Origin of the sequence: Microbacterium murale (assembly GCF_030815955.1) — a bacterium.
In the GTDB taxonomy this organism is placed as follows: Bacteria; Actinomycetota; Actinomycetes; order Actinomycetales; family Microbacteriaceae; genus Microbacterium; species Microbacterium murale_A.
Genome location: NZ_JAUSXK010000001.1, coordinates 3,174,724 through 3,228,734, shown reverse-complemented (window position 1 = coordinate 3,228,734; position 54,011 = coordinate 3,174,724). Strand labels below are relative to the sequence as shown.

Below are 54,011 nucleotides of genomic sequence, written 5' to 3'. Positions count from 1 at the left end.
TCCCTGTTCCGGCGAGCAGCTTGATGATCGCCGTCGCGGCCGTCGACTTGCCCGAGCCGGACTCGCCGACGATGGCGACGGTCTCGCCCGCGGCCACATCGAAACTGATCCCGTGCAGCACCTGTCGTGTACCGCGCTGTGTGTCAAACGCGACCGTGAGGTCTCGAACGCTCAGGAGCGGCGCTGCTGTGAGTGACGCACTCATCGGCGTGCCCTCGCTCTCGGATCGAGAGCGTCTCTGATGAGCTCGCCCAGGAGGATGAACGCGAGCACCGATACGGTGAGCGCGATCGACGGATAGATCAAGGCCATCGGAGCGACACGCAGCGATGGCTGCGCCTGACCGATGTCGTTGCCCCAGGACATGACGTCACTGCCGAGCCCGACGCCGAGGAAGCTCAGCGTCGCCTCTGCGACGATACCGCCGGCAAGCGCCAACGTCGCCAGCACGAGCAGCGGAGCGAAGGCGTTCGGGATGACGTGCGAGAGCAAGGTCCCGAAACGCGACTTGCCCAGCGCAGTCGACGCCATCACGAAGTCGGCCTGTTTGACTCTGAGCACTTCCGCTCGGACGACGCGCGCCGTGGCAGCCCAGGCGAACCCGCCGATCGCGAAAGCGAGGGTGAGGACATTGCGGTACTGCGAGAACACCGTCATCACGACGACTGCCGCGAGGATGTAGGGGATCGAGAAGAAGATGTCGCCGATGCGGGAGAGAACCGCATCGACCCATCCGCCGTAATAGCCGGCCAGTGATCCCATGATCAGCCCGAGAGTGGAGCTGATCAGCGTCGCCAGGAGGCCGACGCTGATCGACGTCCGCGATCCCCAGACGATGCGCGACCAGATGTCGCAACCCTGGAATGTGTATCCCAGGGGATGTCCGGCCGCAGGTCCGGCGTTGGAGTTCGCCAGCTCGCATTGGTTGTTCGGCGGCGTCAGCGTGAAGAGCGTCGGCCACACCGCCATGAGCAGGATGATGAAGGCGATCCCGACCGAGATCCAGAACGATGGGCGCTTGCGAAGGTCACTCCACGCGTCGCGCCACAGGCTCGCGGGCTTGCCCTCGACATGGACTGCGTCGGTCGGCGGCTGTTCTTCCGCGACCGGCGCGACGTAGTGGGCGGGAAGGTTATTTGACATAGCGGATCCTCGGATCGAGCAGCCCGTAGAGCAGATCCACGAGCAGATTGACGAGAACGTAGACGATGACGAACACCGTCACGAAGGAGACGATCGTCGGCCCTTCATGCCTCAACGTCGCCTGGAACAGGGTCTGGCCGACACCTGGGATATTGAAGATGTACTCCGTCACGGTCGCACCGACGAGGAGTACACCGAAGTTGGTCGCAGAGTTCGTGATCACAGGGATCAGCGAGTTGCGCAGCACGTGCACGGGGATCACGCGCTCGCGCGGAAGGCCCTTGCCGTAAGCCGTGCGAACCCAGTCCTGGTTGAGGGTGTCGAGAACCGATCCGCGCATGAGTCGCATGCTCGTCGCGTACAGACTCAGACCGAGCACGATGGCCGGAAGCCACAGATCACCCCAGTCGTTCTGACCGCCGATCGTCGGACGAAACCACCCCAGCTTGATCGCGAGGAAGTACTGCGCGAGGAAGGCGACCACGAAGATCGGCATCGAGAGGAAGACGAGCGACACGATCAGCGACGCGTGATCGAAGAACTTCCCCTTGCGGAGAGCGGAGAGCGTCCCGATGATGATCGCGAGCGTGAACTCGATCGCGATCGCCATGATCGCGAGGCGCCCCGTCACCGGGAGGGTCCGGGCGAGAACCGTGCTCACGGACTGGCCGGAGAAGGTCTGGCCCATGTCGCCTCGGAAGACACCGGTGATGTAGTAGAAGTACTGGACGAGGAAAGGCTCGTCCAGGTGATACTGCGCTCGGATGGTCGCGAGCAGCTGCGGGCTCGGCGGCTTGTCGCCGAAGAGCGCCGCGATCGGGTCGCCCGGCATGAGGAAGACGAGCGCGTAGATGAGCAGCGTGGCACCGAAGAAGACCGGGATCAGCTGCAGGAGTCGCCGCAGGGTATAGGCGAGCATCCTTTACTCCTTTCGTGGAGAGGGAATCAGCCGGAGCGCACGACGCGAGGCGGTGACGTCGTCGCCACCGCCTCGCTGTCGATCACTCCCGGAGCCTACTCGGCCTTCGTGATCTCGTAGTACAGCGGAACAGAGTTCCAGCCGACCGTGACGTTGTCCACGTTCTCGCCGAATCCGCCGATGGAGTTCTGGTACCAGAGCGGGATCACCGGAAGGTCCTTGAACAGGATCTCCTGAACCTTCTGGTACGCCGCGTTGGCGTCAGCCGCGTCGGTCGCCGCAGCGCCCTCGGCCAGCAGCGAGTCCACTTCTTCGTTGGAGTAGTCGCCATCGTTCGACGACGCACCGGTTGCGTACAGCGGGTGCAGGAAGTTGTACACCGCCGGGTAGTCGCCCTGCCATCCGGACCGGTTCGCGGTCTGGATGGTTCGCGCGCCTGCGGCATCACGAGCGTTCACCGCAGCGCGGAGCGTCGCGAGATCGACGTACGGGGCACCGGATGCCTCGATACCGAGCGTGTTCTTCAGGGAGTTAGAGACCGCGTCGACCCAGACCTGGTGTCCGCCGTCGGAGTTGTAAGCGATCTGGAAGGTTCCGGACCACGGCGAGATGGCGTCGGCCTCAGCCCACAGTTCCGCTGCCTTGTCGGGGTCGTATGCGAGAACCTCGGCACCCGGAACGCTGTCGCTCCAGCCGTCGATCACCGGAGTCGTGAAGTCGCTGGCGGGAGTGCGCGTGTCGGCGAAGATCGTCTTGGTGATCTCCTCGCGGTTGATCGCCATCGAGATCGCCTGGCGACGGAGCGCGCCTTCTTCACCGGAGAAGTGAGCAAGCTGTCCACCGATCGTGAACGACTGGAAGATCGCGGCGGGCTGGTTCGTCGCACGCTCACCGAGCTCGTCCTCGAACACGGCAAGCGAGCTCTCCGGGATCTGGTCGATGACGTCGATGTTGCCACCGAGCAGGTCGGCGTAAGCACCGTCCGGAGCGGTATAGAACTTCAGCGTGAGGCCACCGTTCTGCGCGACGCGCTCGCCCTTGTAGTCCTCGTTCTTGACCAGGTCGATCTGGACGTCGTGCTGCCAGGCACCCTCGCTGGCGAGCATGTACGGGCCGTTGCCGATCGGGTTCTCGCCGAACGCATCCATGTCCTCGAACGCGACGTCGGGGAGCGGGTAGAACGCCGAATAACCGAGACGGGTGACGAAGTCGGATGCCACGTCACTGCTCAGGTCGATCGTGAATGTGTAGTCGTCGACCTCGGTCAGGCCGGTGAGCTCGGAATCCGCGTCAGGGTTGAAGCCGACGATGTCGCCGAACCAGGACTGGTTGAGCTGCGCGTTCGAGAGCTGCGCACCGTAGTTCCACGCGTCGATGAAGTTGTGGGCGACGACGTCTTCACCATTGGTGAAGGTGTTGCCTTCCTTCAGCTTGACCGTGACCTTGTTCGGCGCGTCGACTGTGATCTCTTCGGCCATGTCGTTGACGAGAGCACCGTCACCGTCGTAGAAGGCGAGGCCCGCGAAGACGGAGTCGAGGATCTTGCCGCCGTTGACCTCGTTCGTGTTGGTCGGGATCAGCGCGTTCTCCGGCTCGCCGCCGTTCGCCGAGATGATGGCCGACGAGGAGCCCGTCGAGCCTTCGTCACCGGTGTCGGTGCTGCCTCCGGCGCAACCGGCCAGCGCCATGGCGCCGATCGCGAGCAATGCGGCTCCCGTGAGGGCAATCCTGTTTCTTTTCACTTTATGTCCTCCTGTGGACAGTACTGAGACTGCGTGCGCATCGTCGAGCATGCAGGGATAGTTGAGCGTAACCCCCGGTTGCGCTCCGCGAAGCTCTCAGCTAACGAACTGTTACTGAGTGGTGACCATACGTAACTTCCGCGAAACACCGCAAATGATGCGACGAAGCCGCGCTCTACCCTCTGGAAGAACGCGGCTCCATGCGGGCGGACGACATCCGCGTCAGGCGAACGCCTCCACCGGCGGGCACGAGCAGACCAGATTGCGATCGCCATAGGCCTGATCGATCCGACGAACAGGCGGCCAGTACTTCCCTGCGACGAGCGCGGGGACGGGATAGGCGGCATCTTCACGCGAGTAGGCGTGGTTCCACTCCCCCGAGATCAGCGAGACGGCGGTGTGCGGCGCGTGCACGAGCGGGTTGTCCTCTGCGCGGCCAACGAGCGGATGCCACGGCATCCGCCTCATGCTTGATCATGATCATTGCTTCGATGAACCGATCGATCTCGCCGAGGTCCTCCGACTCGGTGGGTTCGACCATCAACGTGCCCGGCACGGGGAACGACATGGTCGGCGCGTGGAAGCCGTAGTCGATCAGCCGCTTGGCGACGTCGTCGACGGTGATGCCGGTGGCCTCCTTCAGCGGACGCAGATCCAGGATGCATTCGTGGGCGACCCGGTCGTTCTCCCCCGTGTACAGCACCGGGAAGTGCTCGCCCAGGCGTGCGGCGATGTAGTTCGCCGACAAGACCGCCGCTGCAGTCGCGTCGCGCAGACCGGAAGCTCCCATCATGCGCACATACGACCATGAGATCGGCAGAATTCCAGCCGATCCGTACGGCGCCGCCGAGACGGGCCCACCGGCGAACTCATATCCGCCGGCATGCACCGCGCGCTGCGCGAGCGGGTGAGAGGGCAGATGCGGCGCGAGGTGCGCCTTGGCCGCCACCGGACCGATGCCTGGTCCACCCCCGCCGTGCGGGATCGCGAACGTCTTGTGCAGGTTGAGGTGCGAGACGTCTCCACCGAGATCGCCGAAGCGGGCGTAGCCGAGCAACGCGTTGAGGTTCGCACCGTCGACGTACACCTGACCCCCGGCGTCGTGCACCGCAGCGGTGACCTCCACGACATCCTGTTCGTACACACCGTGCGTGGAGGGGTATGTGATCATGAGCGCGGCGATCTCGTCGGCATGCGCCGTGATCTTCGCTCGCAGGTCGTCTAGATCGACGTTGCCGAGCTCATCACACGCCACGACGACGACCTTCATGCCCGCGAGCACTGCCGATGCTGCGTTCGTGCCGTGCGCGGACGACGGGATCAGGCACACCGTGCGGTGATCGTCGCCGTTCGCGAGGTGGTAGCCGCGGATCGCGAGGAGTCCGGCGAGCTCACCCTGCGATCCGGCGTTCGGCTGCAGCGAGACCGCGTCGTACCCGGTGACCTCTGCGAGCCAGCTCTCGAGCTGGTCGATCATATCGAGATAACCCTCGACGTCGGATGCCGGTGCGAACGGGTGGATTCCGGCGAACTCCGGCCACGTGATCGAGGCCATCTCGGTCGCGGCGTTGAGCTTCATGGTGCACGAGCCCAGCGGGATCATGCCGCGGTCGAGCGCATAGTCGCGGTCGGCGAGGCTCTTCAGGTACCGCATCATCGCCGTCTCGCTGTGGTGCACGTGGAAGACGGGGTGGGTGAGGTAGTCGTCGGTGCGGTGCAGCGCGTTCGGGATGCGGGCACGCGTGCCGTCGCCGCGTGCGTCGAACACCCGTGCGGGAGCGCCGAACAGCGTGCTGACCGCGGAAAGCTCGGCGAAGGTGGTCGTCTCGTCCACCGCGATGCTGAGAAGATCTGGACCGGCGAGGTGCAGAAGGATGCCAAGTTCATCGTGCGCGCGACGGACGATCTCTGCCGCCTCGCCCGGGACTCGAACCTGAAGCGTGTCGAAGTACGTCTCGTGGACGACTTCGACACCGCGTTCGGCCAGCCAGTCACCCAGTACCGCTGCCTTGGATGCGACGTCTCCGGCGATCTGACGCAGGCCGTCCGGACCGTGATAGACCGCGTACATCGCCGCCATGACGGCGAGGAGCACCTGGGCGGTGCAGATGTTGCTCGTCGCCTTCTCCCGGCGGATGTGCTGCTCGCGCGTCTGCAGCGAGAGTCGATAGGCAGGCTTCCCGTCGGCATCCACCGAGACGCCGACCAGGCGGCCGGGAAGCTGGCGTTCCAGTCCCTGCCGCACTGCCATGTACCCGGCGTGCGGACCACCGAAGCCCATCGGGACGCCGAACCGCTGTGTGGTTCCGACCGCGACGTCGGCGCCGAGTGAACCGGGCGACGAGGTCAACGTCAACGCGAGCAGGTCCGCCGCGACGACCGCGAGGCCGCCGGCGACGTGCGCGGCGTCGATCACTGCGCTCGGGTCCCAGACGCGACCTGACGCTCCCGGGTACTGCACGAGCACGCCGAAGAGTTCATCCGGCAGCGCCTCGCCCCCGGCGAGGTCGCGTTCGACCAGTTCGATCCCCAGCGCAGCGGCACGCGTCTCGAGAATCGCCTTGGTCTGCGGGAACGCGTCGGCGTCGACGACGAACACCTCGGACTTCGCCTTCGACGCACGCCTGGCCAGCAGCATCCCCTCGGCGACCGCCGTGGATTCATCGAGCATCGAGGCGTTCGCCGTCGACAATCCGGTGAGGTCGGCGACCATCGTCTGGAAGTTGATCAGAGCCTCGAGGCGGCCCTGCGAGATCTCCGGCTGATACGGCGTGTATGCCGTGTACCAGGACGGGTTCTCCAGCACGTTGCGCTGGATCACGCTGGGTGTGAGCGTGCCGTAGTAGCCGAGCCCTATCATCGAGCGGTTCACCCGGTTGCGGGATGCGAACGCGCGCAACTCGGCGAGCGCCTCGGCCTCAGTGGCGGCCGGCGGGATGGCCGAAGTCGCGGCGGGTTCGGACAGAATCGATGCCGGCACTGCGCCGCGCATCAGCGTCTCGAGTGACATGGACGGATCGGACGTGTCGACGCCGAGGGCTTCCAGCATCACGCGCTGGGTCTCGGCGGTCGTTCCGATATGACGATCGGAGAAGATGGTCACTGCGGAATCAACCCTCCGTCAGTGCGACGTAGGCCGCGCGATCGAGCAGTCCATCGGCCACGCCGTCCGCGACGGACACCTTGATGAGCCAGCCGCCTTCGAACGGCGCGGCGTTCACCAGCGACGGGTCATCGACCGCGGCGTCGTTGATCTCGACCACCGTGCCGGCAACGGGAGCGAAGAGTTCGCCCACCGACTTGGTCGACTCGATCTCGCCGACCACCGATCCGGCCGTGAGCTCTGTCCCCACCGCAGGCAGCTCGACGAAGACGACGTCGCCGAGCTTCTCTGCTGCGAAGTCCGTGATGCCGATGGTGGCGACACCATCGGCGATGGCGAGCCACTCGTGCTCTTCGGTGTAGGTGAGTTCGTTCAGATCGGTCATTTCGTCCTCCGGTAGAAAGGCAGAGCGGTCACGGTCGCGGGGATCTTCGTGCCCCGCACGTCAAGGAATACGGCAGTTCCCACTTCGGCAGAAGCAGGATCGATGTAGGCCATCGCGATCGGGTGGCCGAGTGTGGGGCTGAGCGCGCCACTGGTGATCTCGCCGAGGGCGGAGCCATCCTCGGCGACCACGGCGTAGCCTGCGCGGCCGGCGCGTTTGCCCTCGGCGACGAGGCCGACGAGCACGCGGGCCTCTTCGCTGGGCGAGACAGCGTCCTTGCCGACGAATGCATCCTTATCGGATGCCACGACCCTGCCCAGCCCGGCCTGCACAGGCTTCGTCGTGAGCGAGAGTTCGTGGCCGTACAGCGGCATGCCGGCTTCGAGGCGCAGCGTGTCGCGAGCGGCGAGACCGGCCGGAACGATGCCGTGCGATTCCCCGGCTGCGAGCACCGCGTCCCACAGCGCAGCGGCGTCTTCGCTACGGACGAGCAGTTCGAAGCCGTCCTCCCCGGTGTAGCCGGTGCGCGCGATGAGCAACGGAGCACCGAGGAAGAAGGCATCCGTCCACGCGTAGTACTTCTGATCGCTCCATCCGATGCCGACCTCGGTGATGCCCTCGATCGCGGCGGCGATCGCCTCCGACGAGGGCCCCTGGACCGCAAGAAGGGCGTAAGCGTCCGAGACGTCCTCCACGGCGACGCCGAAGTCTCCGACCCGATCGCTGAGGGCCGCGCTCACAGCATCCCGATTCCCGGCGTTGGAGATGATCAGATAGCGATCCTCGTCAAGCCGGTAGGCGATGACGTCGTCGATGATGCCGCCGTCTTCGGCAAGCAGCAGCGAGTACTTCGCCTTTCCGACCGCCATCGTCGATAGGCGTCCGGCGAGTGCGTAGTCCAGGAACGCCGCGGCGCCCGTGCCCTCGACAGTGAATTCCGCCATGTGGGAGATGTCGAAGAGCCCGGCGGACTGGCGCACGGCGTGATGTTCGGCGAGGTCTGACGTGTAACGCACCGGCATCTGCCAGCCGCCGAAATCGGTGAAGGACGCGCCGAGCGACTCATGTCGTTCACGCAGCGGGGTGAAGCGGGCCTCAGCCATGGAGTTCTCCCGGATGGATCGGAAGGATGCCGTACGGAATGCACGGTATCCGAGAACTCCCCCTCTGTCATGGGCCTGAGAGTTTCACCCCTCGCTGTGTGCGGGAGGTTTTCACCGTCGGCGGATGCGTGAGCATCACTTTTCAGAGTGGCCTGACCTGCGCGGTACGCGGTACCTGAGAGATTGGCGGGGAGGCGTGCTCCTTCGGTGCCCGGCTGCATTCACCGGGGCTCTCCCGCACGGGTCGTGGGGCCTGTCTTCAGTTATGCAGACAGCTTAGCGTGCAGGCTCCGTCCCGATGCGGCGTTTCTGATCGCGTCATATGACGGTGGCCCGATTGATCTTCGGGTCATCATGACACTAAGATCGTTCCAGGGGGTTAAAGTCATGGTGACCAGAACCAGCGATCAAGAGATCCGCGTCGCAGTGTCGACAGTGATCCTGACGCTGCGTCGCGCGCCCGTCGTCGATCAGCCCTCGCTCGCGCTTCCCCTGGTGCTCCGCACACGAGACCCGTATCAGGGCGACTGGGCACTCCCCGGCGGCTGGCTCGAACCGGACGAGAGCCTCGAAGATGCCGCCGCGCGCACCCTGCACGAGACCACCGGCCTCTCCCCCAGCTACCTTGAGCAGCTCTACGCCTTCGGCGCCGTCGACCGCTCTCCGAGTCGCGTCGTCTCGATCGTGTACTGGGCGCTGCTTCGCTCGGACGAGGTCGACGCGCAGAGCGCCGCGCACGTGGCATCCGGTCTTGCCCCGGAGAACGTGCAGTGGTTCGACGCCGCGGGCTTGCCCTCGTTGGCGTTCGATCACACGCAGATCATCGACTACGCCCTGTGGCGGCTGCGCAACAAGGTCGGCTACAGCCGAGTCGCGCATGGCTTCCTGCCACCGACGTTCACGCTCGCGGATCTGCGCGAGGCATATGAGGCGATCCTCGGCAAGCGCCTGGATCCCGCGAATTTCCGCCGCCAGGTGGAGACGTCCGACACCCTGCTGCCGACAGACGAGTTCCGCACCGGCAGCCACAGACCTGCCCGACTGTACCGATACAACGACGCCGTCGAACTGGCCGATCGTGGCCCGCTCGCCGTCGAGGAGAAGAGGACCCGATGACCCTCCTGCCGTTCCCCCAGCTCACCGACCCGTCCGTCGATCACGCCATTCAGGCGATCGTCGTCGGCGCCTCGACAGATGCCACGTGCAGCACTGACCTCGCCGAGGGGCCGTGGACCTTCGACTCCCGTCCCGGGTACGGACCCGGCTCATCCATGGGCGACGTCATCCCGACCGGCGCTCCACGCCAGGGCGAATTGCCCGTCGAGTACCGCGAGGCCGCCGAGGATGAGCTCGACGAGCGCATTCGCGCAGCCAAAGCGACGCTCGGCGAGCACGTCGTCGTGCTCGGACACTTCTATCAGCGTGAAGAGGTCATCCAGCACGCCGATTACGTGGGCGACTCGTTCCAGCTGGCCAACGCCGCCCTCGAGCGCCCGGAGGCCGAAGCGATCGTGTTCTGCGGCGTGCACTTCATGGCTGAGACCGCCGATCTGCTGTCCCGCCCGGAACAGGCGGTGATCCTTCCGAATCTCGCTGCCGGATGCTCCATGGCCGACATGGCCGACATCGACCAGGTCGAGGACTGCTGGGAGCAGCTCGCCGACGTGCTCGGGCCGCTCGACGCCGCCGACGAGACCGGGCGCGTTCCGGTGATCCCGGTGACGTACATGAACTCCTCCGCCGCGATCAAGGGGTTCGTCGGACGCCACGGCGGCATCGTCTGCACGTCGTCGAACGCCGAGACCGTTCTGGAGTGGGCGTTCGAGCGCGGACACCGGGTGCTGTTCTTCCCCGACCAGCACCTCGGACGCAACACCGCCAAGGCGATGGGCGTGCCCCTGGAGCAGATGCCGATGTGGAACCCGCGACGTCCGTTCGGCGGGTCTTCCGCCGAACAGCTCGTCGATTCGCGAGTCATCCTCTGGCACGGCTTCTGCTCTGTGCACCGCCGATTCACGGTCGATCAGATCGAACAGGCGCGCGCAGAGCACCCCGGCGTGCGGGTGATCGTGCACCCCGAGTGCCCGATGGAGGTGGTCGATGCCGCGGATGAGGCCGGCTCCACCGACTACATCCGCCGCGCGATCGACGGCGCCACACAGCCGACCACGTTCGCGATCGGCACCGAGATCAACTTGGTCAGGCGGCTGGCCGCCCAGTACCCGCAGCACGAGATCTTCTGTCTGGATCCCGTCGTCTGCCCGTGCTCGACGATGTACCGCATCCACCCCGGCTACCTCGCCTGGGTGCTCGAGGAACTGGTCGCCGGGCGCACTCCGAACCGTATCCAGGTCGCGAGCGACGTGGCGGCTCCCGCCCGTGTCGCCCTGGAGCGGATGCTGGCAGCGAAGCCCCGCGCATGAACATCGTCGTCGTCGGATCCGGGATCGCCGGTCTCACCGCGGCGCTGCACGCGTCCGAGGCCGGGCACGCGGTGACGCTGGTGACGAAGAGCATGCTCGGTGACGGCTGCACACCGCTCGCGCAGGGCGGCGTCGCAGGTGTGTACGGACCCGGCGATTCTGCGGTTCGGCACGCCGCCGACACTCTCAGCGCAGGCGCCGGACTCTCGGACCCCGAGGCAGTCGACGTGCTGGTTCGGGACGGTGCGGCACGAATCGCCGAGCTGATCGCGCGCGGGGTCGCCTTCGACCGTGCAGCCGACGGCTCGCTCCTCCTCGGCCGCGAGGCGGCGCACAGCCACGCCCGCATCGTGCATGCCGGCGGCGATGCCACCGGCGCCGAGATCTCCCGTGCCCTGGTCGCCGAGGTGCGACGGGCTCCGATCGAGGTCATCGAGAACGCCTTCCTGATCGACCTCGTCGTCGATCGCGGGTCTGTTCGCGGCATCCGGATGCTGCGCGACGACGCGCTCGCCGACCTCGAATCGGATACCGTGATCCTCGCGACCGGGGGCGCGGGGCAGCTCTACACCCACACCACCAACCCGATCGGCGCGACCGGAGACGGCATCGCTGCGGCACTGCGTGCGGGAGCCGCCGTGGCCGACCTGGAGTTCATGCAGTTTCATCCGACGGTCCTCGCCGCGGGACCGGCATTCCTCATCTCCGAGGCGGTGCGTGGTGAAGGCGCGACGCTGCTCGACGACGAGGGGCGACGGTTCGTGTTCGACAGTCATCCGGACGGCGAACTCGCCCCGCGTGATATCGTCTCCCGCGCGATCGCCAAGCAGGCGGCGCACGGCCGGCCAGTCCTGCTGGATGCGACGATGCTCGGCGCCGATCGGCTCGCCGCGCGGTTCCCCACGATCGACCGTGTCACGCGCGAGCGCGGCTTCGACTGGGCGCACGAGCCCATCCCGGTGACACCGGCCGCGCACTACCTGATGGGCGGGATCATCACGGATCTCGACGGACGCACTTCACTGCCCGGGCTCTTCGCCGTCGGCGAGGTCGCGCGCACAGGTGTGCACGGTGCCAACCGCCTGGCATCGAACTCGCTGCTGGAGGGTGCGGTGTTCGGCGCGCGTGCCGCCGCGGCGCTCGGTGCTTCCGGACGCTTCGACAGGCTCGGCGACCTGATCCCCGAGCCCGAGATTTCGCTCCCTGAGCCTGTCGAAGGATGCGAACCGTTCTCCCGCGCCGCCCTTCAGCGACTGATGTGGGATCAGGTCGGGCTGCTGCGCACTGATGACGGACTCGCCGACGCTCTCGTCACGATTCACTCGTGGCGCACCTCGGCAAGTGCCCCGACCACAGGCGCCGAACATGAAGACGCCAACATCATGCTGCTCGCGGAAGCCACGGCATCTGCCGCGCTTGCTCGCACGGCGTCCGTCGGCGCACACCATCTCACCGCATCCCCCGCCCTGATCGGAGCCTGATGCTCACCGCAGCCACCCTCACCCGTATCGTCGGAGCAGCGCTCGAAGAGGATGCACCGTGGGGCGACCTCACCAGCACGACGCTGCTGCCTGCTGACGCCACCGCGACCGCAGATCTCAGCGCGCGCGAGCACGGCGTGTTCAGCGGCGGCGACGTCTTCACCGCGGCCTTCACCCTGACGGATCCGACCCTCATGATCGACATGCACGTCGGTGAGGGCGATGAGTTCGGCCCCGGCGATGTGCTCGCATCCGTGTCCGGCTCCGCCCGCAGCATCCTCACCGCCGAGCGCGTGGCGCTCAACTTCACGCAGCGGATGAGTGGCATCGCGACGCTGACCGCGCAGTACGTCAAGGCGGTCGAGGGCACCGGCGCGCGCATCGCCGACACCCGCAAGACGACGCCTGGGCTGCGTGCATTCGAACGGCACGCGGTCGTGTCCGGCGGCGGCAGCAATCATCGCTATTCGCTGTCGGATGCTGTGATGGCCAAAGACAATCACCTCGCTGTGCTGCAGCGCTCGGGGGCCGATCTCGCGACGGCGCTGCGCGAGGCCCTGTCGCGCCTGCCGCACACCGCGCATGTCGTGGTCGAGGTGGACCGCCTCGACCAGATCGAGGCTGTGCTCGCCGGTGGTGCGCATACCGTGCTGCTCGACAATTTCTCGCTCGAGGACCTGCGCGCCGGCGTCGCTCTGATCGGCGACCGGGCGACGGTCGAAGCATCCGGGGGTGTGAATCTCGACACCGTGCGGGCCATCGCCCAGACCGGCGTCGACGTCATCTCGGTCGGCGCCCTCACCCACTCGGCGCGCGCACTGGATCTCGGACTGGACGTGCGGATCTCCTGATGCAGGACCTCATCTGATGCTCTATCTCGACCACGCCGCCACATCTCCGGTGCGTCCGGAGGTGCTCGAGGCGATGCGCCCCTATCTGACGGGGGTGTTCGGCAACCCGTCCAGCCATCACACCGCGGGCGAGGCCGCGGCGAGCGCACTGGACGATGCCAGATCGCGGGTCGCCCGCGTGCTGGGCATGCGCACGGGTGACGTCATCTTCACCGCCGGAGGTACGGAGGCCAACAATCTCGCGGTCAAGGGCATCGTGCTCGCAGCCCTCGCGCGTGGCCGCCGCCACCTCGTGACGACGCCCATCGAGCACGAGTCGATCCTCGAGTCCGCAGACTTCCTGCGGCGCTTCCACGACGTCGACGTGACATTGGTTCCCGTCACCGGCGAGGGGCTCGTCAGTGCGGATGCCGTGGCCGAAGCACTGCGCGACGACACGGCGCTCGTCTCGCTCGGCCACGCGAACAACGAGATCGGCACGGTGCAGGATGCCGCGGGCATCGCCGCCGTCACCGCAGGCGGCGACGTGCCGCTGCATCTCGACGCCGTGCAGTCCGCCGGATGGCTGACACTCGCCGGGAATGGTGCCGACGCGATCTCCATCGCCGGGCACAAACTCGGCGCGCCGAAGGGCATCGGAGCGCTGGCGGTGCGCGGTCGGGTTCCCCTCGAGCCGCTGCTGCACGGCGGCGGACAGGAGCGCGGTCGTCGCTCGGGAACCGAGAACGTGGCGGGCGCAGTGGGGCTGGCAGTGGCTCTCGAACTGGCCGAGGCTGAGCGCGAATCGGTCGCCGCTCGTGTCGGCGCGCAGACCGCACGGTTCATCGACGGCGTTCTCGCGGCCGTACCGCAGGCGGCGCTCACCGGGGATCAGGCGAACAGGCTCCCGGGCACGGCGAGCTTCACATTCGCCGGGACGAGTGGCGAGGCGGTCCTGCTTGAACTGGAGCGACGCGGTGTGATCTCCTCCAGCGGCTCTGCGTGCGCAGCCGGCAGCGACGAGCCGTCGCATGTGTTGCTCGCCTGCGGCGTCGCTCCCGAGGTTGCTCAGACCTCGGTGCGCTTCACGTTCGGGCGAGATCCCCTGCCGGACGATGCCCCCGAGCATCTCGCCGCGCTCGTCGCCGCGGCGGTGTCGGCCGTTTCCGGTTCATGACTCCTCACGAACGTCGCCGTTGAGCGACCGCCACAGCGGTCGCGCCGTCGCGACGACGAACACGGCGAACATCGTCTGACTGATCGATCCGAAAGGCGACAGTCCGCCGACGGACGCGAAGACGGTCCAGTTGACCGCGATGTCGACGAGGATGATCGCCGCACCGAGCACGACTCCGGTGCGCCTGTGCAACAGCAGGAGAACGACGACGAGAGGGTCGAGGATAGTGAGCGATACCCAGAAGAGACGGACACCGAGCGGAAACTCCCCGTAGACGCCGAGCCCGCCGAGTGCGAGATCGACGATGTGCGACGTCGTGCCGATGAGGTACCCCAGGATCCACACCGCTCTGATCGCCTGCGAGCCCCTGCTTCGACCGGCCATCTCACCCTTCCCCTGCCATCGGAACGCCCACAGTCTACGAGGGCGCCCGCATGGTCTGACGAGCCATAGAATCGTCCTGATGAGCGCTTCCGACCCGATCGTGACATTGATCGTCCCCGGGCGGGATATCGAAGCGTTCGCCCCAGCCGCGATCGCCTCGCTGCTGACGCAGACCGAGTCGCGCTGGCGAGCAATCCTCATCGATGACGGATCGGCGGATGCCACCGGCGATATCTTCGCGGATGCCGCGGCATCCGACCCGCGATTCACATTCCTCCGCCACGAGGCGTCCCGCGGACTCGGCGCCGCGCGGAACATCGGGCTTGGTCTCGTCGACACCGGGTACCTCGGCTTCCTCGACGGCGACGACGAACTCACGCCCACGGCGCTCGCCCGGCTCACCGGAACGCTCGACGAGACCGGCAGCGATTTCGTCGCCGGAGCGTATGTGCGCTCCCGTCTGCAGGGCGTCGCCTACGTGCCGGGCCGCGTGCAGCCGTGGACGGCCGCCGCAACGGATCCCCAGCGCCTGCGCACGACGATCATCGAGCATCCTCTGGCATCGGCGAACATCGTCGCTTGGTCGAAGGTCAGCCGCACGGATTTCTGGACCGGTCTGCACTTCCCCGAGGGCGTCGCCTATGAAGATCAGATCGTCGCCCAGCAGATGTATACGCGCGCGGCCTCCTTCGACGTGATACCCGACGTCACTGTGCATTGGCGCCTGCGCGCTGACGGCACGTCGCTGTCGCAAGGCAAATCGCAGCTGCCCGTGCTGCGGGACTATCTCGCCGCGCTCCGTGGCGGCATCCGCGTGCTCCACGAGGCGGGAGCCGCGGATGCCGTCACAGCCCGACTCAATCTCATCCTCGCCATGGATCTGCCGCCGCTGCACGAGATCGCCAGCAGCCACCCAGACCCCGCGTACGCCGCAGAGGTGACCGCGTTCCTGAACGAACTGCGCGCACTGCCGGAGTTCTCCGGTGCCCACCCCGATCCCCATCTCGCCGACGCCCTCGCATGGTGAACATGCGGCGCGGCCACTCAGAGAGGCTCTGACCCCGTGACCACTTACCTCCAAGAACTGTTCTCCCTCGAAGGCCGCACTGCTGTGGTCACCGGCGGCAGCTCCGGAATCGGCCGAGGCATCGCGACCGCGCTCGCTCGATCCGGAGCATCCGTAGTCATCGTCGCCCGCGGCAGCGAGCGCATCCATGAGACGGTGAGCGAGTTGCAGGACGCCGGATGCCGCGCCGCCGGGGTCGTCGGAGATCTCAGTACGCGCGAGGGCATCCGCGCCGCCGCCGAAGCAGCTGCAGAGCCGTTCGGTGAACCGGACATCCTGGTGAATTCGGCCGGCATCAACATCCGTCCGCCTTTCGCAGAGATCACCGAAGAGGATTGGGATGCCACGATGACCGTGAATGCGCTGGCGCCGTTCCTGCTCGGACAGCGCTACGCGTCAGGGATGGCCTCCCGCGGCTACGGACGTCTGATCCACATCAGCTCGCAGCAGGCGCACCGCGCGTTCGTCGGCAGCGGCATCTACGGAGCTTCCAAGGGTGCCGTGGAATCGCTCATGCGGTCGGAAGCGGAAGCATGGGGTCCGCACGGAGTGACGAGCAACACGCTCGTGCCCGGGTTCGTGCTCACCCCGCTGAATGCCCGCCTGCAGGAGGATCCGAAGCAGATCGCCGCCCTCGCAGGTCGGACGATGATCGGACGCAACGGTCTGCCCGGCGACTTCGCCGGCGCAGCGGTGTTCCTCGCCGGCGCGGGTTCCGCGTACGTGACCGGCCACTCGCTGTTCGTCGACGGGGGCATGGCCGCGCACTGAGCGCGGCCGCACCACTACCCCTCCGCCGGGTACACCCGCTGATCAGTGCCCGCGCCGTCGAGCAGCGGCACGGGCGAGGTGAGCGCTGCGACGGCATCCGCGCCGGCGGAATCGTCGGGTGCCCGATCGGCACGCCGATTCGCGAACGCCGCCGCGACACCGCCGCCGACCACGCTCTCCACCACGGACTCGGTTTCGAGAACACGGGAAGCCGCGACCTGCTGGGCCGCGAGTTCGGCGTACAGCCCGCCCTGAGCGAGCAGTTCACTGTGCGTGCCGGACTCGACGATCTGGCCTGCTTCGAGCACATGGATGACGTCGGCGCCCATGACAGTCGACAACCGGTGCGCGATGGAGATCGTCGTCCTCCCGCGAGCCGCCTCATCGAGCGCCTCCTGCACGACCCGCTCGGACACCGTGTCGAGCGCCGAGGTCGCCTCGTCGAGCAGCAGCACCGCCGGATCCTTCAGCAGCACGCGCGCGATCGCGATGCGCTGCTTCTCACCGCCGGAGAGCCGGTACCCCCGCTCCCCCACGATCGTGTCGTAGCCGTGCTCGAAACTCGCGATGATGTGGTGGATGTTCGCGGCCGTGCAGGCAGCGATGACTTCCTCTTCCGAGGCATCCGGGCGCGCGTACATGAGGTTGTCGCGGATCGTCGCATGGAAGAGATAGGTCTCCTGCGACACGATGCCGACATTGTCGATGATCGACTCCTGCGTCAGCGTGCGCACATCGGCCCCGGCGAACAGCACCGCACCGCCGTGGGCCTCGTACAGTCGTGGAGCCAGATAGAGGATCGTCGTCTTGCCGGCGCCTGACGGCCCGACGAACGCGACATGCTGGCCCGGCTCCGCGACGAACGAGACGCCCTGAAGGGTCGGACGCGCATCGGGCGCGGCATCCGGGTACCGGAAGACGACCTCGTCGAACTCGACCCGTCCCAGAGGGCCCGGCGCGGCGTCGACGGAGATCGCATCCGCAGCATCCTTGATCTCCGGCACCAGATCGAGGTACTCGAAGATACGCGCGAACAGCGCCTGCGACGTCTGCAGATCGAGCGAGACGCGCATGAGTCCCATCAACGGCTGCAACAACCGTGCCTGCACCGTCGTGAACGCCACCACGGTGCCCGCAGTGATCGCGCCCGCGCCACCGGCGATCAGGTAACCCGATACGAGGTAGATGACCGCGGGCACCGACGCCATCAGCACCTGCACCACCGCGAAGAAGCCCTGACCGCTCATCGCCCGTCGCACCTGCAGTTTCACCTGATTGCTGTTCTCCCGCTGGTAGCGCTGAGATTCGGCGCGCTGGCGATTGAACGACTTCGACAGCAGCATGCCCGAGACGCTCAACGTCTCCTGGGTGATCGAGGTGAGCTCGCTCAGCGACTCCTGCGTCTCGCCGGCGATGCGCGCACGCACCTGGCCGACTTTGCGCTGCACGATGATGAGGAACGGCATGAGCACGATCGCGATGAGTGTGAGACGCCAGTCGATCAGGATCATCGCGACGAGTGAGGCGATCACTGTGACGACATTGCCGAGGATGCTGGTCACGGTGTTCGTGAGCACCCCCGAGACTCCGCCGACGTCGTTCTGCAGGCGGGACTGGATGACGCCGGTCTTGGTGCGGGTGAAGAATCCGAGTTCCATGGCCTGCAGATGCTCGAACAGCCGCACGCGCAGATCACCGGTGACGCTGTTGCCCACGGTCGAGGTGAGCCAGGTCTGGCCGACCCCGAGCACGGCGGAGACCAGGAAGAGCCCGACCATGATCAGAACGAGGCGGATGAGCAGGCCGATCTCAGGGCTGCCGCCGTCGACGGGGAAGAGTGCGTCGTCGAAGATGCGCTGCACGATCAGGGGTGGGATGACTGCGATGCCCGCCCCGATGACGACGAGGATGCCGGTGGCGATGATGCGTCCGAGGTACGGGCGGAACAGACCGACCACGCGTTTCCCGAGCCCGGTGATTCGCGGAGCCTCGGCATTCAGGCGTTTCTGCGCTGCCTCATCCACGCCGCGGAAGCCGCCGCCCCCGCCGCCACGTCCGCCACCCATGCTCATGCGGTCAGCCTATCCCCGAGAAAATCCTCCAGACCGGGAATGCCGGAACGCAGGACTGCGTTACCATGATTCGTTGTCCACGAGTGGGTGCCGCATCTTCGGCTCCGTCGTCGGCCTTCCGCCACCCCCATCCACTGAGGAGACGCTTTGGCCACCACATCCACCGGTTCGGTTCCCACCGTGAAGCCCGTAAAGCCGGAACCGTTCATCCCGCGCTCGGACATGCGCGTCATCTGGCTGCTGCTGGTGGCAGCATTCGTCGCGATCTTGAACGAGACCACGATGGGCATCGCGATTCCGCATCTGAATGCCGATCTGGGTATTCCGCCTGAGCTCGGCCAGTGGCTGACGAGCGCGTTCATGCTCACCATGGCGATCGTGATTCCGACCACGGGCTTCCTGCTGCAGCGTTTCACCACGCGTCAGGTCTTCATCGCCGCGATGACCGCGTTCTCCATCGGCACCTTGGTGTGCCTCATCGCGCCCGGATTCCCGGTCCTGCTGGCCGGCCGCGTCATTCAGGCCGGCGGTACCGGCATCATGATGCCGCTGCTCATGACGACGATGATGAACGTGGTCCCACCCCAGTCGCGCGGTCGGATGATGGGCCGCGTCGGCCTCGTCATCTCCCTCGCGCCCGCCATCGGCCCGACCCTCGCCGGTGCGGTGCTCGAGACGCTGAGCTGGCGGTGGCTGTTCGCGATCATCCTGCCGATCGCGCTCGTCGCGCTCGCCATGGGCGCGAAGTGGATGACGAACCTCGGTGAGACGAAGGATGCTCCAGTCGACGTGCTGTCGATCGTGCTCTCCGCCTTCGGCTTCGGCGGCGTCGTGTACGGCCTCAGCCAGTTCGGCGGCGAAGGCGAGTCGAACGGCGCGACGATCGGTGTGATCGCGCTGGTCGTCGGCGGCATCGCGCTCGGCTTGTTCGTCTGGCGTCAGCTCGTGCTGCAGCGCATCGACGACGCCTTGCTCGACCTCCGGGTCTTCCGCTCCGGCAACTACACGATCGCGGTCATCGTCATGGGCATCCTCGCCCTGTCGATGTTCGGCACTCTCACACTGCTGCCGCAGTACCTGCAGAACGTCGCGGGTCTCGATGCGCTGCAGTCCGGCCTGATCCTGCTCCCCGGTTCGATTCTGATGGGTCTGCTCGGACCGATCATGGGTCGCGTCTACGACGCCCGCGGCACCCGCACGCTGCTCATCCCCGGCACCATCATGGTGTCGGCAGCACTGTTCTTCTACTCGACCGTCGGTGAGCACACCCAGTGGTGGATGCTCGTGATCTCGCAGACTGTCATGTCTGTGGGCCTTGCGATGTCGTTCACACCGCTGTTCTCGGCATCGCTCGGATCTCTGCAGCGCCATCTGTACTCGCACGGCTCCGCAGTGCTGAACACGATCCAGCAGGTCGCCGGCGCTGCCGGTGTCGCGGTGCTGACAGTGACCTACTCGTCGATCCTGCATGCTGGCGAGCACGACGGGCTGTCGACGGCGATCGCCGGTGCGCCCGGTGCGCGCATGGCGTTCCTCATCGCAGCGATCATCTCGCTGGCTGCGGTCGCCCTGAGCGCGTTCATCCGTAAGCCTGCGGATGACGTGGGCGGAGAGTTCCACGGCGGTCACTGACCGCCGTGGGGAGGACTAGCCGGGCAGAGAGCAGGATCCGCCGCAGCAGCTGCCGGCGTTGTCATCACCCAGCAGATTCAGCCCTGCAGAGGTGACGGGAATGTCGACCGCAGCGGTCGATTCCGAGGTCTCGCGAGTAGTCATTGCTCCATGCTACGCCTCGCCGAGCACTGAGGCGTCGGCGCTGCGCTGGACAGTTCGTCACTCGTACCCAAAACTCGGAGTATGAACGACTCTCCTGACGCGAGGAACGGTGCCGAGGCCGACGCGAATGCCGACGCGAAGCGTGACGGCCGCGACGAGACACGGGACGAACGCGCGGATCGCAACTGGGACGAGCTCATGCAGGAGTTGCGTGTGATGCAGACGGGCACGCAGGTGCTCTCGGGCTTCCTGCTCGCAGTGGCGTTCCAACCGCGGTTCACCGAGCTCGACGACCTGCAGCGCACGCTCTACGTCGTGCTCGTCGGCCTCGCCGCACTGGCGACGATACTGGCGCTGGCGCCCGTCGGGATGCATCGGTCGCTGTTCGGGAGGCACCGCAAGCCCGAACTCGTCCGGTTCACCTCGCGCATGGTGCAGGCCGATCTTGTCGTCATCGGCCTGCTGAGTGTCGGCGTGACGACGCTCATCGTGGACTTCACGGTGGACCGCACGACGGCTACGGTCGTGCTGATCGCCTCGGCCGTCATCGTCCTGGCGCTGTGGGTGCTCCTGCCGCGTCTGATCCACAGAGGTGAATGACCTACGGTTGTGAGGTGAAGCGATTCCTCGCCCGTCTCTTCTGGGCACTCAGCCGTTGGACGCTCAAGGGCGATGAGGTGCCGACGCGCCCGACCATCCTCGTCGGAGCGCCGCATACCTCCAACTGGGATTTCGTGCTCATGCTCGCGATCGCCTGGCGACTCGGTATCGACGTGCATTGGCTGGGCAAGAAGAGCCTCTTCGCCGGATGGCGCGGTCCGGTCATGCGCAAGATCGGGGGTGTACCGGTCGACCGAGACGACCCGGCCAGGGTCGTCTCGGATGTGATCGCACAGGTGAACTCGGGTGAGGTGTTCGCTCTCGTCGTGACGCCGGACGGCACCCGCGGCGACAACAAGTATTGGAAGTCGGGTTTCTACCGGATCGCTCGGGAGACCGGGATGCCGGTGACCCTGGGCTACGTCGATCGCACGACGATGACGACGGGCCTCGGTCCGACGTTCGCGTTGACCGGCGATGTCGCGGACGACATGGACCGGATCCGCGCGTTCTACGCCGACAAGTCAGGGGTGCGACCGAGCAGACGCACCGAGCCGCGGTTGAGGGAAGAAGGCGGCGCCAAGAGCTAGGCACGATCGCCCAGGGTAGCGGTGCGCTCGGCTGAACATGTGAGGAGCCTCCGAATCGGTGCGCTCAGCTTGAACCCCTCGCTCCCGTGCGGAATCGTGGCCCGGACATGTTCTGACCGGAGCATGTCCGCAACCGGAAGGAGAGCGCTGTGCTCACCCTGACCGAAAATGCAGATGCAGTCGTCACCACGATCGTCGGCCGCGAGGAACCCAGCGCTGACGCGGGGCTTCGTATACAGACCGCGGAGGGACAGGGTCCGAACGGCGAAGCACGTTTCGCCGTTCATGTCGTTCCTTCACCGGAGCCCGCTGACGTCGTGATCGACGGCGTCGGCAGCCGTGTCTTCCTTGAGGAGAATGCCGCTGAGGCGCTCAATGACAAGGTGCTCGATGCCGGGGTCGATGAAGAAGGCGCCGTCAGTTTCACGATTCTGCCGCAACCGGCCTGAGGCGCGCGACGAGAGTTTCAGGGGTGGGATGCTGTCGCATCCCACCCCTTCCGCGTCCTCTGACGTCTTGTCGCCACCTCCCGTGCTGCCGCGGCGATCGACGACGACCGACATCCTCTTCTCTCCTGATCGGTGAGGGAGTAGCGTGCGTGCATCGACCTGCTCGGCCGAGTCCGTTGGAGAGGAACGCATCATGATCGTCACTCCGCCGTCCGCCGAAGAGGTCACTGGGCACGCCGCGGCCATGTACGACAGCGATACGCAGGATGACGGCTTCGTGTTCGCGCATACGCAGGTCATGGCGATCAACCCGGAGGCGCACGAGGCCTTCGAGCGCCTCATCAAGGCCGTCGTTCCATCGATCGGCATCGGTGTCTATGAAGCTGCGACGCTGGGAGCGGCTCGCGCCATCCGCTCACCGCATTGTCTCCTCGCCCACGGACGCAGGGCGATGCGTGCGGGAGTTCTCGACGATGCCGGGCTACGCGCATTCGCGCGCCACGACGATTCCGGGTTCAGCGAGTCGGAGCAAGCAGTGGTTCGTTTCGCAGAACAGCTGTCAATCGACGCCGCCGCGATGACCGATGCCGATTCCCAGGCTCTGCGCGACGTCGGATTCACGGACCGCCAGATCGTCGACATCACGCTCGCCGCTGCCGCACGCAACTTCTTCAGTCGCGCGCTGCTGGCGCTTGACGTCCCCCTCGACGTCGTCCCTGGCTTGGATCGTACGACGGCCGATGCCCTGACGGCGCGCTGAGGCTGCTCGTCGATGGCGAAAGAGCGGAGATGTCGCAGATCGCGGCAGAGGGCATGGGCGGTCAGGACATCGCTGACATCGACTTCCTCGCCGCGCGCATCGTCGACACTCTGCTGCACAGCGCCGCGCCGTGCGACCCCGCACGCGTACGCTGAATAGCGGCCGCGATTCACGCGGACCAGGAAGGCTCCAGTGAACATCACCCTGCTTCGACGTTTCGTCGCCGTCGCCGAGGAGCTGCACTTCCCGCGAGCTGCTCAGACTCTCGGCATCCCGCTCGCCTCGCTCTACTCGTCGATCGACAAACTCGAGGAAGAAGTCGGCCAGCCGCTCTTCACCCGCGAAGGCGAGACGCGTCTGACAGCCGTCGGACTGCTGCTGCTTCCCGAAGCGCAGCGAGATGTCGCCGCGGCACCGCCCGAAGCCAAGAGACCCGTGAAAGCCGGCGGGAAGGCGAAAGCGTCGAAGGGGCGGGGTCGCGCGCCAGTGGTGAAAGGTCAGCCGAAACCGTACAAGAAGCGTCAGGGGCGCTGAGAGCTCACAGCTCCGTGACCTGACCGGCCTCGACCCGCCACCGCCGGTCCGTCTGCACCGTGTCGAGCATCCGCCTGTCGTGGGTGACCAGCAGCAGCGTTCCTCGGTACGACGTGAGCGCCTGTTCGAGTTGTTCGATGGCGGGGAGGTCGAGGTGGTTGGTCGGCTCATCGAGTACCATCAGGTTGACGCCGCGCGCCTGCAGCAGGGCGAGTGCCGCTCGTGTGCGCTCCCCCGGTGAGAGTTCGTCGACGGGGCGATCGACGTGATCGGCTTTGAGACCGAACTTGGCCAGCAGAGTGCGCACCTCACCTGAAGCCATCTCGGGCACGAGCGCTTCGAACGCCATCGCAAGAGGTCGCGTGCCGGTCAACTGTGAGCGTGCCTGATCGATCTCGCCGATCCGGATGCTGGCGCCGAGACTCGCCGTGCCCTCATCCGGTTGCTGCTGCCCGAGCAGCGCGCGCAGTAGCGTCGACTTCCCCGCACCGTTCGGTCCGGTAATGCCGATACGCTCCCCAGCGTTCACCTGCAGCGACACCGGCCCGAGTGCGAAGCTCCCTTGCCGGATAACCGCGTTGCTGAGCGTCGAGACCACTGAGCTCGATCGCGGCGCCGACCCGATGGTGAACTCGAGCTGCCATTCCTTGCGTGGCTCCTCGACCTCGTCGAGCTGGGCGATCCGGCTTTCCATCTGGCGAACCTTCTGCGCCTGCTTCTCGCTGGACTCGACCGACGCTTTGCGCCTGATCTTGTCGTTGTCCGGCGACTTCTTGATCGCGTTGCGCACGCCCTGGCTCGACCATTCGCGTTGCACGCGAGCACGTGAGACGAGATCGGCCTTCTTGCCGGCGAATTCGTCGTACTTCTCGCGCGCACGGCGGCGCATCGTGGCGCGCTCTTCCAGATACGAGTCGTAGCCGCCGCCATAGATGCGGTTCGAGTTCTGCGCGAGATCGAGCTCCAGCACGCGGGTCACGCTGCGTGCGAGGAACTCTCGGTCATGACTGACGAGCACGACACCACCGCGGAGCCCGCTGACGAATGCCTCGAGCCGTTCCAGCCCGTCGAGGTCGAGATCGTTCGTCGGCTCATCCAGAAGGGCAAGATCGAATCGCGACAGGAGAAGCGCCGCCAGACCGACCCGAGCGGCTTGACCGCCTGAGAGGGACGTCATCAGAACCTCGTCGGTTCGAGCATCCTCGAAGACGAGGCCGAGGTCGGCGAGGACCGCCGGGATGCGCTCATCGAGGTCGGCGGCGCCGCTCGCGAGCCACCGCTCGAGCGCGGACGAGTATGCGTCGGCGGGGTCGACATCACCTGCAACAAGCGAGGGGTCTCCGAGGGCCTGTGCTGCGGCATCCATATCTCTTGTCGCGGCGGTGCAACCGGTGCGGCGACCGATGTAGTCGACGACGGTCTCGCCGACGATGCGTTCATGCTCCTGCGGGAGCCAGCCGACGAACGCATCGGCCGGCGCCAGTGTGATGGAGCCGGCCTGAGGCTCGTCGATGCCGGCGAGCAATCGCAGCAGCGTAGATTTGCCTGCGCCGTTCGCGCCGACGATGCCGACGACGTCTCCGGGTGCGACCGTCAGGTCGAGTTCGGCGAAGAGCGTGCGATGGCCGTAGCCTCCGGCGACGCCTCGAGCCACGAGCGTTGCGGTCATGACACAATCCTCCCATCAGTCCCCCGGCATCACCCACCTCACTGCGGCACACTGGTGGAGTGGATGATCTGCGCGTGCCTCCAGGACCCGGCGCTCCCCGCGGACTCACGATCCCGGCGAGTGAGCTGATCGAGCAGTTCTCGCGCTCCTCAGGGCCCGGTGGACAGGGCGTCAATACTGCGGATTCGCGCGTGCAGCTCAGTCTCGATCTCGGCACCACGACCGCGTTGAGCGAGGTGCAACGTGCGCGCGTCCTCGAACGGCTCGCCTCGAGACTGGTCGGCGCTGTGATCATGATCAGCGCCGCCGAGCACCGTTCCCAACGGCAGAACCGGGTTGCGGCGCGAGAGCGGCTGGCCGCTCTCCTCCGCGACGCTGTCGCACCAACCACCATCCGCCGGCCGACCAGACCGACGAAAGGTTCACGGCGTCGTCGGCTGACGGAGAAGCACCGGCGCTCCGAGACCAAGAGCGGTCGCAGGCGGCCTGGCGATCAGGACTGACGGGGCGTCGCGCTCAGTTCTTCGGGAGCCGCGATCGCAACTTGTCGAGGCTCTGCTGCGCGCCTCGGCGAACTTCGACCTCGGGGTCCTTGAGCAGATCACGGATGCGATCCATGTCCTCCGCAGAGCCGATCTCGCCCAACGCCCTCACCGCGGCAGTCCGCACCCGGGGCACGTCATCGCCGAGCAGGTCGGCGAGCTCTGATGCGGCGTCGAACTCGCGCGCGGCAGCGAGCCTGGCGCCCATCTCGCGCACACGCCACGCTGGATTGCTGAGCGTGCTGATCAGAAGCGACAGGGCGGATGCGTCCACGACCGATTCATCCCAGACGTGCAGCAGTGCACGAGTGCCCCAGAGCTCCGGCCAGTACAGGACAGGAGCACCGTCAATGATCCCACGCGCATGCTCGCCGCCGACGAACAGCAGGAAATCCGCACCCTCGTTGTTGCCGGCGAGCAGCGAGAGCGAGCGCGACACGACAGCCTGTTCGCCATACCGCTCGACGGCCACCGCCAGTCGACGCTCAAGCGGAAGCTCGACGGGAACAGGGGCCGGAGATGCAGGAGAGTTTCGGGGCACACCTCAACCATAGGTGGGATGCGCGGCGATGCGATCCTCAATCCCAGTCGAGGTACTCCTCGATGATCACAGCGGTCTCGATCGGATGTGTGGCCGGGAACAGGTGGTCAGCACCGTCGACGGTCTTGATGCTCGCGCGCTCCGGGGCGGTGGACTGCAGAGCTTGGGCCGTCGACGACGGCGTGACCTCGTCATCGGTCGCCTGCACGATGAGCACCGGAATCGCCGGAGCGAGAGGAATCTCGTCTTCTTCCACACCGAGCAGCAGTAGACCGTTCACGCGGTCGGTGTGCTCTGCGGCGAAGATGCGTGCTGCGGTGCCACCGAACGCGTGCCCGCCGATCCAGGTGTGATCGAGTCCGAGGTGGTCGATCACTGCGAGGGCGTCTTCGACGCGCTCCTGCAGGGTCGCCGCACGATCCTGACCGCCTGAGTTCGCACGCGGGCCGACGCGAACGACATGGAAGCCGGCCTCTTCGGCGAGATAGTGCGCGACCACGCCGAGCCCGTCTCCGCTGAGGGCGCGGCCCGAGATCAACACCAGGGGAACGGGGCCTTCGCCCTCCTCGATGTACGGAACCGCGCGGCCGTCCGCGTCAAGAATGCTCTGCTGCGTCATGTGTCGTCTTCCCTCTGATGCTGGTGGCGGCCGGCTGGGGCCGCATTCGTCACAGACATCCACGATACTGTCCGCAGCCCGCCTCATTGCCGACCAGGCGTCGCGGCCGCAGCTCTTACGATCGATCAGGATTCGAGAAGCGTGAGCACGCCCAGCGTCGTAACTTGTTCATAGATGCACACGGCACCGCAATCGAGAATGGGGCCTGACATGGCTGAGAAGACCGCCGGACTGTCGAAGGATGAACGCGACGCAGTGAAGCAGCGAGCCGCAGAGCTTCGCGCCGAGGAGAAGGCCGGGAAGACCCGCGCTGCGGGCGAGAAGGCGCTCCGAGAGGCCGTCGCAGCGCTGCCGGATGACGATCGCGCGCTTGCGGAGGGAATCGACCGGATCGTCTCCGAGGTCGCCCCGCACCTTGTTCCGAAGACCTGGTACGGTTTCCCCTCGTACGCCGATGCCGATGGAAAGGTCGTGGTGTTCTTCAAGCCGGCATCCAAATTCACCACTCGCTACGCCACGCTCGGTTTCGAGGAAACAGCGCAGCTCGACGATGGTGATCTGTGGGTCACGTCTTTCGCGCTGCTGAAGTTGACTCCCGAGACCGAGAAGACGATCGCCGCGCACATTCGCAAGGCGGCTGGCTGAGCCAGCGGTCAGCCGCGGCGTGCGCGACTCTGCTCATCGGTAGTCGCCAGACGCGTGCAGCATACGCTTCGCTGCCGTTCTCACCCGGCTGCGGAGTTCCGCAGGGTGATCGATCACCACCTCGCAGTCGAGCGCCGCGATGATGGACGGCAGCCAGTCAAGGCTCTCGGCGTGGATCTCGGCTCGGTGCCAAGGAGGCGCGTCTTCGTTCGTGTTCGGCATGCCCTCCAGCCTTTCGAGTCGGGCAACGCCGAGTGGCAGATGTGGCCGGATGCGCTCCTCGGTCTCACGAATGCGCAACACCACCCGCCACCGGTAGTCCGCTTCGACGAAGAGGTCGAGGAGGCGACCTGCCGCATCGGATTGCTGGGGCGCGACGAAAGTGCCCGGCACGGTCCTGGCCGTTCGAATCCGGTCCACCCGGAAGGTTCGTTCGTCCTGTTTCTCCGTGTCGAAGGCGACGAGATACCACCGGTCTGCATGCGCGACCAGCGCATACGGATGGATCGTACGCTTCGATGGGATTCCTTGGCCGCTGAGATAGCGCAGATCGAGGACCCGCCGAAGACCGACGGCCTCGGCCAAGGTCAGCATCACGCCAGGATCGGGAGCAACCGTTGCGTGCTGCGTTGTGCGCGTCATCACGCCGAGCAGGGCGTCGATACGCCTCGCGTCAGCAATCGGCAGCGCTCGCTTGATCTTGGCCAGTGCAGTCTGCGCGGCGATCTCCGGTGCATGCGAATCCGCCTGCGCACGGGCAAGCCCGAGAAAGACCGCGACCACTTCCTCATTGCTGAACATGAGCGGCAGGACGCGCTCGCCGGGAGCGAGCCGGTAACCGCCGTAACGCCCTCGCAGCGTCTCAACGGGCACCTCCAGATCCTGCAATCGCGTCACATCTCTGCGAATGGTCCGCTCGTCGACTCCGAGGCGTTCTGCCAGTTCGGCGGCAGTGCGCAACTGGGCGGATTGCAGCAGTTCGAGCAGCTGCAATGCCCGCGCGGTCGTGTCGGCCATGACACTCATCATCTCTCAGATACCGGGCCGTTTCTGCCCGGTATAACACCTACCGTGGTTGCCGTGGGCCAGATTCGTGGCCAGCACTCACCACCGAAGGAGAAGAAATGCAGTTGGCAGCCACCCGCATCATCACGGACGACGTCGATGCGCTCGTCGCGTTCTACGAAGCAGTCACCGGAATCACCGCCGAGCGGCTTCACCCGATGTTCGCCGAGCTTCGCACGCCATCCGGCACGCTGGCCATCGCCAGCTCTGCCACGGTGCCGTTGCTCGGACACGATGCCGCCGAGGCTCGCGCCAACCGCAGCATCACCTTGGACTTACTCGTCGACGACGTCGACGAGACGTACAAGGCGCTTCAGGATGTGGTCGAGATGTTCGTCAATGAGCCGACGGTCATGCCCTGGGGCAACCGCTCACTCCTCGTCAGGGACCCTGACGGCAACCTGCTCAATTTCTTCACTCCGATCAGCGAGGCCGCCCAGAGCCGATTCACGAACGCGGCTCAGGACTGAGCCGCGGGGCGCGCAAGCCGATCTGCGCCTGGATCTCGCGGATCGTCGTGCCCAAGATGCCGCGCGAGAGAAGGCCGACGCCGAGCGGGCCCGAGGAGTCACTTCCCAACGGTGGAAGCAGCCGAAGCACCGATCGCTCGTGATCGCTCAGGTTCGCCAGCTGCCACTGGATCTCCTCGTGGACCGCTTCCGGTCGCTGCGCATTCGCCAATGAGACCGCCTTCGTCGCGTACGCGGCAGCACCCAGCGCGTGAGCGCCCATGTGCGCGACCGCCGAAGCCTGGGCCACAGCCCTGGCCGCTGCGGCACCGGCCGGAGTGGTCGCGGCATTCGCCGCTTTCACCGCCACAAGGCGCTTGCTGATCTCGTCAGCGGCGGTACTCTCTCCTGCGCTGTATGCGCGGGTGCGCTCAACAGCATCCGTGATCGCATCCCGCGCAGAGTCATCCGCGTCGAACAGCGTGAGAACCCGCTCTGCGCAGGCAAGCGCCCAACGCGCCACCACCCGTCGGTCTGAATCGCTGAGGGTCTGAATCGATGCCACGAACAGATCGTGGCACATCGGAGCCGTGTGCGAGAGGAAAGATCGCACCAGCATTCGCGTCGTCCGATCCGCATGCGCCCTACTGTGCGGTGATGGCTCGATTGCGACCTGCCCTGCGCGCCGCCTTCTTGCGGAGCTTCGCCCGGATCCTCTGTAGTTGCTTCTCCACCGGCACCGGGATCACGATGAGCTCACCCTCCCCTTCGCGGGGCTCGGCGATGAGCATCCACCTATACCGCGTGGTGACGCCGGCGGTCTCGGAAACGGGGAGGTGGAGGATAAAGTAACCGCCCTTCGCCTGCGCGCCGAACAATGTCGCCGACGAGATCGGATCCGAACCCGAGGGCGGTAGCCCCGCCGACGAGAGCCACTGCTCGAACGCGTCATGAATCCTCGACGCTTTCTGGTCGTCGAGCCGGTGGTCCAGAGCGATGTACGTGGGCCAGCCTCCGGCCTCGCCGTCGTCGTAGTCGACGGAGGTTCGATGGAGCGAGTGCGCGGCGCCGTGCTCGTAGGCCCACTCGTTCTCGGACTGCAGGTCTGAGAGCACACTCAACCGCAGAAGAAGAACGCCGATGGCGATGAGCAACCAGATTCCGGCGCCGCCCCAAAACAGCCAGAGGAGCCAAGCGGGCCAGCTGTCCACACTCTCGCCACCGATGGTGATGCTGACATTCGCACCGGTGGGATCGGTGATCGCCTGATGGATCAGGAAACCGATCGCGGCGAGAGGAAGAACCACCCAGAACACGGGAGCGTAGACGAGTTCAGTGCGGCGGAACCCCTGGTGACCCGCCCACCTCGAGACCTCCTCGACTGATTCCGGTCGGGGCACGTCGATCGGGCGCACGCTGTCTCGCGAGTAGGCGCCCGTGGCGCGTTCCCATGTTTCGGGGTAGGTCGGCTCCCCCGACACCCTGGTGTCCTGCGGCGCATCCTCGGTGGTGCGCAAGCCGCCATGCCGCCACACCCAGATGATCCGGATGATGAGCCCGAGCACCAAGGCGCCGGGGAAGAGCCATACCCACCACGGCTCCTCCTGGCCGGCGGTGCAGCACATCACGCTCATGGGATTCATCGCGAGCTCCTCCCTGTTCGTCCTGATGACGCACGATCAGCGTGCGACGCACCGCACCGCTCCCGATCACAGGAAGCGGTCGCCGGCATCAACTCGTTCCTGTGATCGGGAGCACAGTGGTGGTCCAGCGTCGAAAGCGGAGAGATCGACGATGACAGGAGCGTTCTTCTGGATGTCCGCCACGACTTCGGGGGTTAGCACCGCTGCGGTGGGCGCGAATCATGCGTAACGTCGATGGCATGGGAAAGTTCTTCGACTCCATCCGTAAGACCGGTCTTCGACGTGGACCCCGACGCCTCATCGCTGGTATCGGTGGTGGGGTCGCTGAGAAGCTCGGCATCAACGTCTGGGTAGCCCGACTGCTCATCCTCGTATCGTTCTTGCTGCCGGTGCTGGGGATCGGAGCCTATCTCGTCGTCTGGATTCTCACCCCATGGCAGGATGGCCGCATCCCGCTGGAGCGGGTCTTCAGAAGCCGCCGCGACCTGCGTCGTTGACCTGACGCGAGCCAGCGTCGATCTTCTGCTAGCGGCGCGGATGCGCTCGGCCAAGTGCGCTTGCGTCAGCCAGCCGCTGTCGATCACTGCGAGGAGCGCCCATCACGTCAGCGAATGCCCCCGGACACCCGACGGGGCGCGATCTCGCCCGTGCCACGGGGAATGAGAGTCGTCGGAACGTGCATCCTGACCGGCGCACTGTGGTCTCCCTCGAGCCGGGCGAAGATCCGCTCTGCCGCCAACACCCCGATCCGCTGCGGATCCTGCGCGATCACGGTGACACCAGGCTCCACGAGGTCGGCGAGCGGCAGATCGTCGAACCCGACCAGGGCGACTGAGTGCGACAACTGCGCGTCCCGAAGCGCGTGAAGCGCACCGATCGTGATCAGGTTCTGCGCACTGAACACCGCCGTGGGTGGGTCATCCAGAGCGAGCAGCGAGGAGAGCGCCTTCGCGCCTGCCTCCGCATCGGTCAGCTCTGTGATGATGATCTCCTCACTGACGGGGATTCCGGCTGCGGCCAGCGCATCGAGGTATCCGCTGTGACGCTGGTGCGCCGTGATGAGATCGAGACGGTCAGCGAGCAGCGCAATGCGCCGGTGCCCGTGCGCGATGAGGTGGGCGGTCCCGGCCTCAGCCCCGGCACGATTCGAGCTGGCAACAGTGTCTAGATCGGCACCTTCGGGCTCACGGTCGACGTACACGACGGGCACCCCGCGATCACGGATCGTTCCGAGGTACTCGGGGCGACGGACCGCGGTTGTCAGAATCAGCCCATCGACGCGTCGCTGCAGGAGGGTCCTGACAGCATCCGATTCGCGCCGTGCGTCGTCATCCATGCTCGCCGCGAAGACCGCGACCCCCTTCTCCGCAGCGGCGTCCTCGACGGTTCGATGGATGACACCGGCGAACGGGTTGTCAACGCTTCCGACGAGCAGTCCGAGGGTGCGAGTGCGCCCGTCGGCGCGCCGCAGGCTCCCTGCCTGCAGATCGACCTGATAGTCGAGCTCGCGCACCGCATCCCACACGCGCTTCGCCATCGCCGGCGTGACGTTCGGTTCGTTGTTGATCACCCGCGAGACGGTCTTCACTCCCGCGCCTGCCAGCGCGGCGACGTCCTTCATCGTCGCCCGACCGCGCGGGGGTGTCGGTGTTGACATCGATGTCACAGTTCGGTCTCATTCCTCGAAAGTCACCTTGACTCTAGTTCAACCTTCGACTAAAAATGCGTCTTGACATCGTTGTCAATCAGGCGACGAACGCCGAGAGGAATTCAATGAAGAACATCACCCGACGCAGCCGCGTTCTCCTGGCTGCCGTTTCCACATCCGCAGCGCTCGCGATCACCCTGACCGGATGCTCAGGCGCCGGCGGCGCGGCAGGCGACCAGCCGGCCGGCGACACGATCGGCGTCTCGCTGATCGTGAAGACCAACTCCAACCCGTTCTTCATCGCCATGCAGGACGGCGCCGAGGCCGCGGCTGAGAAGGACGGCGTCACGCTGACCCTCGCCGCCGGCAAGGAGGACGGCGACGAGGACACCCAGATCCAGGCCATCGAGGCTGCGATCTCCAAGGGCGACAAGGGCATCCTGATCACCCCGAACGGTCCCGCCGTGCTCGACGCGATCGAGAAGGCCCGCGACGCCGGCATCTTCGTCATCGCGCTGGACACCGTGCCGGACCCCGCCGACGCCGTGGACATCACGTACGCGACCGACAATTACCTCGCCGGCCAGTACATCGGCCAGTGGACCGCCCAGAAGCTCGACGGCGCCGAAGCCGTCATCGGCCTCATCGATCTGTTCGACGACAAGGCCGTGAGCGTCGACTACAACCGCGACCAGGGCTTCCTCGACGGTCTCGGCATCGACCTCGGCGACGACCGGGTCAACGGCGACGAGAAGCCGAGCGGCTCCTACGCCGGCGGCAAGGGCGGCGAGTACACGATCGTGGGCAGCGAGGCGTCGCAGGGCGCTGAGGACGGCGGGCGCACCGCGATGGAGAACCTGCTCGCCAAGAACGCGGACATCAACGTCGTGTACACGATCAATGAGCCGGCTGCCTACGGCGCCTACCAAGCGCTCGAGGCCGCGGGCAAGACCAAGGACGACGTGATCATCGTCTCGATCGACGGCGGCTGCGCCGGCGTCGGCCAGGTCGAAGAGGGCATCATCGACGCGACCAGCCAGCAGTACCCCGTCGCGATGGCCGAGCTCGGGGTGAAGGCGATCGTCGAGCTGGTCAAGGACGACAAGAAGCCCGAGGTCACCGATGGCCTCGACTTCTTCAACACCGGCGTCAAGCTCGTCACCGACCAGCCCGCCGACGGCGTCGAATCGATCGACACCGCCGAAGCCACCAGCATCTGCTGGGGCGGCAAGTAAGCACCCGACCTGCGGATGCCGCGGCCGAGCGTTCTCGCCCGCCCGCGGCATCCCCGGACCGACTGACGGAAGTGAAACCGTGACCCAAACAGCCACATCAAACCTGGACCTCGCTGCCGAGTTCCTCGATCGGCGCACGCCGGTCGACCGCCTCCGCGGGGTGCTCCACCGCTACCCCGCCATCAGCCCCGCCGTCGTGCTCGTGATCGCCGTCATAGTGTTCGGCGTCATCAACCCGCGCTTCTTCGCTGCGGCGAACCTGTCGCTCGTGCTCGACCAGGTGTCCGTCGTCGGCACCGTCGCGATCGCTCAGACACTGATCATCCTCACCGCGGGAATCGACCTCTCGGTCGGCGCGCTGATGATCGGCACCTCGATGGTGATGGCGCAGACGGCTGCGAGCAACGGCCTGCCGGCACCGGTCGCCCTCTTCCTCGGGCTCGTCGCCGCACTCGCCGCCGGCGCGCTCAATGGCCTACTGGTCACACGGGTCAAGCTCCCGCCGTTCATCGCGACGCTCGGAACCTTCAACGTCTTCATCGCGCTGACCCTGCTGTACAGCGGCGGTCAGACGATCCGCAAGACGGACATGCCTGAACTCATGACCTGGACGGCGACCGCCCTCCCGCTCGGCGACGTCCGCCTGACCGTCGGGGTCATCATCATGCTCGTGCTCTACGCGCTCGTCGCCTACATTCTCGGACGCACCGCCTGGGGCCGCCACGTCTACGCCGTCGGCGACGACGAGGATGCCGCACGTCTGGCCGGCATCTCGACCAAGAAGGTGCTTCTGAGCGTCTACATCGCCGCCGGAGCCATCCTCGCGATCGCCGCATGGATCCAGATCGGACGCTCGGGCGCTGCCAGTCCGAACGCGGGCGCCGATCTGAACCTCGACTCCATCACCGCCGTCGTGATCGGCGGCACGTCGCTCTTCGGCGGCCGCGGGATCATCTGGGGAACGCTGCTCGGCGCGATCATCGTCGGTGTCTTCCGCAACGGCTTGTTCCTCGCCGGCGTCGACGGTCTCTACCAGACCCTCGCCATCGGCATCCTCGTCATCGTCGCGGTCGCCATCGACCAGTGGATCAGAAAGGTACGGAAATGACCCAGACCGCTCAGGAAACAGTCCAGGCTCCGGCCCCCACCCGGGTGCCGGTGCTCGAGGCGAAGCGTCTCGTGAAGACCTTCGGCCGCGTGGTCGGCCTCGACGGCGTCAGCCTCCAGCTGCACGCCGGCGAGGTGCTCGCGGTGATCGGCGACAACGGCGCCGGCAAGTCGACGCTCATCAAGTGCCTGACCGGCGCGTACATCCCCGACGACGGGCAGCTGTTCCTCGACGGGCAGGAAGTGCACTTCAAGGGTCCGCAGGACGCGCGAAACGCCGGTATCGAGACCGTGTACCAGAACCTCGCCGTCTCCCCGGCGCTCGACGTCGCATCGAATCTGTTCCTCGGACGCGAGCGTCGCAAGCCCGGCATCCTGGGCTCGGTGTTCCGCGCCCTCGACACCTCCGGGATGCGGAAGGAAGCGCGCGATCAGGTGCTGAAGCTCGGCATCTCCACGCTGCAGGACGTCACCGTCTCCGTGGAGAACCTGTCCGGCGGACAACGCCAGGCCGTGGCAGTGGCACGAGCCGCAGCATTCGGCTCGAAGGTGGTCGTGCTCGACGAGCCGACGGCCGCACTCGGCGTGCGCGAGTCCAACCAGGTGCTCGAGCTGATCGAGAATCTGCGCGGAAACGGCGTGCCCGTCATCCTCATCTCGCACAACATGCCGCACGTGTTCCAGGTCGCGGACCGCATCCACGTGCAGCGCCTGGGCAAGCGCGCCGCCACCATCACCCCGCAGTCGCACAACATGACGGATGCGGTGGCGATCATGACCGGAGCGGCGCAGGCGTGAGCGCCGGCCAGGTGACGCTGTACGCGGAGTTCACCGCGGTTCCGGGCTCGGCGGACGAGATCGAATCGCTCATCCAGGCCTACGCGCAGGTCGTTCGCACCGAGCCCGGCAACGTTGCGTTCGACGTCTACCGTCGGATCGAAGCGCCGGAGCGGTTCTTCGTATTCGAGGTGTATTGCGATCGGGACGCCTTCAACGCGCACCTCGGCGCGGAGGCGGCGAGCGCGTTCAACGCGAAGCTGATGCCGAGGATCGTCGAACCGCAGAGCGCGCTGTCGTTCCTGACACAGGCCACCGGGTCGTGAGCCGCGCGCACGTCCTCGTCATCGGTGAGGCTCTCGTCGACATCGTCCACCGTGCGGGTGGACGGGTCGATGAGGCTCCCGGCGGGAGTCCTGCGAACGTAGCTCTGGCGCTGGGCAGGCTGGGGGATTCCCCGCGGCTGCTGACGCAACTCGGCGATGACGCTCACGGCCGGCGGATTCGGGAATGGCTGGCGGAATCCGACGTCGAGGTTCTCTCTGCACCGGCTCCCCGCACGGCAACGGCGACCGCCCGTCTCGATGCCGATGGTTCCGCACGCTACGAGTTCGACATCACATGGACCCTCGATGGAACAGACACCACGAAGATCGCCGCGTCCGGCGCATCGATCGTGCATACGGGTTCGATCGCGGCGCTCCTCGATCCTGGTGCCGACGCCGTACGCAGCATCCTGACCGCCCTTCGAACGTCATCGCTGATCACCTATGACCCCAATGTCCGGCCGGCCATGCTGCCAGACCGCGATCGAGCGAGGCACGAGGTGGAGTCTTTCGTCGGCCTCGCCGATCTGGTCAAGGCCAGCGACGAGGATCTGGCCTGGTTGTACCCCGGCACCGACCCCCTCGAGATGGCATGGGCATGGTTGAATACGGGGCCGGCCGTGGTCGTCGTGACGACGGGCGCCGGTGGAGCATTCGCTGTGTCGCGGGCCGGTGTGGTGCGCGTTCGGGGCGTCCGCGCCGACGTCGTCGACACCGTCGGCGCCGGCGACACGTTCATGAGCGCCCTGATCCACGGCCTCATCGAGACCGGGTTCTCGGGCCTCGCCGCGCGAGAACGCCTTCGCCGCATCGACACGAACGCCGTGGCCGGTCTGCTCGCCCTCGGGGCGCGCGCCGCGACGATAACCGTCTCACGGCCGGGTGCCGACCCGCCGCGTCTGGCCGAACTGCTCGCGGCGCCGTTCTCGCACTGAGCGACGCCACGCGCCACCCCGGGGTCAGGGGCAGTGGTTTGCTTTGCCCCATTGGCTCCAGGCGCGGTTCAAAGTGAACTCGAACGCCATCTTGTTGGTCGTGACGGCCTCGACCGGTGCGTGTGTACTGCCACTCCGACCACTCCGACCACTCCGACTACTCCGACTGCAGACCGCGCCAGAGAAGCTCGCTCGTTGTGGCGACGAGGTCGCCGGCGGGAACTCCTTCGAGGAGGTCGCCGGACACGAGCATTGCGACGCCGTGGAAAGCCGCGAATGTGGCGAGGGCGATGCGACTGGCGTCCCCTGCTCCGATCGCGCCGTTCGCCTGAGCGGCTTCCACGACGCGCATCGTGATGTCCATCGATGCGCGTCCGGCGGCGATGAGCTCCGCACGAGCGTCCGGTGCATGCTTCATGGCGAACATGAGGGAGAGCAGAGCCGGATGCTCGACGGCGAAGCCGACGTACGCCCGGCCGAGCGCCTCGAACTGCGCACGCGCCGCCGCTTTCGAGCGGGAATCACCCTGCGCCGCCGCTGCGAGCGAGGCGCCCAGGCGGTGGAAGCCGTCCTCGGCGAGCGCGTCGAGGAGCGCCTGCTTGTCTCGGAAGTGACGGCTCGGCGCGGCGTGGCTGACGCCGGCGTCTCGTGCGAGTTGCCGAAGGGACAGGGACTCCACCCCGTCGGTCTCGATGTGCGCGGCCGCCGCATGGAGCAGCGTGCGACGAAGATCGCCGTGGTGATAGGGCTGTGCGGACACAAGACAGATCCTACCCCGAATGTAGACATTGACAACACCAGGTCGCAGCGTGCACAATGATGTCACTGACAACATTGCAGCTGATCGAAAGGCGACATCATGACACTCGACCTCCGCGGCGGGACCGCACTCATCACCGGCGCAAGCTCCGGGATCGGGGCGGAGTTCGCTCGACGATTCGCCGGGAGGGGTTCCGACCTCGTGCTGGTCGCGCGGAGAGCCGACCGGCTCGAGGAACTCGCCAGCGAACTCCGCACCACCGCGGGAGTGCGAGTCGACGTCGTGTCGGCCGATCTGGCCGTTTCGGGCGCGGCCGACGCGTTGCACGCAGAACTCACGCAGCGCGGGATCCGCGTGACGTCGCTCGTGAACAACGCGGGTTTCGGAACGCACGGTGCTTTCGACCACTCCGACCCCGCGCGCGCCACGAGTGAGATTCAGTTGAACGTGGGAACCCTGGTCGAGCTGTCACGGGCATTCATCCCCCAACTGCTCGCCGGGAACGGCGCGCTCGTGACGGTCGCGAGCACGGCCGCGTACCAGCCGATCCCTGGCATGGCAGTCTATGGCGCGACCAAGGCCTTCGTCCTGAGCTTCACGGAGGCGCTCTGGGCAGAGGCACAGGGAACGGGACTGCGCGTTCTCGCTGTGAGCCCAGGGTCGACTCGCACAGAATTCTTCGACGTCGTCGGTACCGATGACGCCTCCGTCGGCCGCCAGCAGACGGCCGGTGACGTGGTCGATACGGCATTCCGTGAACTCGACCGAAACCGCAGCCGCCCCAGCGTCATCTCGGGCCGCGTCAACCACCTCATGGCGGTCGGTACGCGGCTGCTCTCTCGCCGGGCGGCCGCTCTCACCAGCGCACGGGTCCTGGGCGACGTCCGGATGGGCGGACAAAGGGCAGTCGACACGTCAGCACGGGCGTCCGCTAAGTAGAGAGGGGCCGCGGGGAAGGCTGCGCTCATCGGATCTGAATTGGTTTCGTATTTATGCGTCACGTCTGAGGATGTGGTGTCGTGAGGTGAGTGTTGCGGCGATGATGCACCCGATGATCACGATGAGTGCGGCCAGTGCAGGCAACGCGAGCATGCCCATCGGCGCGCTGGGTGCGCTGAGCAGGGTGGTCGGAGACCAGGTTCCGGCACCGGGGAGTTGGCTCAAGACCGGAAGGATCAGGCTGAGGACGGTCGCCATTGCGATTGCAGCGGCGGTTCGTCGAATCACTGCCATGGTGAAGTATCCGATACTCATCGACATGGCGAGGTAGATGCTCGATGTGGCCCAGACCTGAACGCCGAATCGGAGATCGACGGGGCCGATCATCGTGGCAGTGAGAGCCACGGCGAGGAGCAGGCCGAGCGTGTATGCGGCGACTGCGAAGCTCCAGCCGACGATGAGCCGGGGCAGCATCAGCGCGGTGAGGCGTTGGACTCGAGTGCGGTAGAAGACTGATGATCCCGGCCGCGCGTCCCAACCGAGCGAGCTGATTGCGACGGCGATCGCGAGGATCAGACCGAGTTGCATGGCGCTCTGGTTGTACAGCATGATCGCGGCCTGAGGTGTTGCTGCAGCGGCTTCGATGGTGAGCTGACCGTTGCCGGTTGCTGCGCTGAGAATCTCGGGCATGTACAGCGCGAGAGCCGGGCCTGAAAGTCCGAAGAATGCGAACACGGCAATCAATCCGAGGAGTAGGCCTGATCGGGCGAGACGTCGGATCTCGACACGACTGGAAGCAAGTGCGATGTTCATCGGGATCCCTGGTTCTGAATGATTCGTGCGAAGGACGCGTCGAGGTCGCGGTCTTGAAGTGTCACTTCGAGCACAGGCGCGCGAAGCGCGTTTAACACGGGCACGAGATCCTCTGCCGCCGCTTCGAAACTGGGGAACCCGAGGGTGCAGAGCGCCTCGGTCGGATACTCGATCTCAAGGCTGGGGAAGGCGATGCGAAGCTCGTCGAGACTGGTGGTGGATGCCGCCCCGAGCCGGACACTCCATGCCGGAGCGCGACCGGCGGCGAGGATGTCGTTGGTCGTCCCCGAAACGACGAGCCGGCCGTCGGCGATCACCACGAGGTCGTCAGCGAGCTGCTCGACTTCGCTGAGCACATGACTCGAGAGGAGAATGCAACGGTGTTGCCGTTGTTCTGCGATCAGCCGGCGAACGTCGGCCCGACCGATCGGGTCCAGCGCACTGTTGGGTTCGTCCAGTATCAGCACTTCGGGGTCGAGGACGAGTGCGGCGGCGATTCCGAGGCGTTGGAGCATTCCTCGGGAAAAGTCCGCAACACGCCGGTCGGCGACTTTGCTGAGTCCGCACTGTTCGAGTGCCTCACGCGCGTTCATTGCGTTCGAGCGGGGTGCGGCGACAGCGAGTGAGGTTTCGACGACCTCGCGGGCCGTGAGCCAGGACTCGAACTGGGGCACGTCCGGGCAGTAGGCGATGCGGGCACCTGGCGGAGATTCGATGCGTCCCGAGTCAGCCGGCTGCAACCCGGCGATCACGCTGAACAGCACCGTCTTGCCTGCTCCGTTGGGGCCGATCACAGCCGTGACCGTTCGGTCCTGAACATCGAACGTGATGTCGTGAATCCCGGTGCCGTTCCGGAACGTTCGAGAAATTCTCTCAACCCGGACAAGGGGTTCGGCAGCAGCACTCATCGGAGGTCCTCATCGCGGAGAGCGACCTGGCTGCCGCGTCCGAGCACGAGATAGAGCACGGCCCCGAGAGGAACGACGAAGAGCACGATGACGACCCACACCGGTTTCGGCAGATGCTGGACCCGCGGTCTGCGGGCAAGGTCGACGAAGCAGTAGATCATCAGGGCGATCACGAGGATACCGACGGGGATCAGCGCGACCAGCGCTGCGGGGTCGAAGTCGGGTAGACCAAAGTTCATGCGAATTCCATTCGGCGAGGTTGACCGGTACCGAGTGCGCGAACAACTCGGATTCCGTCGGATGCGAGGTCAAAAGGCCGCGGTGCTCCGGCAGTTCGAGCATCCGACGACTCCTGCGAAGCGCAGTGCGCGTACCGCGGATGGGGCGAGTTCAATGCTCGACAGGACCCCGTGTGGGCCCATCCCCCACCTGAGGGTGAGGGATCAAGACCGTGGTGAGCTTGCGCTGGCGGCGACCGTCTCCAGGTTCGTTGGCCATCAGTGGCCTCAGCGCCTGCATCAGGGCGGCAAGGAACGCATCGACCTCTTCATTCGTCGCCCAGAACTCAGCCTGCGCGAAGTTCACCCTGTCCTCCGCAAGATCCGCCGTCTCGTCCACCAGATACGACTCGAAGTCCTTCGCGAGACCCGAGCTGAACACCGTGAACATCGTGAGCAGTTCGCCCTTGCCTGCGGAACGCAGCTCCTGCGCAGTTGGATTCGCAAACCCCGGCGCGATCCGATAGGTCCTCTCGCTCGCACCGCGAGCTTGCCGTTCGCCGACGACTTCGATCAGTCGATGCTCCACGAGGTGGGAAACGTGCCGGTACAGCGTCGCGATCGGCACATCCGTCAACCGCTCATACATCTGCTGGGTCGTTAGCCCGTCCGGTACGCCGAGGAGCGACTGTACGATCCGAAGCCGAACGGGATGCATGAGCGAACTCGAGGAGGTCATGCGTGCAATGTTATCAGTATTGGTACTGATAATGGTGCACGCATGACGCGATCGGAGTGCGACCACGACGCGACCGGTCGGCCACGTCGCCGCGGTCAGCTCCCCACGCACCTCACTCCGCGGGTGAGACCGAGCGAAAAGCGGCGATGTCTCTCACGCGATGCACTCAGTCCTCGGCGCGGCTGATCTCATCGAGCAGCTCGTCCAGGCTGTCGAACTCGACTGTCTCGGTGCTGTCGATCTCGCGCACTTCGACTCCGTCGACCTCGAGCTCCTCGTCCAGTTGCACGAGGATCCGCGAGTCGGGGAACTGCTTCGGGGCGAGGAACGCGAGCAACACGGCATCCGCGAAGACGACCACCGACGTCGCTTCGAGGTCGTCACGCAGGTCGATCTGCTCGATGACGGGCTCGCCGTCGACAGCGTCTTCGATGTCGGTGACAACCTCCTCGATCACCGCCCGCCATTTGGATTCCCCGATCGAGAGGATGCGCGAGACCGCGGCGATCAACGCCTCAGGATCTACATCCTCACCGTGCTCATCGAGCTCCGGGTCGACGTTCACGTTCACCACGGTGCCCGCCGCGTCGATGCTCGCACGTCCGTAAACGAGACCGTTCCCGGCGACCGGGTCCTCGAGCAGCCCGCTCTCGACGATACGGACGATGAGGAGGTCGAGCACAGCCGAAGTCATACGCTCAGTCTTTCGCATTCGCCGTCGGATCGACGTCGAGGAGGCGTCTGCCCCGCTTTCCCGGACGCCTGAGTTGAGGCGACGATCGTCTCGGGGAGGAGTCCGTGATGTCTGCTGTTCATCCGCCGGAGTTCCGCCGCAGAGCCCTAAAACGAAACTCGACTACACGTTGAAACGGAACTCCACCACGTCGCCGTCCTGCATGACGTAGTCCTTGCCTTCAAGGCGGGCCTTGCCCTTCGAGCGCGCCTCGGCGACCGACCCGGTTGCGACGAGGTCATCGAAGGAGATGACCTCGGCCTTGATGAAGCCCTTTTCGAAGTCGGTGTGGATCACACCCGCGGCCTGCGGAGCTTTGGACCCCTTGGGGATCGTCCAGGCACGAGCCTCTTTGGGACCGGCGGTCAGGTATGTCTGCAGGCCCAGCGTGTCGAAGCCGATACGCGCGAGCTGGTCGAGACCTGACTCGTCCTGACCTGTCGATGCGAGCAGCTCGGCGGCGTCCTCGGGATCGAGGTCGATGAGCTCGGACTCGATCTTCGCGTCGAGGAAGATCGCCTTCGCCGGCGCAACCAGAGCTTCGAGCTCGGCCTTGCGCGCAGCATCCGTCAGCACAGCCTCATCGACGTTGAAGACGAAGATGACGGGCTTCGAGGTGAGAAGGCCGAGCTCCTTGATCGGGGCGAGGTCGATGCCGCTCACCGAGAGCAGGATGCCGCGTTCCAGAGCGTCCTTCGCCGCGTTCGCCGCTTCGAGGACGGCAGGATCGGCCTTCTTCCCCCGCACTTCCTTCTCGAGGCGGGGAATCGCCTTCTCGACGGTCTGCAGGTCTGCGAGCATGAGCTCGGCGTTGATCGTCTCCAGGTCGCCCTTGGGGTTGATCGCGCCCTCGACGTGCACGACGTCGTCGTCGGCGAAGCCGCGAACGACCTGAGCGATCGCATCCGCTTCACGGATGTTCGCGAGGAACTGGTTGCCCAGGCCCTCGCCCTCGCTCGCGCCACGCACGATGCCGGCGATGTCGACGAAAGACACGGCTGCCGGGAGGATGCGCTCGCTGCCGAAGATCTCGGAAAGCACATTGAGTCGCGAATCGGGCAGGTTCACCACACCGACGTTCGGCTCGATCGTCGCGAACGGATAGTTCGCCGCAAGCACGTCGTTCTTGGTGAGGGCATTGAAAAGAGTCGACTTGCCGACGTTGGGCAAGCCCACGATCCCGATAGTTAGAGCCACGGGATACGAGTCTACCCGGCGCGGATGCCGCGATCCTGCGGGACGGGAGCTCAGAAGCCAGGCGGATCAGGCCCGCACAGCGCGATACGCCACGGTCACGTACGGCAGGTCGATCGTCGCTTCGAGATCGTCGAGTCCGAGCTCGTCGAAAAGCCCGTCCATCGCACGTGCGATGTCCGCGCGCTCCTCGGCAGGTGCGGTGATGAGGTAACTGCGCGACAAAGCCATCTGATGCAGCTGCATCCTGTTAATCTGACGCTTCCACTCCCAGCGGCTGATCTCGACCTCACCGAACGGATCCGAGACCCGCGGTCCCTGCGAACCAGGACCGTTCACCATGTTCTCCGCAGGACTGCTGTGCATGATCTCCGTCAGGCGCCGCACCCATTCTTCGCCCTCGTCGCGGATGTTCCAGATCAGGCCGAGCGCTCCCCCGCTGCGCACGACGCGCCCGATCTCAGCGGATGCCGCCACCGGGTCGACCCAGTGCCATGCCTGCCCGAGCACCACGGCGTCGAGGCCCGAATCCGGTAGCGGCAGGCGTTCGGCAGTGCCGGTGAAGGTCGGTACGCCCGGCACGCTCTCCCGCAGCTTCGCGAGCATCGAGGGATCGGGGTCGACCGCGACGATCTCCGCCTCGGGTGCCGCAGCGAGCACGCGCGTGAGCTTGCCCGTTCCCGCACCCACGTCGGCGATCCGTCGCGACCCGTGCGGCGGCTTCTCGAGCATCCACGCCACTGCCTCGAACGGGTAGTCCGGCCGCGCCGCCTCATAATGGTCGGCTGCAGCGCCGAAGGAAGTCGCCCGCGCATCGCTCATGTCGCCAGCCTACGGCGAGTCTGCGACATCACCCAGGCCACCGGAGAGAAGGTGGTGAGGTGCCCTTGGACTTCACCGCAATCGACTTCGAGACGGCGAATTCCAGCCCCGCCTCAGCATGCTCCGTCGGACTCGTCCGCGTTCGCGGCGGCGAGGTCGTCGCCACTGCCGGGTGGTTGATCCGTCCACCGGCAGGGCACGACGAGTTCCAGCATTGGAACATCAAGATCCACGGCATCCACCCGGAGGACGTGAGTGGCGCCGCAACATGGGAAGAGCAGTTCGATCGGCTGTGCTCGTTCGCCGGCGCCGACGTTCTCGTCGCGCACAACGCCGGTTTCGACACGAAGGTGCTGCGCAGCACGTCCGAGGTCACGGGGCTCGAGTGCCCTCCGTATCGCTCGCTCTGCAGCCTGCAGGTGGCACGAAGGACGTACGAACTCGACTCGTATCGCCTGCCCGTAGCTGCAGCCGCAGCCGGGTTCGCTGAGTTCTCGCACCACGACGCGCTGGCGGATGCTCGCGCCTGCGCCCAGATCGTCATCGACGCCGCCGCACGTGCGGGCGCCGCCGACGTGGACGAACTCGCGTCGGCGCTGAGTCTGCGCGTGGTGGACGCCCCTGCGCGTGTGCTGGAGCGGGCCGTCGCCTGACCCAGGCCCACTCGACCGCTGACGCGCTGTCGTCGTCACGCGCGGCTCCGCCGGACAGTGCACAATGATGGCATGACGATTCCCACCGGCGACTCCCCCGTCAGTCTCGAAGTCATCGAGGGCACCTTCGAACTCGCCCGCCAGGGTCGCACCGGGCCGCTGGGCGAGATGATCGATGCCGGTGTGCCGATCGACGTGCGCAATCCGCGGGGCGACACCGTGCTGATCGTCGCGACGTACGCCGAGCAGGAGCACACCGTTGCGGACCTCGTGCGACGCGGTGCTGACCTGGACGCGTTGAATGCCGCGGGGCAGACGGCGATCTCCTGTGCGGTGTTCCGCAAGAACGAGACGTTGCTGCGCATGCTGCTCGACGCGGGTGCCGATCCGGACGCCGGCCCGCTCTCCGCCATCGCGATCACCGAACAGTTCGCACTCCCCGAGATGCGCGCAATCCTCGACGAGTACGCGAACCGCTGAGCTGCTCCGACCGCTGAGCGGAGCGGCATCCGGCCGATGTCCGTGGCCGGGTGCACGTTGGATCCATGGATGCCCCACTGATCGCTCTCATCGCCGTCACCGCGCTCGCGGTCGGCCTTGCCCTGGGCTGGTTCGCGCGCGCGGCGCGCGACGCCGCCGAGCACAGCCGCAGCACCACCGACCTCGCCCGCGCACAAGCCGAGCTCATCGCCGCGCGCGATGATCGCGATCGGCAGTACGACCTCTATCGGGATGCCGTGGAGCACGCACGTACCGAGCAGCGCGCCGAGGCGCAGCGGGTGCAGCAGCAGAATGCCGTTCTGACTGCGCTCGCTCCCGTACGCGAGTCGCTGCAGCAGATGCAGAACAAGGTGGCGTCCCTCGAGCAGGAACGGCATGCGCAGTTCGGCTCCCTCGCCGAGCAGCTGCGACGAGCGCAGGAGTCCGACGAGGCGCTGCGCGCGACCACAGAGTCCCTCGCAGGAGCGCTGCGTTCGACGTCGACGCGCGGGGTGTGGGGAGAAACGCAGCTGCGCCGCGTCGTCGAGGCCGCCGGCCTCACTCGTCATGTCGACTTCGATCTGCAGTCAACGATCTCGTCGGATCGCGGTCAGGGCCGACCCGATATGGTCATCCGCCTCGCAGGGGGCACATCGATCGCTGTCGACGCGAAGGTGCCGCTCGACGCCTATCTCGAGGCGAGTGCGCTCGGCGGAGGAGACGCGCAAGAGGCGCAGCGCCGCCAGTTCATGCAGAAGCACGTCAAGGCCGTCCGTGCACACATTGATGCGCTCGCCAAGAAGGCGTACTGGGCGGGGCTCGATGCCAGCCCGGAGTTCGTCATCTGCTTCCTGCCCAGTGAATCGTTGCTCGCCGCTGCGATCGACGAAGACCCGACGCTGCTCGACTACGCCTTCGGCAAGCGCGTCGCACTCGCCTCTCCGGTGAACCTGTGGGCCGTGCTGAAGACGGTCGCGTTCACCTGGACGCAGCAGGAGGTGTCGACCGAGGCCCGAACTCTGCTCAATCTCGGCACGCAGCTCTTCGACCGTCTCGGAGTTCTCGCCGGGCACGCCGATGACATGCGGCGGGCATTGGAGCGCACTGTCGAGAGCTACAACCGCTTCGCCGGTTCGCTCGAGACCCGGGTACTGGTCACCGCTCGTCAGTTTCCAGGAATCGACGCCTCGGCGCTGGAGGCAGCGCCACAGCCGATCACGACCTCACCCCGCCGGTTCACCGCACCAGAGCTGGTGGAGAGCACCACGATGGACACTGCAGAAGCGGGGACGATGCACCTGAACGAGATCCAGGCCGATCTCGATGCCGTGCGGCTGCGGATGGAAGAACGCTAGGCGCTGTACGGCACCCAGCTGAGCAGGGCGATCACGAGGCCGGAAGTCACGACGAACGCGCCGATCATCCACCACGAGCTGAGCTCGTGCCCTTCGGGTCGGCGCACGCGGAAGAGCACATCAGCGCGACGCGCAGGATCGACGTTCGCGGGAGGCACGGTCGCGGCTGCTGCAGCGGCGACGCGATCGGCCTCATCCTCGGGAGTGATCCGAAGGATGCGGCCGGTATTGGTGGTGACCATAGCTGTCGCTCGTGACTTCGCGTCTCGCGTCTGCTCCGTGGTCATCTCACCCTCCTGGATGCCGTCGTGAACTGTGACGGCGACGAACCCAGGGCCTATTGTGCCAGCAAAGGCTGAACGTCACAGGATGCACGCGCGCGCTGGTATACCGGGTCGGTAACGATCCGGTGCGGCGAGAGACGGGGTTACAGGCCTTTGAGCCCTAGAGCCACTTGGAAACGAGGTGCTCCGACGCGATGCGACGGAGCGTTCCCGATGCACCACGCAACACGACAGATTCGGTGTACACGTAGTTGCCCTCGCGGCGAACACCTGCGACCAGCTGCCCATCAGTGACGCCGGTCGCAACGAAGATCGTATTGTCACCTTTCACGAGTTCATCGGCTTCATAGACATAGTCCATCTGCAGGCCTGCGTCGATGCCTCGCTGACGCTCGTCGTCGTCGCGCGGCCAAAGACGCCCCTGAATGTGGCCGCCGAGCGCCTTGATCGCACATGCAGTGACGATGCCTTCCGGGCTGCCGCCGACGCCGATGCACATGTCGGTACGGGCACCGTGACGGGCGGCGTTGATACCGCCGGCGACGTCGCCGTCGCTCATCAGGCGTGTGCCGGCACCGGCCGCACGGATCTCCTCGATGAGCTTCTCGTGGCGGGGGCGGTTCAGCACCGAGACGACGAGTTCGTCGACCGGCTTGCCGAGCGCCTTGGAGAGCAGGCGGATGTTCTCGCCGACTGGCAGTCGGATGTCGACGACGCCGACACCGGCCGGCCCTGTGACGAGCTTGTCCATGTAGAAGACGCTCGACGCGTCGAGCATCGTATCCCGGTCCGAGACGGCGATGACGGAGAGGGCGTTCTGACGACCAGCCGCGGTGAGCGAGGTTCCATCGATCGGATCGACAGCGATATCGCACTCCGGGCCGCGGCCCGAGCCCACCGTCTCGCCGTTGAACAGCATCGGGGCGTTGTCCTTCTCGCCCTCGCCGATGACGACACGGCCCTGGAAGTTCACGGTGCCGAGGAAGGCGCGCATCGCATCGACCGCCGCGCCATCTGCGGCTTCCTTGTCACCACGACCGATGAACGGCACCGCCCGGATCGAGGCGGCCTCGGTCGCACGCACCAGTTCCAGCGCGAGGTTTCGATCGGGACGCAGGGGGCTCATATCGGCCGTCAGACTCACCATGTGGTCAGCCTAGCCAGCTGACTGCGCGGAACCGCTGGTGTTTCATGCGAATTCATGTGAAGGAATCGCCCTTCTTAACACTGGGGAAGAGTGCGGGGACACAGCGAGCTCTTCGGCCCACGGCATCCGCTCGCCCGCACCGATAGAGTGAAAGCTGTCCCGGCTTCATCTATCGCAGGAGTTTTCATGCCCGTCGCCACTCCGGATCAGTACGCAGAAATGCTCGACCGCGCGAAGGCCGGTGGCTTCGCGTATCCCGCATTCAACGTCTCCAGCTCGCAGACCATCAACTCCGTCCTCCAGGGGCTGACCGAGGCCGGCTCCGACGGCATCATCCAGGTCACCACGGGCGGTGCCGACTACTTCGCCGGCCACACGGTCAAGGCTCGCGCCACGGGTGCTCTCGCGTTCGCGCGGTACGCCACCGAGGTCGCCAAGAACTACCCGATCACCGTAGCCCTGCACACCGACCACTGCCCGAAGGATGCCCTCGCCGGCTTCGTCGAGCCGCTGATCGCCGCTTCTGAGGAAGAGGTAAAGGCCGGGCGCAACCCGATCTTCCAGTCCCACATGTGGGACGGCTCGGCTGTTCCCCTCGCCGAGAACATCGAGATCGCAAAGGACCTGCTCCCCCGCATGAAGGCGATCAACGCCATTCTCGAGGTCGAGATCGGCGTCGTCGGCGGTGAAGAGGACGGCGTGCAGCACGAAGGCTCGAACGAGGCGCTATATACGACGATCGCCGACGTCACTCAGGCCGTCGAGGCACTCGGACTCGGTGAGCAGGGGCGCTACATCGCCGCGCTCACCTTCGGCAACGTGCACGGCGTCTACAAGCCGGGCGGCGTGAAGCTGCGCCCCGAGCTGCTCGGAGAGATCCAGGAAGGCATCGCTGCGAAGTTCGGCACCGGCGCCAAGCCGCTCGACCTCGTATTCCACGGCGGCTCCGGCTCGACCGACGAGGAGATCGCGCTTGCTGTCGCCAACGGCGTCATCAAGATGAACATCGACACCGACACGCAGTACGCATACACGCGTGCGATCGCCGACTACATGTTCAAGAACTACGACGGCGTCCTCAAAGTCGACGGCGAGGTCGGCAACAAGAAGGTCTACGACCCTCGCGCCTGGGGCAAGGTGGCGGAGACGGCCATGGCCGCTCGCGTCATCGAATCGACCCGCCAGCTCGGCTCGTACGGCCAGTCCAAGAGCTGACGCACGACGCAGATCACGACGATGCCTCGGCCCGGTTTCGGGTCGGGGCATCGTCATCTCCGGAATGCCCGGCGCGTCGTAAGCCCTTGCCAGCGGAGGCCACAGGGAGCATCGTTGAAGCATCCGATCCGCGAGGAAGGGTGTGATGGCGATGCATGCAAAAGCAGGTGACCGGTTGATCGTCGAGGGGCGCACCGATACGGCGCACAGGCGCGAAGGCGAGATCCTCGAGGTGCACGGCGACGATGGCTCACCGCCCTATATGGTGCGGTGGGACGACGGGCACCAAGGTACGGTCTACCCCGGACCCGATGCTCACGTCGTGGAGAGCTGAGGCACGTTCACGAGCCCAAGCGGTGTGAGTGGGTCGCGAGCAGGCCCTAACGCGCCCGATACACCTCGAGAATCGTCGGAGCGGCATCCGGCCGATCCAGAACGGTGATCTCGTCACCAGCCTCGATGCGGCCCGTCGTGATGACGCGCAGATAGGCACCGAGCCTTCCGGCCTGGGCGAAACGCTTGACCCAGCCGCGCTCATCGTCACCGCCGACCCAGCGTGCGAACGTCTGACACGGGTTGCGCGACGTCGTCACTTCGACGATCACGCTCTTGCCGATCTGCCACCGCTCGCCGACCTTCGCCGTGTTGACGTCCATGCCGTCCACCCGCAGGTTCTCACCGAACCACCCCGCTGGCAGTTCCCGCCCGAGTTCGCCTGCCCAGTACGTGGCATCGTCCTGCGAATACGCGTACACGGCCTGGTCGAGCCCGCCGTGATTCTTGCGGTCCGCCTGCACATCGGCATAGACCCCGTAGGCACCGACACGCACCGGACCCATCACCGGTCGCTTGTCGATCGCGGTCGTGCCGACGGTGCCGGCGTCCGGACGCAACTCATGCACCACGCAGACGGCGAGCACGTTCGCGCTCAACGACCCGCCATCCCGTCGACGTACGCCATGAAAGCGGGGTCGCCCATCATCGGCACCATGATGCAGATCGACACGATCAGCATGGTCACGGCCGCCCCGACCAGCGGCACCCACCAGGTGAGCTTGCCGGTGCGCAGTCGTCGCAGCGATAGCCAGGCCGTGATCACCCAGCCCACGACGAGGAGGACGGCTGCGATCGTGCCCCACAGCTTGCCCTGAGCGAAGTTGGTGAACTCACCATCGATTCCGAGAATGTCCATGCTCTGATTCATCACGGTCGGCAGGTCGAGATACGACATCCCCGTCATGACCACGTTCACGATGCCGTAGGCCAGCAACGCGATCGTGACGATCCTGTCCCATGGCCGCGCCTTCGTGATCGATCGGGCGGTCGCCTCCGGTGCCGGCTGTTCGGTCACCGGGGCAGCAGCGGGCGAGGCGTCGAGCGGTGGCAGGCCCGCCAGCCGTCGCTGCTCATCCGGAGTCGCATATTCGCCGTACTGGGGCCGCTGGTCGGTCATTCCGACATGCTAACCGGCCGGGCTTTGAACCGACGCGCAGGGAGGCGGGCAGCGCAAGGACGCGCGCGCAGGGAGGCGGGCAGCGCAAGGACGCGCGCGCAGGGAGGCGGGCCATGGAACAGCGGCGGCCCCAGAGAAGTGGGGACTCCTCGGGGGCCGTTGAAGTGGAGCGCTGGGGACGCTCACACCTCGAGATGAAGGGGCGCTGGGGACGCGTCCTGCATCTGCAGCGCCGTGATACAGGCGACTGCACTCTTAAGACTAGGCAACTGTCCCACCGAGCGCGAGTGGTCGTTCTTCAGATAGTGAACTCATCGCCCGGACCGCGTCCGGCGTCACCGGCATCCATCGCGTCCGCTCCCAGTTGCAGCGCGAGTCGCCGCGCCGCGCGCTGAAGCGTGCGGACGAGACCGCGATCGACGACAGCGCGGTCGGAGGGCAACGAGATCGCCAGTGACGCCGTCAGATTCGGCGCGATGACAGGTACCGCGACGCACGTGCTGCCGACCGAGTACTCCTCGTCATCTATCACCCACCCCGGCGACTGCTCCAACTGCGTGAGCAGTGTGCGCCTGTCACTGATCGTGTTCGGCGTGAGTTCTTCGAGCCGATGTCTGGAGAGATAGTCCAGCCGATCCTCCTCGTCGAGGTCAGCGAGGATCTGCTTCCCGAGCGCGGTGGCGTGTGCGCTGGAGTGCAGGCCCACCCACAACTCGACGCGCGGATTATGCGTGGCATCCACGATGTCGACCAGATGCACCTCGCCGTCATCGAAACGCGAGAGATATGCAGTGGCCCCGACTTCATCGGTGACCTGCCGTAACGCGGCGCGAACCCGTGCGAGGAAGACGCCGCGCGCACCGATCTGTCCCTGGAAGGACGGGAATCTCGTGCCCAGCACCAGCCCATCCGGCTCTGCGGCGAGATATCCCTCATGTATCAGGGTGCGCACCAGGTTGTATGTGGTGCCGGGAGTGAGTCCCGTGGCTGATGCCAGCATCTTCGTCGGCAACGGGCGAGGGGCGTTCGCGACGATGTCGACGAGACGGAGCGCGCGCTGAACCGATCCGATCAGTGTGGGCTCCGACTCCTGGAGGTTCACCTGGGCGTATCAGGACCCGCTGCACGGCCGCCGAGCGCACGAGCGTCGCGCTGGCCGGAGGCATCCTGCCTCAGTTCCTTGGGAAGGGAGAACATCAGATCCTCCTCGGCGGTGCGGATTTCTTCCACGTCGCCGTAGCCGGCGGCGTCCAGCGCCTCGAGGACTTCCCTCACGAGCACCTCCGGAACAGAGGCTCCGCTCGTCACTCCCACGGTGGCGACACCGTCGAGCCATTCCTGCTTGATCTCTTCGGCGTAGTCCACACGGTACGCCGCCTTGGCCCCATACTCCAGAGCCACTTCCACCAGTCTCACGCTGTTCGACGAGTTGGACGAGCCGACGACGATCACGAGGTCAGCGTCGACGGCGACCTTCTTGATCGCGACCTGACGGTTCTGGGTGGCGTAGCAGATGTCGTCGGACGGCGGCGCCTGCAGATCCGGGAAGCGCAGACGCAGCCGGTTGACTGTCTCCATCGTCTCGTCGACCGAAAGCGTGGTCTGCGACAGCCAGACGACCTTCGACGGGTCCTTGACCACAACGGTGTCAGCCTCGTCCGGCGAGTTGACGATGGTCACTCGATCTGGCGCGTGGCCGGCTGTGCCCTCGACCTCTTCGTGACCCTCATGGCCGATGAGCAGGATCTCGAAGTCATCGCGGGCGAAGCGCACGGCCTCGCGGTGCACCTTGGTCACCAGTGGGCAGGTCGCGTCGATCGCATGCAGCCCCCGATCGGATGCCGCATCCACGACCGCCGGAGAGACTCCGTGCGCGCTGAACACGACGTGCGCGCCGGTGGGCACCTCATCGACCTCCTCGACGAAGATCGCGCCCTTCTCTTCGAGCTCGGTGACGACATGGATGTTGTGCACGATCTGCTTGCGCACGTAGACAGGGGCGCCGTAGCGCTCGAGCGCCTTCTCGACGGCGACGACGGCGCGATCGACACCGGCGCAGTAGCCGCGCGGAGCGGCGAGCAGAACCCGCTTGTGTCCGTCCACCGGGTTATTCTGAAGCCGCGCCGCCCGCGAACGTGGGATGCGGGGAACGGGAAGATGTACGGTGGCCTGACTCACGCTTCGATCCTACCTTCGAACGGTCATGGCGGGCCTGGACGGACGCTCAGGCGCACAACCACGGAAGGGGCCAGATGACGGTCTTCGAAGCGACACCGGCGAAGGGCGAGGCTCCCCCGGCGGACGCCGTGGCTCCACGCGATTCGACGGCGGATGCTCCGACCTCGGTCGCCCGCTTGAACGGCACGATCCGCGACTTCATCGCACGCTGGAATGTCGTCTGGGTCGAGGGCGAGATCACCTCGTGGAACGTGCGCGGCGGCAACGTGTTCGGTCGCCTGAAGGACACTCAGTCCGATGCGCAGATCTCGATCCGCCTCTGGTCGAGCGTGCGCGGACGCATCCCCGCCGATCTGGGTATCGGCGACCACGTCGTCGCTGCGGTGAAGGCCGACTACTTCGTCAAGGCCGGCGACTTCAGCTTCACCGTCTCGAACATGAAGCACGTCGGCCTCGGAGACCAGCTGGAGCGTCTCGAGAAACTGCGCGCCCAACTGCGCCAGGAGGGCCTGTTCGACTCTTCGCGCAAGAAGCCGCTGCCGTTCCTCCCCCACGTGATCGGGCTCATCACCGGTGAGAGATCGGATGCTGAGAAGGATGTGCATCGCAACTCCGAACTGCGCTGGCCGCAGGTGCGTTTTCGCACCGAGTATGCCGCGGTGCAGGGCGATCGCTGCGTGCCGGAGACACTGGCCGCGCTCGCGAAGCTCGACGCCGATCCTGACGTCGACGTCATCATCATCGCGCGAGGCGGAGGCGACCCGCAGACGCTGCTCGGATTCAGCGACGAGCGCCTCGTGCGGGCGGTGGCCGCGGCATCCACGCCCGTCGTCTCGGCGATCGGACACGAGAACGACCACCCGCTTCTCGATGATGTCGCCGACCTGCGCGCCTCGACGCCGACGGACGCCGCCAAACGCGTCGTCCCCGACGTCGGAGAGCAGCGGGCGCTGATCGGTCAGCTGCGCTCACGCGCGACCACCCGGCTCACGCAGCGCATCTCCCACGATATCCAGCAACTCGAGCAGCTGCGCACGCGCCCCGTGCTGCGCTCCCCTGACCCGATCATCGAATCACGCGCGCAGGAGATCTGGCTGCAGGTGTCGCGCGGACGCGACACGATCACACGACGCCTCGACACGGCAGCGCGCAAGACCACCGAGCTGCGTGCCTCACTGCGCGCCCTCTCGCCGGCCGCGACGCTGGCGCGCGGCTATGCGATCGCCCACCTCGACGGCGGTGTGATTCTGCGCGATGCCGCCGATGCTCCGGCCGGTGCCTCGTTGACCATCACGGTCGACCGCGGATCCGTCGCCGCCCGCTCGGAGGGCGAGATCGCGGAAGCGGAGTGAAACGCCTACGGGACGTAGGATGGAAACCGTGACTGCGCCGACCGACTCCCCCGTCGAGACTCTGTCGTTCGAGGCCGCTCGCGACGAACTCGTGCGTGTGGTGGCCGAGCTCGAACAGGGTGCGCCGACCCTCGAGCATTCGCTCGCGCTCTGGGAGCGCGGCGAAGCCCTTGCGGCACGTTGCGAGGAGTGGCTGCTGGGCGCGAAGCGCCGTCTCGATGAGGCTCGGGCCGCGGCATCCGGTACTTCCGCGGATTCC

62 protein-coding genes and 2 riboswitches (2 of these 64 only partly in view) are annotated in these 54,011 nt (G+C 66.2%); of the genes, 31 read left to right on the top strand and 31 right to left on the bottom strand.

Features of this window, described 5'->3' with window-relative positions; all coding sequences use genetic code 11:
* The 7 genes from QFZ46_RS15615 to gcvT all read right to left on the bottom strand — a co-directional run.
* Positions 1–205 carry the beginning of a dipeptide ABC transporter ATP-binding protein gene (locus QFZ46_RS15615; RefSeq protein ID WP_307363126.1) on the bottom strand. Its footprint begins 1,466 nt before the window's first position, so the window shows 205 of its 1,671 coding nt (coding positions 1–205); the start codon lies at positions 203–205; its stop codon lies off the left edge, out of view.
* On the bottom strand, positions 202–1,143 hold the full coding sequence (locus QFZ46_RS15610) for an ABC transporter permease (RefSeq protein WP_307363125.1): 942 nt from the start codon (positions 1,141–1,143) through the stop codon (positions 202–204). The genes QFZ46_RS15615 and QFZ46_RS15610 overlap by 4 nt, the downstream gene beginning before the upstream one ends.
* Positions 1,133–2,062, bottom strand: coding sequence for an ABC transporter permease (locus QFZ46_RS15605; RefSeq protein WP_307363124.1), 930 nt, complete (start codon positions 2,060–2,062; stop codon positions 1,133–1,135). The genes QFZ46_RS15610 and QFZ46_RS15605 overlap by 11 nt, the downstream gene beginning before the upstream one ends.
* Before the next feature lie 95 nt (positions 2,063–2,157).
* Complete coding sequence (locus QFZ46_RS15600; protein ID WP_307363123.1) at positions 2,158–3,804, bottom strand: peptide ABC transporter substrate-binding protein; 1,647 nt, start codon at positions 3,802–3,804, stop codon at positions 2,158–2,160.
* Between the two features lie 349 nt (positions 3,805–4,153).
* Positions 4,154–6,853 (bottom strand): aminomethyl-transferring glycine dehydrogenase, encoded by a 2,700-nt coding sequence (gcvP, locus tag QFZ46_RS15595; RefSeq protein ID WP_373457679.1) that lies wholly within the window; start codon positions 6,851–6,853, stop codon positions 4,154–4,156.
* A 61-nt stretch (positions 6,854–6,914) separates the two neighbouring features.
* Positions 6,915–7,292: a glycine cleavage system protein GcvH gene (gene gcvH / locus QFZ46_RS15590; protein WP_307363122.1), complete on the bottom strand. Its 378-nt coding sequence runs from the start codon at positions 7,290–7,292 to the stop codon at positions 6,915–6,917.
* On the bottom strand, positions 7,289–8,395 hold the full coding sequence (gene gcvT / locus QFZ46_RS15585) for a glycine cleavage system aminomethyltransferase GcvT (RefSeq protein ID WP_307363121.1): 1,107 nt from the start codon (positions 8,393–8,395) through the stop codon (positions 7,289–7,291). The genes gcvH and gcvT overlap by 4 nt, the downstream gene beginning before the upstream one ends.
* Positions 8,396–8,449: 54 nt before the next feature.
* A riboswitch (glycine riboswitch) is annotated at positions 8,450–8,547 on the bottom strand.
* Positions 8,548–8,643: riboswitch (glycine riboswitch) on the bottom strand.
* A gap of 139 nt (positions 8,644–8,782) precedes the next feature.
* Between gcvT and QFZ46_RS15580 the strand changes: the two genes are divergently transcribed.
* From QFZ46_RS15580 to QFZ46_RS15560, 5 genes are read left to right on the top strand one after another with little or no spacing between them, the layout of a single operon-like run.
* Positions 8,783–9,511 (top strand): NUDIX hydrolase, encoded by a 729-nt coding sequence (locus QFZ46_RS15580; RefSeq protein ID WP_307363120.1) that lies wholly within the window; start codon positions 8,783–8,785, stop codon positions 9,509–9,511.
* On the top strand, positions 9,508–10,818 hold the full coding sequence (gene nadA, locus QFZ46_RS15575) for a quinolinate synthase NadA (protein ID WP_307363119.1): 1,311 nt from the start codon (positions 9,508–9,510) through the stop codon (positions 10,816–10,818). The genes QFZ46_RS15580 and nadA overlap by 4 nt, the downstream gene beginning before the upstream one ends.
* A complete protein-coding gene (gene nadB, locus QFZ46_RS15570) occupies positions 10,815–12,299 on the top strand; it encodes an L-aspartate oxidase (RefSeq protein WP_307363118.1) in 1,485 nt (494 codons plus the stop codon). The genes nadA and nadB overlap by 4 nt, the downstream gene beginning before the upstream one ends.
* Positions 12,299–13,150 (top strand): carboxylating nicotinate-nucleotide diphosphorylase, encoded by an 852-nt coding sequence (nadC, locus tag QFZ46_RS15565; RefSeq protein WP_307363117.1) that lies wholly within the window; start codon positions 12,299–12,301, stop codon positions 13,148–13,150. The genes nadB and nadC overlap by 1 nt, the downstream gene beginning before the upstream one ends.
* Positions 13,151–13,166: 16 nt before the next feature.
* The gene (locus tag QFZ46_RS15560; RefSeq protein ID WP_307363116.1) at positions 13,167–14,306 is read left to right on the top strand and encodes a cysteine desulfurase family protein; all 1,140 of its coding nucleotides are present in this window, start codon (positions 13,167–13,169) and stop codon (positions 14,304–14,306) included.
* Here QFZ46_RS15560 and QFZ46_RS15555 read toward each other — a convergent pair.
* Positions 14,301–14,690, bottom strand: coding sequence for a hypothetical protein (locus QFZ46_RS15555; RefSeq protein WP_307363115.1), 390 nt, complete (start codon positions 14,688–14,690; stop codon positions 14,301–14,303). The genes QFZ46_RS15560 and QFZ46_RS15555 overlap by 6 nt on opposite strands.
* A 79-nt stretch (positions 14,691–14,769) precedes the next feature.
* On the opposite strand from QFZ46_RS15555, the gene QFZ46_RS15550 reads away from it, so the two are divergent.
* The gene (locus tag QFZ46_RS15550; RefSeq protein WP_307363114.1) at positions 14,770–15,717 is read left to right on the top strand and encodes a glycosyltransferase family 2 protein; all 948 of its coding nucleotides are present in this window, start codon (positions 14,770–14,772) and stop codon (positions 15,715–15,717) included.
* Positions 15,718–15,753: 36 nt separating this feature from the next.
* On the top strand, positions 15,754–16,527 hold the full coding sequence (locus QFZ46_RS15545) for an SDR family NAD(P)-dependent oxidoreductase (RefSeq protein ID WP_307363113.1): 774 nt from the start codon (positions 15,754–15,756) through the stop codon (positions 16,525–16,527).
* 14 nt (positions 16,528–16,541) lie between these two features.
* Here the strand turns inward: QFZ46_RS15545 and QFZ46_RS15540 are convergent, their stop codons facing one another.
* Positions 16,542–18,593 (bottom strand): ABC transporter ATP-binding protein, encoded by a 2,052-nt coding sequence (locus QFZ46_RS15540; RefSeq protein WP_307364630.1) that lies wholly within the window; start codon positions 18,591–18,593, stop codon positions 16,542–16,544.
* A 228-nt stretch (positions 18,594–18,821) separates the two neighbouring features.
* Between QFZ46_RS15540 and QFZ46_RS15535 the strand changes: the two genes are divergently transcribed.
* Positions 18,822–20,231, top strand: a complete 1,410-nt coding sequence (locus QFZ46_RS15535) for an MDR family MFS transporter (RefSeq protein ID WP_307364628.1) — start codon at positions 18,822–18,824, stop codon at positions 20,229–20,231.
* 15 nt (positions 20,232–20,246) lie between these two features.
* Here QFZ46_RS15535 and QFZ46_RS15530 read toward each other — a convergent pair whose 3' ends face one another.
* A complete protein-coding gene (locus tag QFZ46_RS15530; RefSeq protein WP_307363112.1) occupies positions 20,247–20,375 on the bottom strand; it encodes a hypothetical protein in 129 nt (42 codons plus the stop codon).
* An 81-nt stretch (positions 20,376–20,456) separates the two neighbouring features.
* On the opposite strand from QFZ46_RS15530, the gene QFZ46_RS15525 reads away from it, so the two are divergent.
* From QFZ46_RS15525 to QFZ46_RS15500, 6 genes are all read left to right on the top strand, one after another.
* The gene (locus QFZ46_RS15525) at positions 20,457–20,975 is read left to right on the top strand and encodes a DUF6328 family protein (RefSeq protein ID WP_307363111.1); all 519 of its coding nucleotides are present in this window, start codon (positions 20,457–20,459) and stop codon (positions 20,973–20,975) included.
* 14 nt (positions 20,976–20,989) lie between these two features.
* On the top strand, positions 20,990–21,565 hold the full coding sequence (locus tag QFZ46_RS15520) for a 1-acyl-sn-glycerol-3-phosphate acyltransferase (RefSeq protein ID WP_307363110.1): 576 nt from the start codon (positions 20,990–20,992) through the stop codon (positions 21,563–21,565).
* Positions 21,566–21,714: 149 nt separating this feature from the next.
* Complete coding sequence (locus tag QFZ46_RS15515) at positions 21,715–22,014, top strand: Fe-S cluster assembly protein HesB (protein ID WP_307363109.1); 300 nt, start codon at positions 21,715–21,717, stop codon at positions 22,012–22,014.
* A gap of 193 nt (positions 22,015–22,207) precedes the next feature.
* Positions 22,208–22,774, top strand: a complete 567-nt coding sequence (locus QFZ46_RS15510) for a carboxymuconolactone decarboxylase family protein (RefSeq protein ID WP_307363108.1) — start codon at positions 22,208–22,210, stop codon at positions 22,772–22,774.
* 29 nt (positions 22,775–22,803) lie between these two features.
* The gene (locus tag QFZ46_RS15505; protein ID WP_307363107.1) at positions 22,804–22,929 is read left to right on the top strand and encodes a hypothetical protein; all 126 of its coding nucleotides are present in this window, start codon (positions 22,804–22,806) and stop codon (positions 22,927–22,929) included.
* Between the two features lie 37 nt (positions 22,930–22,966).
* Positions 22,967–23,308 carry a LysR family transcriptional regulator gene (locus tag QFZ46_RS15500; protein WP_307363106.1) on the top strand — a complete coding sequence of 114 codons (342 nt, stop codon included), beginning with the start codon at positions 22,967–22,969 and terminating at the stop codon, positions 23,306–23,308.
* A 4-nt stretch (positions 23,309–23,312) separates the two neighbouring features.
* Here the strand turns inward: QFZ46_RS15500 and QFZ46_RS15495 are convergent, their stop codons facing one another.
* Positions 23,313–24,977: an ABC-F family ATP-binding cassette domain-containing protein gene (locus QFZ46_RS15495; protein ID WP_307363105.1), complete on the bottom strand. Its 1,665-nt coding sequence runs from the start codon at positions 24,975–24,977 to the stop codon at positions 23,313–23,315.
* 59 nt (positions 24,978–25,036) lie between these two features.
* Between QFZ46_RS15495 and arfB the strand changes: the two genes are divergently transcribed.
* Positions 25,037–25,480 (top strand): alternative ribosome rescue aminoacyl-tRNA hydrolase ArfB, encoded by a 444-nt coding sequence (gene arfB / locus QFZ46_RS15490; RefSeq protein ID WP_307363104.1) that lies wholly within the window; start codon positions 25,037–25,039, stop codon positions 25,478–25,480.
* A 13-nt stretch (positions 25,481–25,493) separates the two neighbouring features.
* On the opposite strand, the gene QFZ46_RS15485 is transcribed toward arfB, so the two are convergent.
* Together QFZ46_RS15485 and QFZ46_RS15480 are read right to left on the bottom strand one after the other, a co-directional pair.
* Positions 25,494–26,060, bottom strand: a complete 567-nt coding sequence (locus QFZ46_RS15485; RefSeq protein ID WP_307363103.1) for a HEAT repeat domain-containing protein — start codon at positions 26,058–26,060, stop codon at positions 25,494–25,496.
* A 37-nt stretch (positions 26,061–26,097) separates the two neighbouring features.
* Positions 26,098–26,679, bottom strand: coding sequence for an alpha/beta fold hydrolase (locus QFZ46_RS15480; RefSeq protein WP_307363102.1), 582 nt, complete (start codon positions 26,677–26,679; stop codon positions 26,098–26,100).
* A 210-nt stretch (positions 26,680–26,889) separates the two neighbouring features.
* Between QFZ46_RS15480 and QFZ46_RS15475 the strand changes: the two genes are divergently transcribed.
* Positions 26,890–27,324: a hypothetical protein gene (locus tag QFZ46_RS15475; protein ID WP_307363101.1), complete on the top strand. Its 435-nt coding sequence runs from the start codon at positions 26,890–26,892 to the stop codon at positions 27,322–27,324.
* A 33-nt stretch (positions 27,325–27,357) separates the two neighbouring features.
* On the opposite strand, the gene QFZ46_RS15470 is transcribed toward QFZ46_RS15475, so the two are convergent.
* Positions 27,358–28,341 carry a helix-turn-helix transcriptional regulator gene (locus QFZ46_RS15470; RefSeq protein ID WP_307363100.1) on the bottom strand — a complete coding sequence of 328 codons (984 nt, stop codon included), beginning with the start codon at positions 28,339–28,341 and terminating at the stop codon, positions 27,358–27,360.
* Between the two features lie 107 nt (positions 28,342–28,448).
* Between QFZ46_RS15470 and QFZ46_RS15465 the strand changes: the two genes are divergently transcribed.
* Positions 28,449–28,859, top strand: coding sequence for a VOC family protein (locus tag QFZ46_RS15465; protein WP_307363099.1), 411 nt, complete (start codon positions 28,449–28,451; stop codon positions 28,857–28,859).
* Here QFZ46_RS15465 and QFZ46_RS15460 read toward each other — a convergent pair.
* Positions 28,837–29,403 carry a putative immunity protein gene (locus tag QFZ46_RS15460; RefSeq protein ID WP_307363098.1) on the bottom strand — a complete coding sequence of 189 codons (567 nt, stop codon included), beginning with the start codon at positions 29,401–29,403 and terminating at the stop codon, positions 28,837–28,839. The genes QFZ46_RS15465 and QFZ46_RS15460 overlap by 23 nt on opposite strands.
* A gap of 79 nt (positions 29,404–29,482) precedes the next feature.
* Positions 29,483–30,481 (bottom strand): hypothetical protein, encoded by a 999-nt coding sequence (locus QFZ46_RS15455; RefSeq protein ID WP_307363097.1) that lies wholly within the window; start codon positions 30,479–30,481, stop codon positions 29,483–29,485.
* 239 nt (positions 30,482–30,720) lie between these two features.
* Between QFZ46_RS15455 and QFZ46_RS15450 the strand changes: the two genes are divergently transcribed.
* Entirely contained in the window at positions 30,721–30,978 is a 258-nt protein-coding gene (locus QFZ46_RS15450) for a PspC domain-containing protein (RefSeq protein WP_307363096.1), read from the top strand.
* Between the two features lie 107 nt (positions 30,979–31,085).
* Here QFZ46_RS15450 and QFZ46_RS15445 read toward each other — a convergent pair whose 3' ends face one another.
* Entirely contained in the window at positions 31,086–32,138 is a 1,053-nt protein-coding gene (locus QFZ46_RS15445; RefSeq protein WP_307363095.1) for a LacI family DNA-binding transcriptional regulator, read from the bottom strand.
* A gap of 116 nt (positions 32,139–32,254) precedes the next feature.
* On the opposite strand from QFZ46_RS15445, the gene QFZ46_RS15440 reads away from it, so the two are divergent.
* From QFZ46_RS15440 to QFZ46_RS15420, 5 genes are all read left to right on the top strand, one after another.
* Entirely contained in the window at positions 32,255–33,364 is a 1,110-nt protein-coding gene (locus QFZ46_RS15440) for a substrate-binding domain-containing protein (protein WP_307363094.1), read from the top strand.
* A gap of 79 nt (positions 33,365–33,443) precedes the next feature.
* Positions 33,444–34,472, top strand: coding sequence for an ABC transporter permease (locus QFZ46_RS15435; RefSeq protein WP_307363093.1), 1,029 nt, complete (start codon positions 33,444–33,446; stop codon positions 34,470–34,472).
* Entirely contained in the window at positions 34,469–35,269 is an 801-nt protein-coding gene (locus QFZ46_RS15430) for an ATP-binding cassette domain-containing protein (protein WP_307363092.1), read from the top strand. The genes QFZ46_RS15435 and QFZ46_RS15430 overlap by 4 nt, the downstream gene beginning before the upstream one ends.
* Positions 35,266–35,574, top strand: coding sequence for a putative quinol monooxygenase (locus tag QFZ46_RS15425; RefSeq protein ID WP_307363091.1), 309 nt, complete (start codon positions 35,266–35,268; stop codon positions 35,572–35,574). Before QFZ46_RS15430 ends, QFZ46_RS15425 begins: the two co-directional genes overlap by 4 nt.
* Positions 35,571–36,509, top strand: a complete 939-nt coding sequence (locus tag QFZ46_RS15420; RefSeq protein ID WP_307363090.1) for a carbohydrate kinase family protein — start codon at positions 35,571–35,573, stop codon at positions 36,507–36,509. The genes QFZ46_RS15425 and QFZ46_RS15420 overlap by 4 nt, the downstream gene beginning before the upstream one ends.
* A gap of 157 nt (positions 36,510–36,666) precedes the next feature.
* Here the strand turns inward: QFZ46_RS15420 and QFZ46_RS15415 are convergent, their stop codons facing one another.
* Complete coding sequence (locus QFZ46_RS15415; RefSeq protein WP_307363089.1) at positions 36,667–37,269, bottom strand: TetR/AcrR family transcriptional regulator; 603 nt, start codon at positions 37,267–37,269, stop codon at positions 36,667–36,669.
* Between the two features lie 99 nt (positions 37,270–37,368).
* Here QFZ46_RS15415 and QFZ46_RS15410 point away from each other — a divergent pair, with 99 nt between their 5' ends.
* The gene (locus QFZ46_RS15410; RefSeq protein ID WP_307363088.1) at positions 37,369–38,208 is read left to right on the top strand and encodes an SDR family NAD(P)-dependent oxidoreductase; all 840 of its coding nucleotides are present in this window, start codon (positions 37,369–37,371) and stop codon (positions 38,206–38,208) included.
* A gap of 51 nt (positions 38,209–38,259) precedes the next feature.
* Here the strand turns inward: QFZ46_RS15410 and QFZ46_RS15405 are convergent, their stop codons facing one another.
* The 7 genes from QFZ46_RS15405 to QFZ46_RS15375 form a co-directional block, all read right to left on the bottom strand.
* Positions 38,260–39,021, bottom strand: coding sequence for a hypothetical protein (locus QFZ46_RS15405; RefSeq protein WP_307363087.1), 762 nt, complete (start codon positions 39,019–39,021; stop codon positions 38,260–38,262).
* Complete coding sequence (locus tag QFZ46_RS15400) at positions 39,018–39,929, bottom strand: ABC transporter ATP-binding protein (protein ID WP_307363086.1); 912 nt, start codon at positions 39,927–39,929, stop codon at positions 39,018–39,020. Before QFZ46_RS15400 ends, QFZ46_RS15405 begins: the two co-directional genes overlap by 4 nt.
* On the bottom strand, positions 39,926–40,168 hold the full coding sequence (locus QFZ46_RS15395; RefSeq protein ID WP_307363085.1) for a PLDc N-terminal domain-containing protein: 243 nt from the start codon (positions 40,166–40,168) through the stop codon (positions 39,926–39,928). Before QFZ46_RS15395 ends, QFZ46_RS15400 begins: the two co-directional genes overlap by 4 nt.
* Positions 40,169–40,319: 151 nt before the next feature.
* Positions 40,320–40,886: a helix-turn-helix domain-containing protein gene (locus QFZ46_RS15390; RefSeq protein ID WP_307363084.1), complete on the bottom strand. Its 567-nt coding sequence runs from the start codon at positions 40,884–40,886 to the stop codon at positions 40,320–40,322.
* A 166-nt stretch (positions 40,887–41,052) separates the two neighbouring features.
* Positions 41,053–41,580, bottom strand: coding sequence for a cytochrome C5 (locus QFZ46_RS15385; protein ID WP_307363083.1), 528 nt, complete (start codon positions 41,578–41,580; stop codon positions 41,053–41,055).
* A 162-nt stretch (positions 41,581–41,742) separates the two neighbouring features.
* Positions 41,743–42,816 carry a redox-regulated ATPase YchF gene (ychF, locus tag QFZ46_RS15380; protein WP_307363082.1) on the bottom strand — a complete coding sequence of 358 codons (1,074 nt, stop codon included), beginning with the start codon at positions 42,814–42,816 and terminating at the stop codon, positions 41,743–41,745.
* A 66-nt stretch (positions 42,817–42,882) separates the two neighbouring features.
* Positions 42,883–43,635, bottom strand: coding sequence for a class I SAM-dependent methyltransferase (locus tag QFZ46_RS15375; protein WP_307363081.1), 753 nt, complete (start codon positions 43,633–43,635; stop codon positions 42,883–42,885).
* 59 nt (positions 43,636–43,694) lie between these two features.
* On the opposite strand from QFZ46_RS15375, the gene QFZ46_RS15370 reads away from it, so the two are divergent.
* From QFZ46_RS15370 to rmuC, 3 genes are all read left to right on the top strand, one after another.
* The gene (locus QFZ46_RS15370) at positions 43,695–44,288 is read left to right on the top strand and encodes a 3'-5' exonuclease (protein WP_307363080.1); all 594 of its coding nucleotides are present in this window, start codon (positions 43,695–43,697) and stop codon (positions 44,286–44,288) included.
* A 72-nt stretch (positions 44,289–44,360) separates the two neighbouring features.
* A complete protein-coding gene (locus tag QFZ46_RS15365; RefSeq protein WP_307363079.1) occupies positions 44,361–44,768 on the top strand; it encodes an ankyrin repeat domain-containing protein in 408 nt (135 codons plus the stop codon).
* A gap of 65 nt (positions 44,769–44,833) precedes the next feature.
* Entirely contained in the window at positions 44,834–46,123 is a 1,290-nt protein-coding gene (gene rmuC / locus QFZ46_RS15360; RefSeq protein ID WP_307363078.1) for a DNA recombination protein RmuC, read from the top strand.
* On the opposite strand, the gene QFZ46_RS15355 is transcribed toward rmuC, so the two are convergent.
* A complete protein-coding gene (locus QFZ46_RS15355) occupies positions 46,120–46,365 on the bottom strand; it encodes a hypothetical protein (protein ID WP_307363077.1) in 246 nt (81 codons plus the stop codon). The two genes, rmuC and QFZ46_RS15355, sit on opposite strands and share 4 nt — an antisense overlap.
* A gap of 202 nt (positions 46,366–46,567) precedes the next feature.
* Positions 46,568–47,554: a class II fructose-bisphosphatase gene (gene glpX, locus QFZ46_RS15350; RefSeq protein ID WP_307363076.1), complete on the bottom strand. Its 987-nt coding sequence runs from the start codon at positions 47,552–47,554 to the stop codon at positions 46,568–46,570.
* 186 nt (positions 47,555–47,740) lie between these two features.
* Here glpX and fbaA point away from each other — a divergent pair, with 186 nt between their 5' ends.
* Positions 47,741–48,769, top strand: a complete 1,029-nt coding sequence (fbaA, locus tag QFZ46_RS15345; RefSeq protein ID WP_307363075.1) for a class II fructose-bisphosphate aldolase — start codon at positions 47,741–47,743, stop codon at positions 48,767–48,769.
* A gap of 145 nt (positions 48,770–48,914) precedes the next feature.
* On the top strand, positions 48,915–49,103 hold the full coding sequence (locus tag QFZ46_RS15340; protein WP_307363074.1) for a DUF1918 domain-containing protein: 189 nt from the start codon (positions 48,915–48,917) through the stop codon (positions 49,101–49,103).
* A gap of 46 nt (positions 49,104–49,149) precedes the next feature.
* Here QFZ46_RS15340 and QFZ46_RS15335 read toward each other — a convergent pair whose 3' ends face one another.
* The 4 genes from QFZ46_RS15335 to QFZ46_RS15320 form a co-directional block, all read right to left on the bottom strand.
* Positions 49,150–49,701, bottom strand: coding sequence for an MOSC domain-containing protein (locus tag QFZ46_RS15335; protein ID WP_307363073.1), 552 nt, complete (start codon positions 49,699–49,701; stop codon positions 49,150–49,152).
* Complete coding sequence (locus QFZ46_RS15330; RefSeq protein ID WP_307363072.1) at positions 49,698–50,222, bottom strand: DUF6264 family protein; 525 nt, start codon at positions 50,220–50,222, stop codon at positions 49,698–49,700. Before QFZ46_RS15330 ends, QFZ46_RS15335 begins: the two co-directional genes overlap by 4 nt.
* Positions 50,223–50,520: 298 nt before the next feature.
* A complete protein-coding gene (locus QFZ46_RS15325) occupies positions 50,521–51,324 on the bottom strand; it encodes an IclR family transcriptional regulator (protein ID WP_307363071.1) in 804 nt (267 codons plus the stop codon).
* On the bottom strand, positions 51,321–52,364 hold the full coding sequence (locus tag QFZ46_RS15320; RefSeq protein WP_373457678.1) for a 4-hydroxy-3-methylbut-2-enyl diphosphate reductase: 1,044 nt from the start codon (positions 52,362–52,364) through the stop codon (positions 51,321–51,323). Before QFZ46_RS15320 ends, QFZ46_RS15325 begins: the two co-directional genes overlap by 4 nt.
* A 110-nt stretch (positions 52,365–52,474) precedes the next feature.
* Here QFZ46_RS15320 and xseA point away from each other — a divergent pair, with 110 nt between their 5' ends.
* Positions 52,475–53,752, top strand: coding sequence for an exodeoxyribonuclease VII large subunit (gene xseA, locus QFZ46_RS15315; RefSeq protein ID WP_307363069.1), 1,278 nt, complete (start codon positions 52,475–52,477; stop codon positions 53,750–53,752).
* 19 nt (positions 53,753–53,771) lie between these two features.
* Positions 53,772–54,011, top strand: partial view of an exodeoxyribonuclease VII small subunit gene (locus QFZ46_RS15310; RefSeq protein WP_307363068.1) — the 5' portion only. 30 nt of this gene lie beyond the right edge of the window; only the first 240 of its 270 coding nucleotides appear in the window; its start codon is at positions 53,772–53,774; its stop codon lies off the right edge, out of view.

Excerpts from the sequence above, each read along its gene's own strand:
- QFZ46_RS15610 (WP_307363125.1), bottom strand. The coding sequence starts at position 1,143 with ATGTCAAATAACCTTCCCGCCCACTACGTCGCGCCGGTCGCGGAAGAA.
- QFZ46_RS15605 (WP_307363124.1), bottom strand. The coding sequence starts at position 2,062 with ATGCTCGCCTATACCCTGCGGCGACTCCTGCAGCTGATCCCGGTCTTC.
- gcvP (WP_373457679.1), bottom strand. The coding sequence starts at position 6,853 with ATGCTGGAAGCCCTCGGCGTCGACACGTCCGATCCGTCCATGTCACTC.
- gcvH (WP_307363122.1), bottom strand. The coding sequence starts at position 7,292 with ATGACCGATCTGAACGAACTCACCTACACCGAAGAGCACGAGTGGCTC.
- gcvT (WP_307363121.1), bottom strand. The coding sequence starts at position 8,395 with ATGGCTGAGGCCCGCTTCACCCCGCTGCGTGAACGACATGAGTCGCTC.
- QFZ46_RS15580 (WP_307363120.1), top strand. The coding sequence starts at position 8,783 with ATGGTGACCAGAACCAGCGATCAAGAGATCCGCGTCGCAGTGTCGACA.
- nadA (WP_307363119.1), top strand. The coding sequence starts at position 9,508 with ATGACCCTCCTGCCGTTCCCCCAGCTCACCGACCCGTCCGTCGATCAC.
- nadB (WP_307363118.1), top strand. The coding sequence starts at position 10,815 with ATGAACATCGTCGTCGTCGGATCCGGGATCGCCGGTCTCACCGCGGCG.
- nadC (WP_307363117.1), top strand. The coding sequence starts at position 12,299 with ATGCTCACCGCAGCCACCCTCACCCGTATCGTCGGAGCAGCGCTCGAA.
- QFZ46_RS15560 (WP_307363116.1), top strand. The coding sequence starts at position 13,167 with ATGCTCTATCTCGACCACGCCGCCACATCTCCGGTGCGTCCGGAGGTG.
- QFZ46_RS15555 (WP_307363115.1), bottom strand. The coding sequence starts at position 14,690 with ATGGCCGGTCGAAGCAGGGGCTCGCAGGCGATCAGAGCGGTGTGGATC.
- QFZ46_RS15550 (WP_307363114.1), top strand. The coding sequence starts at position 14,770 with ATGAGCGCTTCCGACCCGATCGTGACATTGATCGTCCCCGGGCGGGAT.
- QFZ46_RS15540 (WP_307364630.1), bottom strand. The coding sequence starts at position 18,593 with ATGGGTGGCGGACGTGGCGGCGGGGGCGGCGGCTTCCGCGGCGTGGAT.
- QFZ46_RS15535 (WP_307364628.1), top strand. The coding sequence starts at position 18,822 with ATGCGCGTCATCTGGCTGCTGCTGGTGGCAGCATTCGTCGCGATCTTG.
- QFZ46_RS15530 (WP_307363112.1), bottom strand. The coding sequence starts at position 20,375 with ATGACTACTCGCGAGACCTCGGAATCGACCGCTGCGGTCGACATTCCC.
- QFZ46_RS15525 (WP_307363111.1), top strand. The coding sequence starts at position 20,457 with ATGAACGACTCTCCTGACGCGAGGAACGGTGCCGAGGCCGACGCGAAT.
- QFZ46_RS15510 (WP_307363108.1), top strand. The coding sequence starts at position 22,208 with ATGATCGTCACTCCGCCGTCCGCCGAAGAGGTCACTGGGCACGCCGCG.
- QFZ46_RS15505 (WP_307363107.1), top strand. The coding sequence starts at position 22,804 with ATGTCGCAGATCGCGGCAGAGGGCATGGGCGGTCAGGACATCGCTGAC.
- QFZ46_RS15495 (WP_307363105.1), bottom strand. The coding sequence starts at position 24,977 with ATGACCGCAACGCTCGTGGCTCGAGGCGTCGCCGGAGGCTACGGCCAT.
- QFZ46_RS15480 (WP_307363102.1), bottom strand. The coding sequence starts at position 26,679 with ATGACGCAGCAGAGCATTCTTGACGCGGACGGCCGCGCGGTTCCGTAC.
- QFZ46_RS15475 (WP_307363101.1), top strand. The coding sequence starts at position 26,890 with ATGGCTGAGAAGACCGCCGGACTGTCGAAGGATGAACGCGACGCAGTG.
- QFZ46_RS15470 (WP_307363100.1), bottom strand. The coding sequence starts at position 28,341 with ATGGCCGACACGACCGCGCGGGCATTGCAGCTGCTCGAACTGCTGCAA.
- QFZ46_RS15465 (WP_307363099.1), top strand. The coding sequence starts at position 28,449 with ATGCAGTTGGCAGCCACCCGCATCATCACGGACGACGTCGATGCGCTC.
- QFZ46_RS15455 (WP_307363097.1), bottom strand. The coding sequence starts at position 30,481 with ATGAATCCCATGAGCGTGATGTGCTGCACCGCCGGCCAGGAGGAGCCG.
- QFZ46_RS15450 (WP_307363096.1), top strand. The coding sequence starts at position 30,721 with ATGGGAAAGTTCTTCGACTCCATCCGTAAGACCGGTCTTCGACGTGGA.
- QFZ46_RS15445 (WP_307363095.1), bottom strand. The coding sequence starts at position 32,138 with ATGTCAACACCGACACCCCCGCGCGGTCGGGCGACGATGAAGGACGTC.
- QFZ46_RS15440 (WP_307363094.1), top strand. The coding sequence starts at position 32,255 with ATGAAGAACATCACCCGACGCAGCCGCGTTCTCCTGGCTGCCGTTTCC.
- QFZ46_RS15430 (WP_307363092.1), top strand. The coding sequence starts at position 34,469 with ATGACCCAGACCGCTCAGGAAACAGTCCAGGCTCCGGCCCCCACCCGG.
- QFZ46_RS15410 (WP_307363088.1), top strand. The coding sequence starts at position 37,369 with ATGACACTCGACCTCCGCGGCGGGACCGCACTCATCACCGGCGCAAGC.
- QFZ46_RS15405 (WP_307363087.1), bottom strand. The coding sequence starts at position 39,021 with ATGAACATCGCACTTGCTTCCAGTCGTGTCGAGATCCGACGTCTCGCC.
- QFZ46_RS15400 (WP_307363086.1), bottom strand. The coding sequence starts at position 39,929 with ATGAGTGCTGCTGCCGAACCCCTTGTCCGGGTTGAGAGAATTTCTCGA.
- QFZ46_RS15395 (WP_307363085.1), bottom strand. The coding sequence starts at position 40,168 with ATGAACTTTGGTCTACCCGACTTCGACCCCGCAGCGCTGGTCGCGCTG.
- QFZ46_RS15390 (WP_307363084.1), bottom strand. The coding sequence starts at position 40,886 with ATGACCTCCTCGAGTTCGCTCATGCATCCCGTTCGGCTTCGGATCGTA.
- QFZ46_RS15385 (WP_307363083.1), bottom strand. The coding sequence starts at position 41,580 with ATGACTTCGGCTGTGCTCGACCTCCTCATCGTCCGTATCGTCGAGAGC.
- QFZ46_RS15375 (WP_307363081.1), bottom strand. The coding sequence starts at position 43,635 with ATGAGCGATGCGCGGGCGACTTCCTTCGGCGCTGCAGCCGACCATTAT.
- QFZ46_RS15365 (WP_307363079.1), top strand. The coding sequence starts at position 44,361 with ATGACGATTCCCACCGGCGACTCCCCCGTCAGTCTCGAAGTCATCGAG.
- rmuC (WP_307363078.1), top strand. The coding sequence starts at position 44,834 with ATGGATGCCCCACTGATCGCTCTCATCGCCGTCACCGCGCTCGCGGTC.
- QFZ46_RS15355 (WP_307363077.1), bottom strand. The coding sequence starts at position 46,365 with ATGGTCACCACCAATACCGGCCGCATCCTTCGGATCACTCCCGAGGAT.
- glpX (WP_307363076.1), bottom strand. The coding sequence starts at position 47,554 with ATGGTGAGTCTGACGGCCGATATGAGCCCCCTGCGTCCCGATCGAAAC.
- fbaA (WP_307363075.1), top strand. The coding sequence starts at position 47,741 with ATGCCCGTCGCCACTCCGGATCAGTACGCAGAAATGCTCGACCGCGCG.
- QFZ46_RS15340 (WP_307363074.1), top strand. The coding sequence starts at position 48,915 with ATGGCGATGCATGCAAAAGCAGGTGACCGGTTGATCGTCGAGGGGCGC.
- QFZ46_RS15330 (WP_307363072.1), bottom strand. The coding sequence starts at position 50,222 with ATGACCGACCAGCGGCCCCAGTACGGCGAATATGCGACTCCGGATGAG.
- xseA (WP_307363069.1), top strand. The coding sequence starts at position 52,475 with ATGACGGTCTTCGAAGCGACACCGGCGAAGGGCGAGGCTCCCCCGGCG.